At 52.7% G+C, this 57,671-nt stretch carries 48 protein-coding genes (2 of these 48 only partly in view); 20 read left to right on the top strand and 28 right to left on the bottom strand.

Translation table 11 applies throughout. The features are described from left to right. The 3 genes in view from AB4Y96_RS05855 to AB4Y96_RS05845 are tightly spaced (at most 30 nt apart) and all read right to left on the bottom strand, a layout consistent with a single transcriptional unit that may run on beyond the window. Window positions 1-388 carry the 5' end (the start) of an extracellular solute-binding protein gene (locus AB4Y96_RS05855; protein ID WP_441916229.1) on the bottom strand. Its footprint begins 809 nt before the window's first position, so 388 of the gene's 1,197 nt are visible here — the first part of the coding sequence; the start codon lies at window positions 386-388; its stop codon lies beyond the left edge, outside the window. A 30-nt stretch (window positions 389-418) separates the two neighbouring features. Continuing rightward, the gene (locus tag AB4Y96_RS05850) at window positions 419-1,438 is read right to left on the bottom strand and encodes an N-acetylglucosamine-6-phosphate deacetylase (RefSeq protein WP_441916228.1); all 1,020 of its coding nucleotides are present in this window, start codon (window positions 1,436-1,438) and stop codon (window positions 419-421) included. After that, window positions 1,435-2,172 carry a glucosamine-6-phosphate deaminase gene (locus tag AB4Y96_RS05845; protein ID WP_441916227.1) on the bottom strand — a complete coding sequence of 246 codons (738 nt, stop codon included), beginning with the start codon at window positions 2,170-2,172 and terminating at the stop codon, window positions 1,435-1,437. The genes AB4Y96_RS05850 and AB4Y96_RS05845 overlap by 4 nt, the downstream gene beginning before the upstream one ends. A 124-nt stretch (window positions 2,173-2,296) precedes the next feature. On the opposite strand from AB4Y96_RS05845, the gene AB4Y96_RS05840 reads away from it, so the two are divergent. The 4 genes from AB4Y96_RS05840 (at window position 2,297) to AB4Y96_RS05825 (ending at window position 7,012) form a co-directional block, all read left to right on the top strand. Continuing rightward, entirely contained in the window at window positions 2,297-3,475 is a 1,179-nt protein-coding gene (locus tag AB4Y96_RS05840) for an ROK family transcriptional regulator (protein WP_441916226.1), read from the top strand. Between the two features lie 83 nt (window positions 3,476-3,558). Continuing rightward, entirely contained in the window at window positions 3,559-4,749 is a 1,191-nt protein-coding gene (locus AB4Y96_RS05835; RefSeq protein ID WP_441916225.1) for a glycine C-acetyltransferase, read from the top strand. A 10-nt stretch (window positions 4,750-4,759) separates the two neighbouring features. Continuing rightward, window positions 4,760-5,797, top strand: coding sequence for an L-threonine 3-dehydrogenase (tdh, locus tag AB4Y96_RS05830; protein ID WP_091882848.1), 1,038 nt, complete (start codon window positions 4,760-4,762; stop codon window positions 5,795-5,797). Between the two features lie 102 nt (window positions 5,798-5,899). Beyond that, the gene (locus AB4Y96_RS05825; protein ID WP_441916224.1) at window positions 5,900-7,012 is read left to right on the top strand and encodes a (5-formylfuran-3-yl)methyl phosphate synthase; all 1,113 of its coding nucleotides are present in this window, start codon (window positions 5,900-5,902) and stop codon (window positions 7,010-7,012) included. 6 nt (window positions 7,013-7,018) lie between these two features. Here AB4Y96_RS05825 and fae read toward each other — a convergent pair whose 3' ends face one another. The 5 genes from fae to AB4Y96_RS05800 form a co-directional block, all read right to left on the bottom strand. Then, window positions 7,019-7,501, bottom strand: a complete 483-nt coding sequence (gene fae / locus AB4Y96_RS05820; RefSeq protein WP_091882842.1) for a formaldehyde-activating enzyme — start codon at window positions 7,499-7,501, stop codon at window positions 7,019-7,021. A 77-nt stretch (window positions 7,502-7,578) separates the two neighbouring features. Further along, window positions 7,579-8,376 (bottom strand): FkbM family methyltransferase, encoded by a 798-nt coding sequence (locus AB4Y96_RS05815; RefSeq protein ID WP_244518413.1) that lies wholly within the window; start codon window positions 8,374-8,376, stop codon window positions 7,579-7,581. Window positions 8,377-8,640: 264 nt separating this feature from the next. After that, window positions 8,641-9,909 (bottom strand): glycosyltransferase family 4 protein, encoded by a 1,269-nt coding sequence (locus AB4Y96_RS05810; protein WP_441916223.1) that lies wholly within the window; start codon window positions 9,907-9,909, stop codon window positions 8,641-8,643. After that, window positions 9,906-12,026 carry a capsular polysaccharide biosynthesis protein gene (locus tag AB4Y96_RS05805; protein WP_441916222.1) on the bottom strand — a complete coding sequence of 707 codons (2,121 nt, stop codon included), beginning with the start codon at window positions 12,024-12,026 and terminating at the stop codon, window positions 9,906-9,908. The genes AB4Y96_RS05810 and AB4Y96_RS05805 overlap by 4 nt, the downstream gene beginning before the upstream one ends. A gap of 5 nt (window positions 12,027-12,031) precedes the next feature. Further along, the gene (locus tag AB4Y96_RS05800; RefSeq protein ID WP_441916221.1) at window positions 12,032-13,357 is read right to left on the bottom strand and encodes a capsular polysaccharide export protein, LipB/KpsS family; all 1,326 of its coding nucleotides are present in this window, start codon (window positions 13,355-13,357) and stop codon (window positions 12,032-12,034) included. A gap of 464 nt (window positions 13,358-13,821) precedes the next feature. Here AB4Y96_RS05800 and AB4Y96_RS05795 point away from each other — a divergent pair, with 464 nt between their 5' ends. Both AB4Y96_RS05795 and AB4Y96_RS05790 read left to right on the top strand, forming a co-directional pair. After that, window positions 13,822-15,024 carry a Wzz/FepE/Etk N-terminal domain-containing protein gene (locus AB4Y96_RS05795; protein ID WP_441916220.1) on the top strand — a complete coding sequence of 401 codons (1,203 nt, stop codon included), beginning with the start codon at window positions 13,822-13,824 and terminating at the stop codon, window positions 15,022-15,024. Continuing rightward, the gene (locus AB4Y96_RS05790) at window positions 15,021-15,767 is read left to right on the top strand and encodes an ABC transporter ATP-binding protein (protein ID WP_091882829.1); all 747 of its coding nucleotides are present in this window, start codon (window positions 15,021-15,023) and stop codon (window positions 15,765-15,767) included. The genes AB4Y96_RS05795 and AB4Y96_RS05790 overlap by 4 nt, the downstream gene beginning before the upstream one ends. Before the next feature lie 18 nt (window positions 15,768-15,785). On the opposite strand, the gene AB4Y96_RS05785 is transcribed toward AB4Y96_RS05790, so the two are convergent. Together AB4Y96_RS05785 and AB4Y96_RS05780 are read right to left on the bottom strand one after the other, a co-directional pair. Continuing rightward, window positions 15,786-16,544 carry a class I SAM-dependent methyltransferase gene (locus AB4Y96_RS05785; protein ID WP_091882826.1) on the bottom strand — a complete coding sequence of 253 codons (759 nt, stop codon included), beginning with the start codon at window positions 16,542-16,544 and terminating at the stop codon, window positions 15,786-15,788. 57 nt (window positions 16,545-16,601) lie between these two features. Next, a complete protein-coding gene (locus tag AB4Y96_RS05780; RefSeq protein ID WP_280139041.1) occupies window positions 16,602-17,369 on the bottom strand; it encodes an ABC transporter permease in 768 nt (255 codons plus the stop codon). A 285-nt stretch (window positions 17,370-17,654) separates the two neighbouring features. Between AB4Y96_RS05780 and AB4Y96_RS05775 the strand changes: the two genes are divergently transcribed. Continuing rightward, on the top strand, window positions 17,655-18,749 hold the full coding sequence (locus AB4Y96_RS05775; RefSeq protein WP_441916219.1) for a Wzz/FepE/Etk N-terminal domain-containing protein: 1,095 nt from the start codon (window positions 17,655-17,657) through the stop codon (window positions 18,747-18,749). Window positions 18,750-18,856: 107 nt separating this feature from the next. Here the strand turns inward: AB4Y96_RS05775 and AB4Y96_RS05770 are convergent, their stop codons facing one another. From AB4Y96_RS05770 to AB4Y96_RS05720, 11 genes are all read right to left on the bottom strand, one after another. Then, complete coding sequence (locus AB4Y96_RS05770) at window positions 18,857-19,684, bottom strand: tetratricopeptide repeat protein (protein ID WP_441916218.1); 828 nt, start codon at window positions 19,682-19,684, stop codon at window positions 18,857-18,859. Next, window positions 19,681-20,658: a hypothetical protein gene (locus AB4Y96_RS05765; RefSeq protein ID WP_441916217.1), complete on the bottom strand. Its 978-nt coding sequence runs from the start codon at window positions 20,656-20,658 to the stop codon at window positions 19,681-19,683. Before AB4Y96_RS05765 ends, AB4Y96_RS05770 begins: the two co-directional genes overlap by 4 nt. Next, on the bottom strand, window positions 20,636-22,957 hold the full coding sequence (locus tag AB4Y96_RS05760; RefSeq protein ID WP_441916216.1) for a glycosyltransferase family 4 protein: 2,322 nt from the start codon (window positions 22,955-22,957) through the stop codon (window positions 20,636-20,638). Before AB4Y96_RS05760 ends, AB4Y96_RS05765 begins: the two co-directional genes overlap by 23 nt. 158 nt (window positions 22,958-23,115) lie before the next feature. Beyond that, window positions 23,116-24,297, bottom strand: a complete 1,182-nt coding sequence (locus AB4Y96_RS05755; protein WP_091882807.1) for a Hint domain-containing protein — start codon at window positions 24,295-24,297, stop codon at window positions 23,116-23,118. A gap of 58 nt (window positions 24,298-24,355) precedes the next feature. Continuing rightward, window positions 24,356-25,060, bottom strand: coding sequence for an outer membrane protein (locus tag AB4Y96_RS05750; RefSeq protein ID WP_441916215.1), 705 nt, complete (start codon window positions 25,058-25,060; stop codon window positions 24,356-24,358). A gap of 148 nt (window positions 25,061-25,208) precedes the next feature. After that, window positions 25,209-26,360 carry a hypothetical protein gene (locus AB4Y96_RS05745; RefSeq protein ID WP_441916214.1) on the bottom strand — a complete coding sequence of 384 codons (1,152 nt, stop codon included), beginning with the start codon at window positions 26,358-26,360 and terminating at the stop codon, window positions 25,209-25,211. Window positions 26,361-26,368: 8 nt separating this feature from the next. Beyond that, complete coding sequence (locus tag AB4Y96_RS05740) at window positions 26,369-27,661, bottom strand: glycosyltransferase family 4 protein (protein ID WP_091883175.1); 1,293 nt, start codon at window positions 27,659-27,661, stop codon at window positions 26,369-26,371. Window positions 27,662-27,754: 93 nt separating this feature from the next. Then, the gene (locus AB4Y96_RS05735; RefSeq protein ID WP_441916213.1) at window positions 27,755-28,618 is read right to left on the bottom strand and encodes an FkbM family methyltransferase; all 864 of its coding nucleotides are present in this window, start codon (window positions 28,616-28,618) and stop codon (window positions 27,755-27,757) included. Between the two features lie 112 nt (window positions 28,619-28,730). Beyond that, window positions 28,731-29,951 (bottom strand): polysaccharide biosynthesis/export family protein, encoded by a 1,221-nt coding sequence (locus tag AB4Y96_RS05730; RefSeq protein ID WP_091882798.1) that lies wholly within the window; start codon window positions 29,949-29,951, stop codon window positions 28,731-28,733. Between the two features lie 45 nt (window positions 29,952-29,996). Beyond that, entirely contained in the window at window positions 29,997-30,833 is an 837-nt protein-coding gene (locus tag AB4Y96_RS05725; protein WP_441916212.1) for a helix-turn-helix transcriptional regulator, read from the bottom strand. 647 nt (window positions 30,834-31,480) lie between these two features. After that, window positions 31,481-31,753: a hypothetical protein gene (locus AB4Y96_RS05720; protein ID WP_091882789.1), complete on the bottom strand. Its 273-nt coding sequence runs from the start codon at window positions 31,751-31,753 to the stop codon at window positions 31,481-31,483. Window positions 31,754-32,195: 442 nt separating this feature from the next. Between AB4Y96_RS05720 and AB4Y96_RS05715 the strand changes: the two genes are divergently transcribed. Together AB4Y96_RS05715 and AB4Y96_RS05710 are read left to right on the top strand one after the other, a co-directional pair. Further along, entirely contained in the window at window positions 32,196-33,095 is a 900-nt protein-coding gene (locus AB4Y96_RS05715; protein ID WP_441916211.1) for an alpha/beta hydrolase, read from the top strand. Window positions 33,096-33,122: 27 nt separating this feature from the next. Then, on the top strand, window positions 33,123-33,881 hold the full coding sequence (locus AB4Y96_RS05710) for a 4'-phosphopantetheinyl transferase family protein (RefSeq protein WP_441916210.1): 759 nt from the start codon (window positions 33,123-33,125) through the stop codon (window positions 33,879-33,881). Between the two features lie 4 nt (window positions 33,882-33,885). On the opposite strand, the gene AB4Y96_RS05705 is transcribed toward AB4Y96_RS05710, so the two are convergent. Genes AB4Y96_RS05705 through AB4Y96_RS05695 form a run of 3 tightly spaced genes read right to left on the bottom strand, consistent with a single transcriptional unit; the run spans window position 33,886 to window position 39,507 of the window. Next, complete coding sequence (locus AB4Y96_RS05705; RefSeq protein ID WP_441916209.1) at window positions 33,886-35,232, bottom strand: lysine N(6)-hydroxylase/L-ornithine N(5)-oxygenase family protein; 1,347 nt, start codon at window positions 35,230-35,232, stop codon at window positions 33,886-33,888. Window positions 35,233-35,268: 36 nt separating this feature from the next. Next, complete coding sequence (locus tag AB4Y96_RS05700) at window positions 35,269-39,261, bottom strand: non-ribosomal peptide synthetase (RefSeq protein ID WP_441916208.1); 3,993 nt, start codon at window positions 39,259-39,261, stop codon at window positions 35,269-35,271. Window positions 39,262-39,300: 39 nt separating this feature from the next. Further along, window positions 39,301-39,507 (bottom strand): MbtH family NRPS accessory protein, encoded by a 207-nt coding sequence (locus AB4Y96_RS05695; RefSeq protein WP_244518410.1) that lies wholly within the window; start codon window positions 39,505-39,507, stop codon window positions 39,301-39,303. A 260-nt stretch (window positions 39,508-39,767) separates the two neighbouring features. Between AB4Y96_RS05695 and AB4Y96_RS05690 the strand changes: the two genes are divergently transcribed. The 7 genes from AB4Y96_RS05690 (at window position 39,768) to fhuB (ending at window position 49,347) form a co-directional block, all read left to right on the top strand. Then, entirely contained in the window at window positions 39,768-40,709 is a 942-nt protein-coding gene (locus tag AB4Y96_RS05690) for a GNAT family N-acetyltransferase (protein ID WP_175540660.1), read from the top strand. Further along, window positions 40,706-42,142, top strand: a complete 1,437-nt coding sequence (locus AB4Y96_RS05685) for an MATE family efflux transporter (RefSeq protein ID WP_441916207.1) — start codon at window positions 40,706-40,708, stop codon at window positions 42,140-42,142. Before AB4Y96_RS05690 ends, AB4Y96_RS05685 begins: the two co-directional genes overlap by 4 nt. Further along, complete coding sequence (locus tag AB4Y96_RS05680; RefSeq protein WP_441916206.1) at window positions 42,139-43,326, top strand: PLP-dependent transferase; 1,188 nt, start codon at window positions 42,139-42,141, stop codon at window positions 43,324-43,326. The genes AB4Y96_RS05685 and AB4Y96_RS05680 overlap by 4 nt, the downstream gene beginning before the upstream one ends. Window positions 43,327-43,511: 185 nt before the next feature. Continuing rightward, window positions 43,512-45,671 carry a TonB-dependent siderophore receptor gene (locus AB4Y96_RS05675; protein WP_441916205.1) on the top strand — a complete coding sequence of 720 codons (2,160 nt, stop codon included), beginning with the start codon at window positions 43,512-43,514 and terminating at the stop codon, window positions 45,669-45,671. A 13-nt stretch (window positions 45,672-45,684) separates the two neighbouring features. Then, window positions 45,685-46,464, top strand: a complete 780-nt coding sequence (locus AB4Y96_RS05670; protein ID WP_091882769.1) for an ATP-binding cassette domain-containing protein — start codon at window positions 45,685-45,687, stop codon at window positions 46,462-46,464. A gap of 16 nt (window positions 46,465-46,480) precedes the next feature. Beyond that, window positions 46,481-47,350, top strand: a complete 870-nt coding sequence (locus AB4Y96_RS05665) for an ABC transporter substrate-binding protein (protein ID WP_441916204.1) — start codon at window positions 46,481-46,483, stop codon at window positions 47,348-47,350. Continuing rightward, window positions 47,350-49,347 (top strand): Fe(3+)-hydroxamate ABC transporter permease FhuB, encoded by a 1,998-nt coding sequence (gene fhuB, locus AB4Y96_RS05660; protein ID WP_441916203.1) that lies wholly within the window; start codon window positions 47,350-47,352, stop codon window positions 49,345-49,347. The genes AB4Y96_RS05665 and fhuB overlap by 1 nt, the downstream gene beginning before the upstream one ends. Here the strand turns inward: fhuB and AB4Y96_RS05655 are convergent. Then, on the bottom strand, window positions 49,334-49,852 hold the full coding sequence (locus AB4Y96_RS05655) for a sigma-70 family RNA polymerase sigma factor (protein WP_441916202.1): 519 nt from the start codon (window positions 49,850-49,852) through the stop codon (window positions 49,334-49,336). The genes fhuB and AB4Y96_RS05655 overlap by 14 nt on opposite strands. 323 nt (window positions 49,853-50,175) lie before the next feature. On the opposite strand from AB4Y96_RS05655, the gene AB4Y96_RS05650 reads away from it, so the two are divergent. Continuing rightward, window positions 50,176-50,655: a class I SAM-dependent methyltransferase gene (locus tag AB4Y96_RS05650; RefSeq protein ID WP_091882757.1), complete on the top strand. Its 480-nt coding sequence runs from the start codon at window positions 50,176-50,178 to the stop codon at window positions 50,653-50,655. Here the strand turns inward: AB4Y96_RS05650 and AB4Y96_RS05645 are convergent, their stop codons facing one another. Both AB4Y96_RS05645 and AB4Y96_RS05640 read right to left on the bottom strand, forming a co-directional pair. Beyond that, window positions 50,656-51,519 (bottom strand): FkbM family methyltransferase, encoded by an 864-nt coding sequence (locus AB4Y96_RS05645; RefSeq protein ID WP_441916201.1) that lies wholly within the window; start codon window positions 51,517-51,519, stop codon window positions 50,656-50,658. It abuts the gene before it with no gap. A gap of 59 nt (window positions 51,520-51,578) precedes the next feature. Further along, complete coding sequence (locus tag AB4Y96_RS05640; RefSeq protein ID WP_441916200.1) at window positions 51,579-53,312, bottom strand: adenylate/guanylate cyclase domain-containing protein; 1,734 nt, start codon at window positions 53,310-53,312, stop codon at window positions 51,579-51,581. Between the two features lie 265 nt (window positions 53,313-53,577). Here AB4Y96_RS05640 and AB4Y96_RS05635 point away from each other — a divergent pair, with 265 nt between their 5' ends. Next, on the top strand, window positions 53,578-54,669 hold the full coding sequence (locus AB4Y96_RS05635; RefSeq protein ID WP_441916199.1) for a glycosyltransferase family 4 protein: 1,092 nt from the start codon (window positions 53,578-53,580) through the stop codon (window positions 54,667-54,669). Then, window positions 54,666-55,439: a polysaccharide deacetylase family protein gene (locus AB4Y96_RS05630; protein WP_441916198.1), complete on the top strand. Its 774-nt coding sequence runs from the start codon at window positions 54,666-54,668 to the stop codon at window positions 55,437-55,439. The genes AB4Y96_RS05635 and AB4Y96_RS05630 overlap by 4 nt, the downstream gene beginning before the upstream one ends. Here AB4Y96_RS05630 and AB4Y96_RS05625 read toward each other — a convergent pair. Further along, window positions 55,426-56,256, bottom strand: a complete 831-nt coding sequence (locus tag AB4Y96_RS05625) for an MBL fold metallo-hydrolase (RefSeq protein WP_441916197.1) — start codon at window positions 56,254-56,256, stop codon at window positions 55,426-55,428. The genes AB4Y96_RS05630 and AB4Y96_RS05625 overlap by 14 nt on opposite strands. A gap of 200 nt (window positions 56,257-56,456) precedes the next feature. Here AB4Y96_RS05625 and AB4Y96_RS05620 point away from each other — a divergent pair, with 200 nt between their 5' ends. Continuing rightward, window positions 56,457-57,671, top strand: the 5' portion of a protein-coding gene (locus tag AB4Y96_RS05620) for a metallophosphoesterase family protein (RefSeq protein WP_441916196.1). It continues 555 nt past the right edge of the window; 1,215 of the gene's 1,770 nt are visible here — the first part of the coding sequence; its start codon is at window positions 56,457-56,459; the stop codon falls past the right edge of the window.

The raw sequence follows: 57,671 nt of genomic DNA, 5'->3' as shown, positions 1-57,671 counted from the left end.
TGCCCGGAAATTTGTCGGCAAAATCCGGCAGGATTTTCAGCCATGTCTCATTGGCAAGCCCTGCGGCCAAGCCATCGCTGCCCGTGAGCACGATATCAATATCGACGCGACCCGCGCTCTGCTGCGCCTTGAGTTTTCCCGCAAGTTCCGTAACCGGCGCCTTGGTGAAGATAATCCGTGATGCCCGCTCCGGATAGGTCTTGGCGTATTCTTCGAAGGCTGGCTGCATCAGCGCGAGCGCACCGCCCACATCCATCACCGTAATCACAACGGGCGCTGCGGGCAGGGTGGGCGACTTTGCCCATGCCGGTATTGCGCCTGCCATTGCGGATGCGGTCATGCCGCCGAGCAATATCCGGCGGTTTATTCGAAACTGATCATTTCCCATTTGCATTCCCCTTTATTGTTCTTGGATATTTCAGTTGTAATGCTTGACCTCCGCGCCAATACGGACACTGCGAACGGTCATTGTCTCAGACCATTCAATTTCCGTATGCGGGAGGGTGATGTTGCGGGCGTGCAAGACTGGCTCCAGCGCATCCAGCAATCGCCTTGAAGCCATTTCGACCGCCTGTTCGAAGCTTGCTATGCCCCAATGCACGAGATTACGGACTGCATCATCGAGACGGAGAGACGACCCGGCGAGACCCACCGTGCCGGGCAAACGGACAGTGCCATCCTCGGTGCGCTCTATGCGCATGCCCGCGAAATCATAGATACCGGCGGGGACAGCGGCGGCGGCAACGGCGTCAGTCACCAAAGCACAGCGTTCAAAGCCTTTGGCGCGCATCAGCGATTTCAGCGCTTTGGGCGGAAGATGAATGCCATCGGCGATGAAAGTGGCCAGAAGCCGGTCTTCGCCAAGTTGTGCAAAAAGAGGATTGTTAAGCTTTGCCATTGTCTGTGGCAGACCGTTGCCCAGATGGGTGGACATGGTTGCACCCACTGTTGCCGCCGCCTCAACCATGGCGAAATCAGCCGACGAATGGCCAATCGCAATCAGAATATTTTGCGCCGTCATAGCCCTGATAAAGTCGAGGCCGCCGGATATTTCAGGTGCGACGGTGACGAGAAGGATTGGCCTTTCGATCTTGCTTTGAAGGTGAGCAACCAGCGCCGGGTCCGCTGCTGTCATGGCGCCAGCCGGATGACACCCGGAAAAACCCTGCGCCGGATTAAGGAACGGACCTTCAAGGTGATATCCCGGACACATTGAAGGTCCGAGATGGCTTGAATTCACACACTGATCCAGCGCGGAAAACCGGGCTTCCAGTTCATCGGGATAGGCGGTGATAATCGTTGGCAGGCATGTGGTTACACCCGTTGCCCGCATTGCCTCCAATGCATGGTCGAGTGCTTCAGGTGTGAGGCCCGTGGAGTTGAAATCCACGCCGGCGAAACCATTCACCTGAATATCGACAAGGCCGCCTGTGATCATGCCAGTCTCGACGCTGAATCTGGATCAAGCAACAGGATTGTTTGCGAATGGCTCTGGACGATTGAAGCCGGGAAACGTGGATCAACCTGGCCTTCAAGCGCATCCTTCACGGCCTGTGATTTGCGCTCATCAGGTACAGAAAGGATGATCAAGCGGCTTTTAAGAATTTGCCTGATGCTCATGGAGATTGCCTGCTGCGGCACTGCTTCCAGAGACGGAAACCAGCCTTCACCCATTTGCTGCTTGCGGCAGGCTTCATCCAGCGTCACGACGATATAGGGCTCATCCGTATCGAAATCCGCAGGCGGATCGTTGAATGCCAAGTGGCAGTTCTCGCCGATACCGGCAAAGCACACATCGATATCGTGCTCGGCAATCATTTTGCTCAACCGCTGCGCCTCTGCCTGTGGGTCAATCTCGGCATTCACCGGATAAAACATAACCTTGCCGCCCAGGGGTGCAATAAATCGCTCCTGCAGATATTTGCGAAAACTCGCAGGATGGGTGATGTCCATGCCGACATATTCATCGAGATGGAATGCCGTGACTTTTGACCAGTCAATATCCTCAGCCGCCACAAGGTTTTGCAGGAGTTCGAACTGGCTGGCACCTGTGGCGACAATGATTGAAGCTTTACCCTTTTGCGCAATCGCCTGACGGATGGCAGCTGCACCCAGCTCAGCCCCCGTCGCGCCAAGTTTCTGCTTGTCCGATAAAATGCGCGTATCAACCATGGGCTTTACCAACCTTCTTGCATATGCTTTTCAGCGTGTTGGCCATTGTAAGCATAGCTATCCCTGGCATCGCAAGCTATTTTAGAATAATATTATTCAAAAATAAGATCGAGGCTGTTTCCGCATGATTTTAACGATAGACGAAACGCACTATGACGACGCCCACCAGCGCGATTGTGCACGCGTCATTGCTTTGATTTCGGACGGCAACCAGCACTCCCGCCCCGGCATTGCCGAAACGCTCGACATGACTTCGACCACCACATCGAAAGTGGTGGGTGATCTGATTGCGCGCGGCTTGCTTCTGGAGACAGCGGGCGAGAAAAGCGGGCGGGGAAGACCTGCCGTGCAGATCGGTCTCAACGTCAAACGTTTTGGGGCAACGGTCATTCACGTATCCAGCCGATCATTGCGTGGCACGCTTGTTGATTTTGGCGGGCAGACGCTGGCACGCGAAAGTCTCGATATTCCATCCGATGTGGACCGTGACCGGATGACGGCTGCAATGCAGGAACTGGTCCAATTATTGGCCAGCAAGTGCCCATTGGGGATGCAGCACATCGGTACATCCGTGTCCGTATCCGGCGTTGTCGATGTGAAAACCAAGACTTGGCTGCTGACGTCGCGCTGGCCGGACCTCAGAGATTTTGACATTGCAGCGGCGCTCGCGCCTGTGACACCTGTGGTTCTCGTCTGTCGTCACCTCGATGCGGAACTTAATGCGCGCGTATTGCAGGACCCTGTTTATGGCACAGACAATACTTTGCTGCTGCATTGGGGCTGGGGCATTGGTCTGGCCTATAGCGTCAATGGTGATCCGTTCATCCGTGCTGGCGGCCCATTCGGAGAAATTGGCCACTGGCGTTTTAATCTGCTGGATGACCGGCCTTGCGGTTGCGGCAATCATGGATGTCTGGAAACCGCGGCGGCCCTGTGGGCCCTTTTGCCCCAGATGCGCGCAATCTGGCCTGATCTTGCAGAAGATGAAGAGACATTATCAGGGCAATTGTCGGAACGCTCGTTGCTCGACATGCCTGATATACGAACAGCGCTGCAACTGATGGCGCGGTCATTGGCCAATGTCTGCCGCCTGCTCTTCCCGAAACGGGTCATCGTGACAGGTCCGTTCATTGCCAATGCGGATGTTTGGCAAGCATTCGAGAGTGCCTTTCGGGCGGAAGGGCTGATCGGAACTCTCGAACTGCCTATGTTGGTGGCAGACAAATCGAGTGAGGATTTTGCTATTCTTGGTGCGGTTCGACCGCTGTTCAATCTGGGGCTTGAGACATTCATCCGATCGTGAGATGACACTGCCTGCGAATATCCGAATACGCACAACCGCCACGGCCCGTTGCCGGAAGAACCAAGCAGGACACCATACGGATCATGACACAGCAATTCATTGATCACCTTACGAGCGAGCTGAAAGGCTTGAAGGAATCAGGCCTTTACAAGTCCGAGCGCGTCATCACCTCCAAGCAGGCCGGACAAATCCAGGTTTCCAGTGGTGCGAAGGTTCTGAATTTCTGTGCCAACAACTATCTTGGCCTTGCCAACAATGAAGAGCTGGCAGAGGCCGGAAAGGCAGCGCTTGACCGTTACGGTTATGGCATGGCTTCGGTTCGTTTCATCTGCGGCACGCAGGAAGAGCACAAGCAGCTCGAAGCGCGCATCTCCAGCTTTCTCGGTCTTGAAGATACGATCCTTTATTCCAGCTGTTTCGATGCCAATGGCGGTCTGTTTGAAACGCTGCTTGGCGAAGAAGATGCGATCATTTCCGATGCGCTCAACCATGCCTCCATTATCGATGGCGTGCGCCTGTCAAAGGCAAAGCGTTTCCGCTACGCCAATAATGATATGGCGGCGCTTGAAGAAGAATTGAAGAAAGCCGAAGGCAGCCGGTTCAAGTTGATTGCCACGGATGGCGTCTTCTCCATGGATGGCATTATCGCCAATCTTCAGGGCGTTTGCGATCTCGCAGAAAAATACGGCGCGATGGTCATGGTCGATGACAGCCATGCGGTTGGCTTCGTCGGTAAGAATGGCCGTGGTTCGGCTGAATATTGTGGCGTGGAAGGCCGGGTCGATATCATCACGGGCACGCTGGGCAAAGCTCTGGGTGGTGCTTCGGGTGGTTATACGTCAGGTAAGGCAGAGGTGGTGGATTGGCTGCGTCAGCGCTCGCGGCCCTATCTCTTCTCCAATACGCTTGCACCGGTTATTGCCGCTGCATCGCTGAAAGTATTTGATCTGATCGATCAGGGTGCCGAATTGCGCGCGCGTCTCAGCGCCAATGCCGCACATTTCCGCAAGGATATGACCAAGCTTGGCTTTACGCTTGCCGGTGCTGATCATCCGATCATTCCCGTGATGCTCGGCGATGCATCACTGGCACAGGAAATGGCATCGCGCATGCTTGATAAAGGCGTCTATGTCGTCGGCTTTGCCTTCCCGGTCGTGCCGAAAGGTCAGGCGCGTATTCGCACGCAAATGTCTGCTGCCCACACAACCGAAGATGTCGCCCGCGCTATAGACGTCTTTGCGGAAGTCGGGCGTGATCTCGGCATCATCAAATAGGAAAAAAACCATGTCGAATATGATGAAGGCACTGGTAAAGGCAAAAGCCGAACCCGGCATCTGGATGGAACACGTTCCTGTGCCGGAGCCGGGTCCCAATGATGTGCTGATCCGCGTGAAGAAATCCGCGATCTGCGGTACGGACGTTCATATCTATAATTGGGATCAGTGGGCGCAGGCGACGATACCCGTGCCCATGGTAGTCGGGCATGAATTTTGCGGTGAGATTGCCGATATTGGCTCGGCTGTCACGAAATACAAGGTTGGACAGCGGGTTTCCGGTGAAGGCCATATCGTTTGTGGTACGTGCCGCAATTGCCGGGCGGGCAGGGGGCATCTTTGCCGCAACACGCTTGGTGTTGGTGTGCACCGGCCGGGTTCATTTGGCGAATATGTCTGTATTCCCGAATATAATGTCGTGCCAATCCCCGATGATATTTCTGACGAGATCGCCGCAATTTTCGATCCGTTCGGCAATGCCGTTCATACAGCGCTGAGTTTTGATCTGGTTGGCGAAGATGTTCTTGTCACCGGTGCTGGACCGATCGGCATCATGGGCGCACTGGTTGCAAAGCGCTCCGGAGCGCGCAAGGTTGTCATAACCGATATCAATCCGGTTCGCCTTGCACTCGCCAAGAAGCTTGGTATCGACTACGTGGTTGATGCTTCGTCGCAGAACCTTACGGATGTGATGCGCCAGATCGGCATGACGGAAGGTTTCGATGTGGGACTTGAAATGTCCGGTGCTGCCCCGGCGTTCCGCGATATGATCGACAAGATGAACAATGGTGGCAAGATTGCCATCCTTGGTATCGCACCAACAGGCTTTGAGATCGACTGGAACAAGGTCATCTTCAAGATGCTCAATCTGAAGGGTATCTACGGACGTGAGATGTTCGAAACCTGGTACAAGATGATTGCTTTTGTGCAAGGCGGGCTCGATCTCAGCGAGATCATTACCCACCGCCTGCCGATTGATGATTTTCAGACCGGGTTCGATGCCATGCGTTCGGGAAATTCAGGCAAGGTTGTCCTGAGCTGGCACTGAAATAAGCGCAATGTTTCGCAATGACGCCATTTCATGGCGTCATGATCGGCGCAACAATGCGCCGATATATGTAGTTCATGGTGCATCCGGAGGTTTTTGCCCATGACCAAGATGCTCGTGACCGTTCATAGTTTTGAAGAGGCTGAGATTGTCCTTCAATGCGGTGCCGACGTGATTGATGTGCCGGTATCTGATCCGGAGGCATTGCGACCCTATGCAGATGCGATTGGAGATAAGGCTCTCCTGTGCACAACACTGGCATGGGCAGCGCTCACATCGCATGCGGCTGAACTGCGGGCGCTTGATATCGATTTCATCAAGCTTCCCATAGAAGTTTCTGCCCCTCCCGGCCCATTGCCTGATTATGGCAAAACGAAGTGGATTGCCGTTGTTCATACGGATATCACTGATGATCTGCCCGATGTTTCCGGGCTGGTGGCGCAGGGTTTCCATGCTGTTATGCTCGACACCGGCAATGGATCGCGACTGCTCAACCATCTGCCTCTTTCAACTATCGATGCCTTTGTGCGTGAGTGTCACGGGCATTCGATGCTGGTTGGCGTAGCCGGAGCGCTCGAAACCCCTGACATTCCCAGATTATTGAGTTTTCAACTCGATATTCTGGGTTTTCGTGAAGCGCTTCTTGACCCGGCGAACTCACGCGCAATCAGTGCGCAGGCGGCAACCAGAATACGCGAACTCATTCCGGAAGAACGCCAGACCAATCTTGCTTCCGGTGTTGATTATCAACTGCTGGCAGCCCGTGGCTATTTCCCCGATCCGGCAGAAGAAGGGCTTGGTACCGACAAGATTTTTGTTCGCGATTTCGTCTTGCCCGTTCATATCGGTGCTTACAGTTTCGAGCATGGCATCGCTCAGAAGGTGCGGTTCGATGTGACCGCCGAAGTTTTGCGGGTGACACGCAATCCTGAAGATATGCGTCACATCGTTTCCTATGATCTTATCATGGATGGTATTCGCACGATTGTTGCGCGTGGGCATATTGAGCTATCGGAAACTCTTGCGGAGCGCGTGGCGGCATTCATTCTGGAAAACCCGCGTGTGACCCGTGTCATCGTTCGCGCTGAAAAGCTTGAACTCGGACCCGGCGGCGTTGGCGTAGAGATCGAGCGAAAACGCGAGGCACAGATCGCTCCCGTCAAACCCGCATTGCCAACGGTACCCGCATCGCCGCGTCGCCGCGATCATCAATAGACTGCCTCAGCGAGCCGCTGCCAGCGTTTCCGCAGCGGTTGGATGACCCGACACTGCCCGTTGGATGGCTTCCCTGGTTGCCTGATAATTATAGTCGTGGATCTTGGCGTCATCCCGTGCTTGCCAATGGATGAAAACGCCAACGCAGATGAAAAGATTGTCTGCTTCGTTCTGCGGAATGATGCCGTCCGCGACGGAATCGCGAACTGCTTTGGCAATGCCGGATTGCGCCGGGCCGAATAGCTGGACGGCCTGTCCCGCGCCCCGGATCGTCACTTTATTATACATCACAGTGTTTGGCTTACAGGGCAGATTCGGCGCAATCACTGCCAGAACAGAAGTGAAACCGTCCTTGTTGTTGGTGAGGGCATTGCAAAAAGCCGTCTCCACCGCACTGCCACGCGGGCCGATCAACAGGTCGATATGGGCAACTTCGTTGCCTTCGCCAACCAGAGATTCTCCAACCATGACCCTGTTAATGATTTGCATGCCGATTCCTCCATCTTGCGCAGCTATAGCCCAAGATGGAGAGATCAGGAAAGAAATGTATCAGGTGGTTTTGGCTGTCAGAGCGTGAGGTTGAGTGTCTTTAGCCGTTCCGCGACGTCGTGTTTGCGATCGGGATGAATAGCCAGAATGTTCGCAACACGTCCTGCCGGGAAAGCCGTGTCGATAGCCTGAGCTGTTGGCAATTGCCGCACAGAATCCTCCAGCACTTCCCAGACCTCGTAACCCCAGCCTGCCAACCGGTCAAAAATCCTGCCGGGGGTGGTCTTGGAGAGCGTGGCAAGCACTTCCCGGTTGACCTCGACAAGCATTGTCGGGTTCGATGCAGGAATGGTTTTGACAGCGCCAGCGAAAAACAGGCCTTCCGCACCTTCAATATCGATCTTGATGGAATCAGGCTTCAAACCTTTGGCCATCGCATCCAGTGTTTCCACTTTCGTGCTGCGCTCGGATTTTGTGTTTCCGGAACCGGCGATGAGACTTGTCGCTCCGGCATTGACCGTATGCTCGGCTGTGTTCAGTTCCATGGTTCCCGGTGCATCGGCAAGTGCCAGTTTGTGTACCGTGACGATTTTCGAAAGTTTGTTTTCGACGATTGACTTGCTGAACAGATTCCAGAGATGCGGCAAAGGCTCAAATGAAACGATCTTGCCGGAGAAATTGGGTTTGGTCGCAACGGAAAGCGAATAATATCCGACATTGCCGCCCACATCGAAGAACACACCCTTGTCGGGGGTCACAGCCTTGATGATGTCGATATCGAATTTTTCGTACTGGCCGTTAAAGATGCCAAACGTCATGTGATACTGGCGTAAATCCAGATAAATCTTGAAGTTGTCCTTTGTTTCGTAGAGCACCTCAATGCTCTTGCGAACGAAGTTATTAAAAATAACCTCTGCATGCCTTTGGTGGAACTCCGTAGAAGACAGGAATCTCCTGCGATGTTCGCCAAACGGGATATCCGAGATATTAAGCAGGTTCTCGGATATTATTTTTTGTTCTTCAGGGTTTGCTTCACGTCCAAGGATAAATTTGTAGCAATTTAAAATATCATTGTAACTCGTCATGACGCCTTCACATTCATTGGAATTCATCTGCTACATCAAGTGAAACTCAGTCTGTTACCGTGATGTTTGCACGGCATCCGCTAACAATTCATCCAATACTTTAAAATGTCCATTCCAATCTTGTGATGTATGGCGCGATTTGTTGCGATATTCACTGGTATGGGCATCAACCGCAGCGCGCCAACCAAGGCCATCGCTGGGATCGAGCAGTATGGCCTGATCGCCCAGGATTTCCCTGTGGGACGGGATGTCGGATGCGATGACCGGTGTGCCCGTTGCCATGGCTTCTGCTACAGGCATGCCGTACCCTTCGACAAAGGAAGGTGCCAGCAGGGCAGCGGCTCCGGACATCAGATCGGCCAATGCAGCGTCCCCGAGATCGGATACCTCAATCACCATATTGCGCAGCTGCGGGCATCGATCCAGCGTCGCAAATACCTGTGCATTTTCCCATCCACGTTTGCCCGCGATCACCAGACGTGGCGCGTCTGCTCCATCCCGCTCGACGAGCCAGCGCCACAATTGCAGCAGCAGAATGTGATTCTTGCGGGGTTCGATTGTGCCAACAATGACAAAATAGGGGTTTCTTGTGCGCGGCGTTGCTGTTCGGCTCGCATAGCGAAAGCTATTTTCGATACCCGGCGGGAGAATGGCGATGGGTGGTGCGGTGCGCCCCCGTTCTTCGGCAAATGAACGCAGTGAGCGGGCGGTTGTCTGGGAATTACAAAGCACCAGACCCGCATGACGCAAGACCGTATCCATCCTTCGCAGGTGCCGTTGCGGTTCTCTTGCGCGGACAAATTCCGGATGGGTAACAGGAATAAGGTCGTGGACGTAGAAGACACCGCTTTGCCGCTTCGCATCAAGCCAGGAAAAGGCTGCGGGCCTATCGAGATTTGTATGTGAGACATGCACAAATGGGGCATTCCGTTCCATCGGGCCTGCTGGCAGAAATGTTCGCAAAGCCTTGCCCGCTGCAAGTCTCCACTGCTTTACCTTGGTCGGCTGCGCGCTATTGGACGCGCATTTGATATCACACCAGGATATATGCCCATCGATGGCCGCATAAATCTTTTCAAGCTCCGTCGATTGCTTCGGGCTCAACGCCGTTCCTGACCACCGCGCACTGAGATCGGTGATAAGCCCTGTTGCGCGGCCCTGATTAATCGCTATTGGTTTGTTGCGCCCCATTTCAACAAAGAAGGAACTGCGCGCCTTGGCCCAATGGGCATATTGCAGCTCAAAGCGATCAATACCCGTTGGTGTCGAGTAATGTGATCGACCGATTAGCCGGGAAATGTCCATTGAAATTGCGTTCATCATGCCCACCCCATCCGGTGCAATGACCGGCGTATAAGACTGCGTTTTTTGTTGCGCATTGCGTGAATTTCATCGATGACGTCTTCGACCTCGCAGGGCAGTCCGGTTTCGCCGGACAGATAATGCGGGTAGAGAATGAGTACCCCTGCAATCAGCTCATCGAGCGAAAGCGTACGGCGCGGGCGAAGCGGGGTTACACCGTCATGGGTCAGGCCCCAGCCCGCATAGAACGGCAATCCGTAACACCAGACCTGACGTCTCCGGATCAAGGCTTCGAAGCCCAGCTGTGATGTGGCTACGTGCACCTCATCGCTGGCGTCCAGAAGACGATCGACGGCCACGTCGCCGACAACCAGATCTGCAGTTTTGGCAAGAACAGTTGCATCGGAGAGCCCCTTGCGCTTACCGGCAAGGAGATCCGGGTGCTCCTTGTAGACAAGGAAGGCATCCGGGCGTCGTTTTCTCACGATCTTCAGCAATTCAATATTTGAAACGCCGTTGGTAAGGCCGAACTGCAACGAGGCGTCATCGGGCACCTGTCCCGCAACCGTTATGATGGGGCGGCCTGCCGCCAGCGCATGATAGTCGGGTGATACGGTGGACCGCAGATTGTATTTGGTGATTCCGTGCTCAATGATCCGCTGGCGCAGACGGGCGGCTCTTTCCAGCAATGGCTGATCAAACTGCGCTGTCCGGAGCAATTTTTCCAACCCGCTCTGGCGGGTTGCATCGTAATAGACGGCCTCCCGGTCGATACACACCGACGAGGCCGGTGTCAGGGCCGAGCCAAGACCGGCAGATCTGATAAAGCCATCTTCCATGCGAAGAACTGGTATCGCAGCGGATAGCTTTTCTTCCGATGCAAGCAGGTTTGCATTTTGGCCCCAGCGCACAAGGTAATCAGCTTTTGCCAGCTGTTTCTTGCCCGGATTGCTGCTGCAAAAGGTTACGCTTGACCAAGGGCCTGTGAGCATGTGGCGAACGGTCGTTCGTTTGTGACGTGAGAACCCTGCACAGAGATAATTCCCCTGCCGCTCCAGCGCGTGGCGACGCCAAGACACAAGCCGATCAACGGCTTTTTCGGCGGTTGTTGGCCGTTTCGTCACCGGGTCCACATAGAGTGGATATTGCAACAAGGTTGCCGCGACAAAGGCATCAAGGCTGATTTTGCGCTTGCGACGATGCAATGCTCTGGTTGCAATCTCTCCCTCTGCCCAATCGCGGGTAAGACCCCAGCCCGCATAAAAGGGCACGCCAAACGTCGTCACTGGCACAGAGCGCAATATCGCATCGAAGCCGAACTGGCTTGAAACCGTCCAGACTTCGTCCACCACATCGAGCAGCGCGTGCGGTGAAACGTTCTCATTGATAAAGTGAACGTTCGGTTGACCGGGAAGGTGGCTGAGATAGCCTTTGGAATAGCCTGCAACAATGTCCGGATGGCTTTTGACGAGGACGGTTGCGCCGGGCACAGCACGGGCCTCGTTCCACATGCGCAGAAAGGCGTGTTCGTCAGCACCAGCTCCCGGCACCGAGTAATCGCCCGCAACCTGATCAATGAGGAGAATGCGTCTGCCACGGCTTGCAGGCAGAGAAATCTTGTAGTCCAACAGATGATTGTATTTCGTAAGCCGGTGTTCGACGATCAGTGCGTGCAGATTGCGTGCCCGCTCCAAATCCGGTTTCTCTGCGCCGCGCTGGAGTAATTCTTCCAGACGTGATGGCTTTGCCGCATCGAAATAGACGCCGAGATCGTCAGCGACCATAGAGACCGGCGGTGCGCCCGCTTTGCCGAGGCCGACGGACCGGAGAAAGCCATCTTCCAACGACCAATAGGGAATATTACGCATAAAAGCCAGTCGCTGGGCCATGCGTGCGAGAGGCTTTACACCCCAACCCACAATACCGTCCGCCCGATTCCACACCAGCTCCGCCGATTTGATGGCAACCGCATCAAGAGCTGGTCCGATGAGGGGGAAACGAAGCCGTGTCGGTAGAAATGCCAGCAGTTCTGACCCTTGCGGCGGCAACCAGCCGGTCTGCTTTGCTTTCTCGGCTAAAACACCGTCAAGGTTGACCTGAACTGTCTGGGGAAGCGGGAACGTTCTTGCAAAATTCATGGCAGTCAATTCGGAAGGTCAGGGGACAATGAGGAAAGTATGTCCTGTTGTTGCACCGCTCCTTTTTTCCCAATGGGACTTTCCGCCAGATGTTCAGATTCTGTCGAAGGGATATCGACAGAGATGACCTTCAAATCAGACTGAATGCGTCGCACGACGCGTTTGGTCGTGATGTCGATCAAGTTGCGTAGATAGAAGCTGCCATTGACAAGGCTTTCTTCATGCATCCGCTTGTTGAAGGCTTTGACTGCTTCGCGCTTGGGCGGCATTGGCGAAAGCCAGAAATCGTCGATCCCGGCTGTGGCGTCCAAATCATTGCTATATCTGCCCCAGACGAGATCACGTCTGTTATAAATCGCTTCGCCGAGGGAAAGCACCGGCTTGCCATGGTTCAGCGCGAGCAGGCCAGATGTGCTGTTGACCGTCACCAGTCCGAGGGAATGGCGTATCAGCAGCCCAATTGAACCATCATCGACGATATGCACCCGGTCAGCACATCCAGCGATTCTGGCCAATTCCATTGCGAATGGGCGGTAGCTTTTATGTCCGCGATCCATTGGATGGACTTTGATCACGAGATGATGCGCCGGTGATGCAAATCGCTTGAATGAGCGGATGCTTTCGGTAATGAGCCTTTCCATTGTCCAGCCGCGGCCATGCCGCAACAATTGCTGGTCGTCATGAACTTGCAGCGCAACTACGAAATACTGGTTTTCAAGGTTCTCGATCAGATTCAGCATCATCTCGTTGTTTGCCGGATAATGACGAATCTTGCGGTAAAAGTTCCGGGTCCAGAGAATGGACTCGGACAGGATTCCGCGGCTTCGATGATGCACATTGCCGCGAAAGAAGACGGCCCCCGCGGTCTTGGCCAGATAGTAGCGAATGGCGAACAGAGTCATGGCCCGAAACAGGTTGCCCTTTACCGGCTCCACAATTTCTGGTTCAGGAATTTCGTGGTGTGCGGGCTGCGGCCTGCGCAGGGGTGAAAGCGCATTGTTTCCATCCCATTCACAGGTAATGAAATTGGGACGCACATAGCCTTCTTCAAAAGATGAAACAGGCACTCCGGCGCGCAAGGCAACCATGATTGCCTGGCGGTGATAGGGGCGGCTGTCACCGAAAAGCACGATAGCTTCGGGCCGCCTGCTGCGAATGAACGTATCAAGCCAATCCGACCAGGCATCCATTGAGCCGCAGAAATTAAGCGTGCCGGGGCCATGGGAAAACAGCCAATCACCGCCGTTGAAGTTGATCTTGAGGACGTCAAAACCCTCAGATTCAAATGAACCAGCAAGCGTACGGAAAAACGGTCCAACAGGACCCTGCAATAAAAGAACAAGCGGTTTTTCTGAAGTAAAGCAGCGAATTGCACGTCCGCGGATCGGAAAAGGAACGATTATACCAGATTGCCCGGATTTCTCCCTCACAGGTCGTCAAGCCCCTTCGCAATCGGTTCCTGTTTGACGTTACGCCACCAGAACCCAAAACAAACGCAATTTCAGATAGTTATTTCATCCGGTTTTTTATGGCGCTATACTAAATCCGCCAGAACAAGTATATTTACGACAATAAGATATGTATTTGTTTTTGTATGGTTGCTAACATGCATTTGTATTGCGATAACTTTAATTATATCAATAGTTCCATACAGTTATAATTGCGGAATGTTTAGTTTCACTATATCTTGTGGCGTAGTAGACATCTCTGATGCGGTTGTGGAGATCAGTATGAGATTGGCATTGCCAAGCAAACATTGCAGAATCTGCCCTTCAACCTATGAGCGCGTGATTGCATGACGCGACTCAGTCCCAACGAAGAATTCCTCGACTACATGACGCTTGTTGACCTTGGCCAGTCCGAGGTTGGCGACGCACACAAAGGCAAACGGCGCGATCGTTTGATTGCATTGCTGCGCAGACATGTGCTGCTTATCCTGATGGTCGTTCTTCCGACGACCCTTTCCACCATTTACTATGGCGTGATCGCATCACCTCAATATGCATCCGAGACGCGCTTCGTTGTGCGCAGCCCAAACAGAAATGCAGCTGGTATGCTCAGCGGATTTCTGCAAAGCACGGGCTTTGTTCGTGCGCAGGACGATAGCTATGTGGTGATGGAATATATTGAATCGCGCGCGGCCGTCGCCACGTTGGAAGAGAGGAGCGATTTGAGGGAGTTACTCGCCCGGCCAGAAGCGGATATCCTTACCCGGTTTCCCCGTCCCTGGAGCGACGCGACCGAAGAGGCTCTTTATAGGCACTATCGCAGGATCATGACTATTGATACGGACTCGAGCGGCGGCGTCACGACATTGGAAGTGCGTGCATCCCGTCCTGAAGACGCGCAGAAACTCACTGAAGCGCTGCTTGTAGGCGCCGAAACGCTTATAAACCAACTTAATGAGCGCGCACGTCAGGATGCGATTCGTTATGCGAAGCTTGAGATGACTGACAGCGAAAGCCGCATGGCAGACGTTCAGAAGTCATTGACCGGTTTCCGCAACAAGGTGGCGATGATCGATCCGAGCAAACAATCCGCTGTGATGCTCGATATGATTGCCAAATTGTCGGATGATGTGGCCAAGAGCAAGGCTCAATACACTGCACTCATTCAACAGGCTCCCCAAAGCCCGCAGATTCAATCACTTCGCAGCAGCATTGACGCGATGGAAACGCAGATCAGTGCGGAGCGGGCGCGCATTGTTGGCGGTGATGCGTCCATGGCTCCTCTCATCGCTCAGTATGAGCAATTGCTCCTGCAACGTGAACTCGGGATGCGAATGCTGGAATCCTCAGCCACATCGCTGGAGAATGCAAAGATTGAAGCGCAAAGGCAGCAGCTTTATCTGGAACGAATCGTCAATCCAAATCGACCGGATTACGCGCTTTATCCAAAACGCCTCTATTCAATTCTGCTGATCTTTGCACTGTGCTTTTCGGCATTCTGGATTGTTCGGTTCCTGATCAACCAGATTTATGATCACGCTGAAACATGACCAATCCCGGAACCATTGTTTTCAAAGACTCTGACGGGGTGCCGCAACAATTCACCACCAATGTTCCGGCCCAGGAAGGACTGTCGAAAAACGGTGTTGTCGGCGCTTACAATCTGGTTAAGGAATACCCAATTCATGGCGGAACCCGGCGGGTTCTGGATAATATCAATTTTGAAGTGCGCGCCGGTGAAAAAATCGCCATCCTTGGCCACAATGGCGCGGGCAAATCTACATTGGTAAGATTGATCGCCGGAATTGAAATGCCGACATCAGGTCACGTCGCACGGTCCATGTCCTTGTCATGGCCAATCGCATTGAGTGGCGGCTTTGGTGGCTCGATGACCGGCTTTGATTGCATGCGGTTTCTATCGCGAATCTATAACAGGCCGTTTGACGAAATCCGCGATTGTGTGGAGACGTTCAGCGATCTCGGCAAATATCTTCAAATGCCGATCAAGACCTATTCCTCCGGTATGCGCGCACGCTTATCCTTTGGCCTGTCTCTCGCAATCGATTTTGACTGCTACCTGATCGACGAAGTGATTGCCGTTGGCGACCAGCGCTTTCAGCGCCGGTCGTTCGATGAATTGTTTGTAAAACGGAAAAACCGGGCGATGATCATCGTTGGGCATACCCTCGATATCATCGCCGACCAGTGCAAATCTGCCCTTGTGCTCAAAAATGGCCGGGGGCGCGTCTTCGACGACGTCAAATTTGCCTTTGATATTTACGCCTCGCTATAAGTCGAGCAACACTCAACCTCAGTCACGCCGCGCAATGAAGTGGTAAGCGTGAATGCCCGTTGTTGATCGATCATGCAAAAGGTGGACATTGGTCATCTGGTTCTTGTGAAACAGGGCCATGACCGTATTGGCATCATAATCATACATTTGGATATCGGGATGACCGTAATTGTCCCTGTCAATAAATACGGTTTCATTTTTGTAGTAGTCGTTGCGGAAGTACATCATCCGGTCGTTATAATATTCTGCACGGTTTGCCGTTTTGAAAAGCGGGATGTGCAATGACGCAATGCCGCCGCTCTTAACACATTGCAAGAGATCGTTGATGATGAAGTAGCCACGGCGCGGTTCAATGTGCTGCAAGACGATATAGCTGTTGAGCCAATCGACCTTAACCCCTTCCTTGACGAGAATTTCCGGGGTTTCCACGCAGCGGACATTGTTGAGCCCGTGACTGGCAACATTTTTCAAAGCAATGGCGCGCATCGTTTCCGATATGTCGATGCCGATGGCGGTGGTAGCTTGCTCGGCGAGGGGTATCAGCAGTCGCCCGACACCACAGCCGAAATCGATGACCGATTCCACCGGCGTCGAAAAGTCAGGAATAAGGCCTTTGATTTTTGTAGTAAGGTTTGCAATGTCTGCGCGGCCAGTCGCAAAAAATGCATTCATATGTTTCTTTGTGAGTTTCTTCGGCTTGAATTCATCTTCAGTCAGAACAGCCCAATAGGCATTGTCTTGCGCCAATTTTTCCCAATCTTCATTCGTGTCGCGCATAGGTATCCTCCACTGGCACTGTTTGGATTAGTTCACTAAAGACAAGCTCCCTTGAGCCTATTCGAATTTGATATGTTTTCTAACGTGCTCAACAAGGTAAAGGCCAACTGCCGTGGTAATCAGGCAGCAGGTGAAAATGTATGAGACGTCATAATGAGCCTTGATGGCATTACCAAATGTACCCGCGCGGAACATTTCGAAACAATGAACCGTTGGAACATAAAGCGCGAGTTTCTGTACGCCATGCGGCAGCCAGGAAACCATGAAAAACATGCCTGAAATGGGCAGCATCAGATATTGGAAAGGTGGCACCAGTTTTTCGACAACCTCAAATATTTCCGAAAGAGCCGCCAGAATGAGGCCTGCCGCAAACGAAAACCAGGCCATGAACAGCCAGCCAGCCAGATTAAGGCCGATATCTTCAAATGGATCGATGAATCCAGCCAGATATGCGCCAGAATAGACGACAAGCAGTGCGAAGGTCGTACCGCCAATTTCAAGCAGTGCGCGCGCAATCAACGCATCCGCCAAACGGATCTGCCGATGATACATCAGAGGAATGTTGTGACGCAGACAGGACACCATGTGTGAGGAAATATGACGCCATAGGGTGAGGGGCATATACCCGCTCAGCACGAAGGCGATGACCGTTAGGCCATGTGCCTCGTGCTTCATCAGAGTCCACAATAGCATGACACCGCATGTCAGAATCATGGGCTCCAGAATCAGCCATAGGAAGCCAATATTTTCACGCCCGTACCGCGTTATCATCTCACGCATGACCAATGCGCCTAAAACACGCGTTTGTGCGCGCAGGCCTGTCATAAAAACTGAGTTCTTATTAGATTTCGACGGAACAGCTTCCATTGAATGTCTTCTTTAAATTATAGTCACTAAGCGACAAAATGAACAATATACGTTCTTTTGATCAACGCAAGGATGATCCAAGTACTTCACAACTCATATATTTTAGACCTATACTCTTTTTGCTTCTCTTGGAATGAGAATGATGCGTTGTCTGCTTTCGTATCAATTCCATAAAGGATTAAGATCATAAATAGTCTGGCTCCCAATTCTTTCGTTCCGGCCGCAAAGAAGACTAGACGAGGATTGATATCCAAGCTTTGGCGAATGCGCTTTGCTTTGATCATCATTGTCATTCCGGTTCTCTCTGTCAGCATTTATTATTTGTTTATCGCCGCGCCGATTTATGTTTCGCAGTCTTCCTTTGTTGTGCGCGTTTCTGCGCCGCCTTCATCATCCAGTTTTGGCAATCTATTGCAGAACAGTGGGATTACACGGTCGCAGGATGACACGTTTTCTGCACAGGAATATATCCGCTCTCGTGACGCCTTGCTGCGAATGAGTGATGATCTGCCGATACGGGGCTATTTCGATCGGCCTGAGGCAGACATCTTCGCGCGGTTTCCCGCCCCCTGGCAGACAGGTTTGTTCGAAGAACTCTATCGATATTATTCGCAGCGGGTCCAGGTCATTCACAATGACACAACCGGTATAACAGTTCTCAAAACATCGGCTTTCCGGGCAGAAGATGCCTATGCGATGAATGTGAAACTGCTTGAACTTGGCAGCGACCGGCTTTCCAAAATGAACGAGCGGGCGAGGGGAGATGCAATCCGCTTCGCCACCGCTGAAGTTGCGAATGCCGAGCAACGAATGATCGATGCGCAGAAGGCAATTACCCTGTTCCGCAACAAGGAGCTGATGATCGACCCGGGGCAAAATTCGATTTCGCTTGTCGAACTGATGAGCCGGTTGAGTGCCGAATTGGCGGCGTCGCGTGCGAATCTCGCCGAGACGAAGGAAACTGCACCTGATTCCAGTTCCATTCCCTTCATCACCAGTCGGATCAGCGCACTCGAAGAGCAATTGAAGCTCGAGCAAGGAAAAATTGCTGGAACAGATGGCTCCATCGCTCCGCGAATTGCCGATTATGAAGCGTTGATATTGCAACGGGAGTTTTCCAACAAAGCACTTCTTTCTGCGCTCGACTCTCTCAAGACGGCAAGGGCTGATGCCAGGCGGCAGCAGCTCTATCTCGAGGTGGTGGTCCCAGCCAACCGTCCTGACAAGGCGGAACTCCCAACGGAATTGAAGAACATCACCATCGTTCTGCTCGTTACGTCTATTGGATACCTGCTCGCCTGGTTGCTGCTTACAGCAATACGTGATCACAGCAATTAGAGCCTTTCCGGCAAAACGATCCTATTGAAGCCGGAAAGGCCGGAGCTGCTTGTATCAAGTACCGGTCAAGGCAGTTGCCAGGTCCGTTCATTCAAGAGAACATTGCCCTAGAAGCAGGTGTAAATCTCGCTGATGCATCCCTGAATTTCGCGCTCATATGGCGAGGTCGAGTCGACATACCCCATACGTTCAAACTGGAGATTTCGTGCCCTGATATAGAAGGCCAGCGCCAATCGGTAATCGCCCGCTATTTTATGCAGATGGCCCAGCTGAACTTCTACATCTTCCAAACTGTCGGGATTGAAAGCCGTGGCATAGTCGCGATACTGACCATAAAGCTTCGATGCCTCGTCAAAATCCCCGTCTTCTTTCGTAACATTGGCATAAACGGCAATCATGTCGATCTGGCCATTGTCGACCACCAGTTCACGCAAGGCAGCTCGGGCTTTTGACCAATTGTTTTCTTCAACAAGGCGCATGGCATCGCGCCGATTCTGTTCAAGACCGGGTTGGCTGGAACCGTTGCGTGCGATGTTCACATGCCGCGCGATCTCCAGATCGTCTGGTGAAAGTTTGAGAGCCTTGTCATACCAGGTGAAGGCTGTCTTCAGATCACCTTTTCGATTGAACAAATGACCAAGTTGCACATGTATATCCACATCGCGCGGATGGAGACCCTGATATTTGCGATAGGCCGTCTCGGCCTGATCGTAATTCCCCGCCTCTTTTTCGCTATGTCCAAGCTGGACCAGCAGGTCTGTTCTGGCAGGATTGTCAGCAACAGCACGCCTGTAAAACGTGGCTGCGGTTTGCCAGTCGCCGCGGTTGCGCGCTGCGTCCGCTTGAGCCACGGCCGTCCGTTTTGGTTCCAAGCTGCTTTCCGCTAGTTTAAGTGCCTGCTTTGCCGTCTGTCCGGAAAATGGTAGCCGGATCATAATTTCACCTCGCGGACCATTGAAATATCCCGAATGCGAACCCAGGACACTTCATTGCCCGTATCGATGACTTTCACACGCAATTCAACAAAGCGGTGTTCCGCACGGATGTCGGTGGAAAGATTGCCAGCGAATGCTCCTGCTATCGTGACTTCCTGCAGGATATCCAGACCGGAATTGGCAACCAGCTGTATCGCAAGCTTAGCATTTAATTCCTGAATAAGGTCGATCTGAACGCGCCATGATCCGGCTTGCAAACTGCGTTTGGGACCGGCAAAAAGCCAGCCTGGGCTTACTTTCCAGCCATCGTCCACGACGTTGATCGGTTGGCGCAACAAATCGGGACCGATCATCCAACCTGAGCCGGGAACTTCGCGAACGAAAATCAATGTTTCCTGGCCATTCAGATCGTAGGAAAGGCCAGCAGGTATGGTACGCGCTTCGCTGTTGTCCACTTCACCGGGCAAATGGTCTGTCTCGTCAAGCGTATCCCAAAGTGAGATGCGCCCGTCACGTCGGGCAATGCCGACTATCTGCTTTACCGCTTGTTCCCGCGTTCGCGTGCCACGTCTCAGATCAAACTCAAAAGCCAGACGTTCTTTATCCGTTGGTTCGCGTCCAAGAATCTTGGAGAAACTGTACCGGAGGAATGCCACGTCGCTATCAGGAGCGAAACGGGTGAAGTTCTCGATCAGTGCAAACTGATCGGCCGGGCGACGCACGACCTGTGCCGAGAAATCACCAATCTTCTCATTTGTCTGGGGGGATGCAGCCCGCAGAGCATCAATAACTTTCATTCTGTTGGTTCCATCACGGATGGCCTGTGCCAGATTATGTCTTTGGTCGGCGTTCAGATCAGTCTCGGCGAGATTGAACGCCGATGCCCAAGCGTCAACAAATGCGTCAGCCGGCAAGGAAAAGACATCCTTTGGCAAGGCTTGAAGAGGGATCTTATGCAGCTCGGCGATTGTCATATTTGCGCCCTAACATCTGTTCGATAATCACAACATGTCGCGCAGCCACGCGCGGATACGAATTCCACTGTGTTGCCTGACGGCGATCGGCATCACGCAGACCAAGAAGGTCAGGATTCTGTGCAAGGCTTACGAGCGCCTCAGCAACGCAATCCACGTCGACGGACCGCACAACGTGACTGATTGGCCACATGTCCCGCAGTACTTGCGAGCGGGAGCACAGCAAGGGGCGGTCCGCAGTCATGGCTATCCGCGCTGCACCCGTCGCTGTTTCGGTTGACGCGCCGTAGAGGAAGCCGAGCAGATCGCATTGGGAGAGTTCATTGCTCAGCTCCGTTTCGTCGATGAAATCAAATCTGGCCGTCGCAACATTGTGCAGGTCGAAATGGTTCAACAGATTTTCAATCAGAGCTCGCGACGCTCGCGATTCGTCGTTGGGAACCATGCAATTAAGGAGTTTGAGGCGCAGCCGCGGTTCAAAGAGGCGCGCCTTTGCGAAACCTTGCACGAGAACGTCAATATTCTTGTGTGGCATCAGAAAGCCGAATGAGCCTATCGTGAATGTTGATGGATCGGGCTGCAGTGCGGCTTCAGATGCTTCGCGCACGCCATGAGGCACAACAACCGGATTCGGATGGCCTGCCTTGGCCAGAAGGCCAGCATCTTCTGCGGAATGAACAAACACGACATCAAAGCCTTTTGTCCATTCCAGATTCCCGCCACGAAGGGTTTCCTTGACACTGTGCATGGTAATGACGCGAAGTTTATGATTGACCTGTTGAAGCGTCTTCAGCAGCAATTCCATATCCGGCGTAGAAAAATGTCCCGGATGATGCTGCATCCACAGCACATCTCCCTTCGCATTCTCGATTTCCGCGATAAACCGCGTCAATGAAGCAAGATCATAGCCCCAAGGCCGCGTTGTAATGGCAGCCGTTTCGGCGATCTGGCCAGCAGCGCTTTCCGGTAGCTCGTCGTCAACAAATCGACGCGCATAGATATGCGAAAAACGACCAGCGAGTGCCGGGGTTGAGTAGAGGTGTCCCGAATAGGTCGCCAAGCCGCATTGCTGCTGCCAGGACGAGACAAGATCAATTGTCCATGGCTGCTTGGAAGCAACCAGCAGTTTCACAGGTTTGGCTATAGCCGCTAGGACCCTGCCGGCAACCGAGTTCCATCCGGTATGCTCGTCCAGAAACCTTTGCGCATTTTTGCTGCGCATGCGTGCCTCCTCCTCATTTGTAAGTGCCGCCCGCATTTGCGTTCCAAGATGTGCAACGGATGGTTCGGCCCACAGACTTAATGAGCCCGATACGTGTGCCACTGATGGCGCCATGTGATAGTCAACCAGCCATGCGGTCTCGGGTGTGCAAAAATCCACCTGACCGCTATAGCCGGTCGTCACCACGGGTATTCCCAGCCGCATTGCCTCAGCCAGTGGTAATCCAAATCCTTCACCTCTGCTCGGTGCCACAACGAGCGAGGCCGTGCGATACAAGCCAAGCAATTGCTCTGGGCTGCAATATTCCTCCATAAGAACAACGGGCGGCGCACTCTTTAACTGCTCGTCGAATTTGGCCATGACCGTTTTGAGGATATTGTCAGGGTTGGGAAAGGTCTTGATGACCAATTCGACCGGTTCATCCCTGCTAAACGTTTGGGCATACGCCTCGATAAGCACGTCAACACCCTTGCGGGGAAAGCATGAAGAGACATGGAGAATGCGAGCCCTGTCACTGGGGGGCAAAGGAGAATCGGTAGCAAGCCCGGCATGAGATTTTATATGGTCCGTTCCGTTACCGACGACTTCGACCGGAATTGTAAGTCCCGATTGAACAAAGGCCTGTTTGACGAAGTTTGATGTGACCATCACGAGGTCAAGATCGCGGTTAAAGCGCGAAATCAGGTATTGCGGAACTTCAAGTTCTTCCCAAGCGAAATTGACGTAGGCATTGAATCTTCCAAGCATGTCATGCGTAGCCGGAGGCCAGGTATTGCGCAGATGGACGTCGTAAGTCTCACCAGCCGGATACTGAGCGAGCAGCCGGCGCTTGACTTCTGGTACAGCATCGAGCCGTGCATCAGTCTGCCAGTCTGACTCGGGTGTATAGAGGGAAATTTCAATGCCAGTGGCGATCAATGCCTGTGCGAGGAGGCGGTTGACGATGGCAAGGCTATAGTCACCCTTGAAAACACCATCAAAAAAAATGCGCTTGCCCGCGAATTTTCCAAGCAAACTTCTCAAATCATACTTGTTTTCATCGAGCGTATAAGGTGAAGCCAATAGTTCACTACGCATTCATTGCTCTCCAAAGTATTTATGAAAATGATTTCATACTGAAAAGGGTGATTTGTAAATGGAATATATATTGTCTTAACGAGAGATTATTATTATCAATGGTTAAAATTATAGACCGCGCCTGGATACTCAGGCGCGGCCTATACTATGTTTCAATATTAAGACGCTTTTGCTTCGTCTGCATTATATCCAAGAGCAACTTCGCGTTCTGCGACAATTGCGCGTGCGCTGTCGACCGCAGGACCCCAGTAAGCAAGAGGATAGCAAGCTTTGGCTTCCTTCGCCTTTACCGAAGTAAACTGCAGAACACCCGGCTCCAGGAATACACTCTTGTTTCCAAGATCGAGATAGGTTTCGGCCTGTGCACCTTCTGCCCAGATCACGTCATGTGCTTCGAGTTCGACGTGATAGTAGTCGATCAGATTAAGCGTAATATCCTGGGTTACTGTTGTACCATTAATCAGCAGCTTGGCCGGAACAAGCGCGCCGCCGATGAACATGCAATGGTCTGGCGAAACGGAAAGATCCCGTGACGGAACATTTTCCGCAAGGGCACCAGCGCGAATGCGCACAGGCAAATCATTGCGAGGCTTATCAAGTGTTTTCGGATCGATCGTCCGGTTCCCGATCCACGTCACAGGTACGGGACCGTTGTTCAAGCTAAGGACGATATCGCCAACCTTGAGCCATTCAACGGGTACCTGACCTTCCGGTGTAGCTACCAGTGTACCTCGAACGAAACAGGGTGTAACGAACGTCAGAGTATCGGTACTATCAACGTAGTTGTATGTAGCGCCGGCTGGAATTGTATATGTTGCCAGTGTCAGGAGACCGAGCGGACCGCCATGGAATGTAATGACATTTCCCGATTGAGTGACCGAACTTGAGTTGTTCACTGTAACGCGATCGCCTGCGCTTGCATTGATAATGCTTGGCGTAGAACTCAAGGAGAGAGCGATAGTCGGTGGGATATATGTGAAATGTCCTGTCCCTGTTGATCCACCAAAATCAACAACAGTTGTCTGCAGAACATCCACCCCGAGCAGAGCAGAGTTGATTGTTAAAGAACTGCCTGCGCCGATATTGTAGTGGAAAGTGGAGCCCGCGCCAATGGATGCGAGCTGCGCATCAACGGTTAGGTTGGCCCCATTGACAACTTGGAACGTGGTGCTGGTGACGCCTGACACGCCGGCAAAGGCAGTGATGTCAACGTTAACGCCACTGACGATCAGCGTGGCGTTGGAGACAAGACCAAGACTAACAGTGTCGCCATTACTGGCATTGGACGAGTCAATTGTAGTTGTTGTGTTCTGGAGTAGTTGAACATTTAGCAAGGCCATAGCAAATCCCTCTCTGTTAAGAGCTGAGTGTTTATTCTTGTATCTTTAGAATACGTTGTCAGAACTTGTAGTTCAGGCCGACGCGAACGCTGTGGAAGTCAGACGTTGCCTCGGTAGACAGTACATTGTCTCCAACAGTGCGGCTGCCCAGATTGATGTACTGATATTCAAGCTTGGCAGTCAGGTGATCCGTAAAGGCATGTTCCACACCAGCGCCGGCTACCCAGCCTGCCCGTGTCTTGCTTTCATCAATGTAGTTCACACCATCGACATCGACCGAGTATTTGACATTGCCAAATGCAAGACCGCCTGTGCCATAGATCATCGTGCGATCCCATGCGTAGCCTAGGCGCGGCCGAACTGTACCAAACCAGTTAATCTTTGAATGGGCGTCAACGTCAGATCCCAGGAATCGCGTCGACAGATCATCGTTGATATCAGCACCCTGGAAATCTGCTTCGAGGCCGAGAACGAAATTGTTCATCTGGTAGTTGTAGCCGATCTGAGCGCCGCCAAGAAAACCGCTGTTTTCCAGCTTGCCGATTTTACCAAGGAATACACCACCGGTGCGCAAGCCAACGTCGTCGTCACCAGCGAAGCCATAGCCAGCATTCACACCCGCATAAAAACCTGTCCAGGTAAAAGCAGGTTCAGTGAACACTGCCTCCGGAGGAGCGGTATCGCTGACAGCATCCGCAGCGTAGGCATTGCCCGTCAATACTGTAGCTGCGAGGAACAAACCGATAGCACCAAATTTCTGCATGACTTCCACCTTAAAAAGACCAACTTTCAAAGGGAAGAGTGACATAGAATATATATACTAGATATACTTTAATTATCGAGAAATACCTAAATATAGTCGCCGAATGTCTATGTGTGGCGCATTATGTATTGCATTGCCGAAAGCTACATCATTCTGGGTAGTTAACGGTTTCTTCAGACGTTGCTATCGCATCTTGATCGTGTTCCAAAGCCACATCCGTGGCGGCGTGTTCAGAATYAGGTGCGCTCAAATCGATAGGGCTCAATTCGACAAACCAGTAGGCAATCGAACCTTCGATAGAGCCACTATCCGTGAAGAGGCGGATTTCGATTGGGGTCTTCGGACTATCGATACGGAAGGCGGCTTCAGCGGCAAAGGAACCCGTTCCTGACGGTCGCACGCGAATTTTGCTCAACAGCCCATCGCTATGGACCTCGATCGTAAAGATCTGTCCATAAACATTATGCTCGATACCGAGGGAAAACTTGGCGTTCCATTCGCCTGAAGGAAGATGGAAATAGGGGCCGTAGACCAGACAGCGCGCTCGGCCGACAAGCTCAATCTCGCCTTCGGAAGGCTCACCCCCTTTGTCCGCCAGCAGGAAGCTCTCCTGGGGCCATGTCAGTGACGAAACCTGATCCTTTATCAATTTGCCATCGAACGGTTGAACGACACTCCGGGCAATCTCCAGTAGATTTTCCGATACATTTGTCGGATTTGCTCCGGGAGCCGCATAAAAAGGATTGATTTGGGCCGATTTTTCCAGGGTCGGTATCTGGTCAACTTGCGTTGCGGAATCGACATTGTCCATGCCCAGTTGCTTCAAGCACCGCACCATAGCTGAAGACGTCAGGGAAATACGAAGCTGGCGGCATATCTGGGCTATTATACGATGGATTGGAACCGCACCGAGCTTCTCGCGATCCAAATTAATCAGGAAGGGATGTGCCCGTACTTGGGAGATGCATGCAATGCTCGCGGATACAGAGCGGATAAGTCCAATGTCCTCCCGCGCAAGCTGGCGGGCGAGATAGGAAACGGAATCCACCGCATTTTCGCTGAAAACCACATAAGGGGCATTTGTTTTCAGTAAAAATGCTGACAATCCGGCATCCGGATAGTGAGATGTTACAATGACATTCTCACTGGTCCGGTTCTTCCATGCATTTTGGATGTCTTCCAGCGTTTCCACATGGAACATGCAATGATCGTCGAATACTTCGCTTGCGATGACGCCGAGGGCAAAATTGCCCCAGAACGACATAATACCTGGCATCCCCAACGCGACCAGAAGAGTCATCGATATATTCACACTCCTCCATTGAAGAGGCTGTCATAGAGAGAATTGACAGCCTGAGAGTAGCGCGCCGGCGAAAAAAGTTCGGCCTGTTTCGGTCCTAATGTAGCGAGATGGTCACAAAGATCGCTGTCGCGGGCAAGTGCTTTGACGGCATTGCGCAAAGAATCTGTGTCATATGGATCAATCAGCAGCGCAGCATCGCCTGCAATTTCGGGGACAGATCCTTCCGTGGACGTCAGAACCGGCGTTCCGAGCTGCATCGATTCAAGGACGGGAAGCCCGAAGCCTTCATACAGGGAAGGAAAGAGAACCGCACGCGCGCCGCGTACCAGACTGATGAGAAGAGAATAGGATACAAAATCAAAGCGATGAATGCGGCGCCCGGGGACAATCCGGTTTTCAGTTTGTGCATAGAAGCGAAACCGCTCGTCATCGATCAAAAGCTGTGTCTGATCGCCCTTCCAGCCAGGCGCGCCAACGATGATCAACGGCAGATCAACCTTGGCTGAAAGATAAGCCTCTACCAGTCTGGAGAGATTTTTCTTTGGTTCAAAAGCTCCAAAAAACAGAAAATATTTCTTCCAGTCGAGATTGAAAATACCTGCAATCTCATCCGCTGCCACATCCTGAGGCTTATCACGTAAATCGAGCGGCACGTGGACGGCTTGATATGTATTGGTGACACGTTTTTCATCGACACCAAGAATCTTGACGATATCCCGTTTGGACGTTTCGGAGACCGTAACAATGTGATCTGCCGATTTTGTCAGATGCCGCAGAAGCTTGTAATGATATCGTTTGTTGTCTTCCGTCAGGTATGGCAGACGCAGCGGTACCAGATCGTGAATGGTGCAGATATTCAGACCCTTGCGTGCCCTGAGTGGCAATGGATAGGTACAATGAAGAAGATCCGGGGCCTTGTCGAACGAAAGCGGCAGGCTTTTCCCGAAGGCTTTGAAGTGATGGCGGGCGAGGGCAAAAAGGTCGTTATTTGCATAGAGAAATTCTGACCCCATCAGATTTCCCTGCAATGATTTTACAATCACCGTGCCCGTTAGCGGGATGGGCGTTGGGGTGACGCCCATTGGCGCGGCAATGCGCCGCCGCATCCAGCGTCGCCCAAGTGCAACAGGCGTAAGTTTCCGGTTTGAATTGTCATCAAAGAGGACCACTTCCCTAAGCGCCGGGTCTTTCGGGAGTTTCCCCTGAACGGAATGAACAATGCCGGTTTTGTATTCAAGTTCGCGTGCGGTTTGAATCAGGCCGCGGGTGTAAGTGGCAACGCCGGTTCCCTTTTGCATGGATAGATTCAGACCATCATACAATATGGTTTTTACCAACGGGCTTCCTTTCGGGATAAGGGCATTAAGTCGTTCAAGTGTGAAATTCCCAGCTCACGCCGGCTCCTGGGCCGACACCACAAGCAGCCAGTCCTCTCCAACGTTTTTTGTAAGAAGCTCCTGAGGTGACACGATATGTGCTTTCCCCTTGAAATCCAGTCGGCGCAATGTGCCATATACAGCTGTCAGCCGACTGATAAATTCCTCACCGTTTGTATATCTCTCGACATTGAACTCCACCACGATCATCGGTTTGTGGCGGGCTATGGTTTCTTCCATTGCACCGAAAATGCGCTGTTCGGCACCTTCCGCATCAATCTTGATGAAGTCGACGCGATCATATGATTTACAGAGCTGGTCGACTGTCGTCACCGGAACATCAATGATGGAACCAATCAATGGGTTCGCGACAAAGTGAGGTTCCACAACCGTTGCATTTTTTGGCTCGTGATGCGGCACGAATAAAGGTGCGGCACCTGTTGTTTCATCGCTGAGAATGCTTTGCTCGAAATGTGTCCGGCGTAAAAAGCCATTGAGATCGATGCTACGTTTCAAAAAGTCCATGGCATGCGGGTTTGGCTCCACCGCTATGAGCTTTCCCGTAGCGCCAACAAGCTCCGCGAGCAGAACGGAATAATAACCGAAATTGGCGCCCACATCGACAACGACCATTCCCGCCTGAATGTTACGTGCGCAAAATTGCGTCAGCCAGATTTCCCAGTAGCCGTCCAGAAGGAGATGTGATCCGAAACCGCGATCGCGGGTATCAATGTAAAACTTGTAACGTCCCAGGATACGTACAATCGCTGTGTAATCGCCCAGATATGCACTGCGTGCGAGATTTTGAACCGCTATTTCCAGGTCCTGGCGCTTGAAATTTGCAATCTCGTGGAGATGGAGCAACGACTGGGATGGCATGATGCATTCTCACTAGAGCTGTTCCTAAACGGGAAGCGTAGGACAGTGATAGTTTCAGTTATATTAGTATCCCACAAGACGGATGCTTAGAATGTAGTCTCCTTAATTATGGTTACTTCCCTACAGCTGCTGCGCTTATACCAATTGACGTGGCAGACATGGCCGGTGAAGCGATGCCCTGGAAGATTGCCATAACCTTTTGCCATTCGGCGCCGGAAGCATTGGCGATATAAATGACATCCCGAGGTTGCATCTCGAAGCGTTGCATGGCCAGCAACGTGCTCGTATCCTTCATGTTGAAGCGATAAACGACAGGAACATACTCACCGGAGTTGAGAAGTGGATTGCCGGCAGCAAGGAACCTGCGCGCGACAGATGAGAGTTCATAGCGCAAGACGAAAACGCCATTGGCGTCGGCGCGATTGTCATTGAGGCCTGCCGCTTTTGCAAGTGCATCGGCCATCGAGATACGGGACGCTTCAAATGGAATTTCTGCATTGCGACCGGCTGCACCCAACACGAGGATGGTACGCGGTTCACGCACAACTGTAATGAGGTCCCCGGATTTTAGCCTGATATTCTCCGCAGGGTTTTCGATAAGCACGTCAAAGGGAATGCGGGCTGTGGTACCATTGCGCGTCAACCTGATGATGCTCTCACTCGCCGCCGCCCTGATGCCGCCGGAAGAGGCGATGGCATCAAGCACACGCTCTCCTGCGCCTGATAGGGAAATACGTGCGCCAGAAGCAACCTCTCCAGTTACAGTTACTGAGTTTGCCGTGCTTCTCTGGATCGTCACGAGAGCCTGAGGCTGGACCGCTTTGCCTTCAAGCGCAGCTGCGATCTGGCGCTCTACTTCCGAAGGTGTACGGCCTGCTACCGTAATGCGTCCTGCATAGGGAACGGCAATGGTGCGGTCCCCCGAAACCGTTTGCGGCGGGATGGCCGTTGATCCACCGGTCGACTGCTGCAGGCCAGATGACGTGATACTGCCACCAAAGAGACTGCCGGGAGGGGCTTCCCAAAGATTGACACCAACCACGTCACCGACCGCAATGCGTAAATCACTTGTGCGTGGTCCTGCACCAAAGCGATTGATCAGACTCTCGCGTGGACGCGTCGCCGCATACGAAAGAACGGCATTGTTGACATCGACCATCGCATAGTTGGTACGGGTCTCAGTTTTCCGTTGCTCAATAACCTGCTTTGCTGAAGGGCCGGAACTGGGGAGAGCGCAGCCCGACAGAGATAATGCAATCGCCGTTGAAATAAGCAACCCTGCCGATACTGGTCTCTTTGGTCCAATATGCCGGAAAAGGAGATGCTGTGGCATCACGTCTATCGGGAGTGAAAGTCCAACTCGCATTCTCAGCATGTCTTACGCGCTCTTTTCATGGAATCTCATCATTGCCGATGGACTCATTCCATATGCATTCCGGTACAGGGACGAGAAGCGCCCGGGATTTGAAAACTGAAGATGCATGGCCAGATCAGTTACGTTCCTGGCACTCCCGCTGACGATTGCATCATGTGCTGCCGACAATCTGTATTCGCACAGAATATGCATGGGGCTGGTGTCGCGATATTCCTTGAACATTCGTTGCAGGGCACGCGAACTGCATCCGGCAGCGGCTGCAATGTCATCAAGCGTTATCGAATTATGAATGTTTTCCCGCATGAATGCTTCCGCACTCTGCAGATAGCGGGGCGAAATTCTGCGTGAGGATTGATTGTTCAACGCGCTGACATTGTCAGGCTTGGTCATGAACAGTTTGGCAAGCAACAACCGTTCATATACGCCAGCGAGGACTTCCCGCCCGGAACTGGTAGCCGCTGCAATGTCTTCACTGACATAGCAAAGCGTCTGATAGAGTGCAGAAGCGCTACCGGTACGGAAATCGTGCAACGGCGAGAATGCCAGTTCCTGAAAGTAAGGCCGCCGCATCAGCCGTTCAAAATGTTCACGCAGGGTTGGTACCGGCACAAGATAGGTCACCCAGGTGCTGCCGGGATAAAATTTTGCCTTGACGCCGGGACGATCAAACACACTGGTTGCGCTTCCGGCAGCGATGTTTTGTATTTTCCGGTTTTTTGTATCGATAAGATCAATCGCGCCTTTGAGCATGAAAACGAAGCTCAATGTTGCGCCTACACCATTTGAAACGACTTCAAGACGGCCGCTTGTCTCGCCATATACAATAGATGTCTGCTGCAAGGTGCATATTTGGCGTTTAAATCCATAGCGGCCCTGGTCGTCCGGGAAACTAGACCAGCGCCAGTTATCATCAATCTTCTCAATGTTACTGGATATGTCGTCACTTGAACTCGAAAGAGATCTGTATTCAGAACGTTCCATAGGATTTTTATACATTTCTCCCCCGAAAAAACCCAAATACCTTCAAGCAACTTCTAGAACGAAAGTCCATGATAAACTTTAGACATTCAAGGAATTCCAGATTACGAGAAACTTTACAGAAATAGCAACTAAAGAAATTTGCCTTCCAAGTTTTTTAGCTTATTTGATTAATGTGAAATTTAAAGACAAATTTATCTATCCCATACAATACAAAACAATTGTTTCACAAATGAGAGGTTTGAACATTATTTTCAACATGTATATTGACGAAAACGTTAGAAAACTGGCGTTTATAATAACGATTTGTCGTGATGTGTATATTTTTACAGAAATGAACGAAATGCACGACAGATAAAAGCCCCCCATCTTGTATGGATCGCATGTTAATCAGCGAAAGCCATAAAGAGGACAGGCCTTGGCAACCATGTGGCTGCGTTGGGGATGAATCTGCTTTTCAGCAAGAGCATGTGCTGCATCGCAACACTGATTCTCTCGATTGCTGCGATTTAGAGCTTGCCGTTCGGATTGAGAGGTGAGGCATCAACGGCGGCCTGAATAGTTCTTGATGTCACAGACGGCCGGGCTCGGTTAGCGGCATCGATCATCTCGTTGGTGGGGTCCCGCATAACGCTATACACTATGGGCAGCGCGGCTTTCGCATATTCCCGATACGTTTGGCGGACGAAATCCGGAATACTGTCCCAGCTCTGGCTGCCAGTATACTTCTGCGTATGGATCGCCTTTGCGATGGATTCTATAAGTTTTTCATGTGTATTCATAAATCGCATCTCACTTCGTTCGATCATTCCAAGGCAAAACCATTAGTTACTATGTAAACCATATATATAATTGAAGAGAGAAGGTTTTCAAATCAGAGTAAACATCTGAAATTAACTGCTTTGCTGCAAGAGATTTCCAGAATCGTTTTATAGGAAACGAATATATGGTTAGCGGGACTGTTTTTCATAGCAAATCTTATGCTCTCGGGGCATTTAACAATAGTGTGATCGCAAACAGCTTCGTAATCGGTGATTGCTGCGAACACAGCTGTTGAATCATAAGCGATTGTGTCAGCCATGTTCCGTTGAAAAGTGACGTTCAACGGCGCAGAATAAATATTGACCATTATGTTCATGTTTAATAACAGGATAACCAACCAAAGCGTTCTGCGCCGTTAAGCGGTGGAAGACCCGTCCTTCGATCTTCGCAAGATATGGAATAATGACAGCATTTCCCAATTCATCATTGGTCACGATTGGCGATACCACCTTTCACGACGTGGTTTCGAATCACAATGGCCAGACTTACCGTATATTCGTCTACCGCCCGGGCGGAGAGCCGCCAAAGGATGGATGGCCAATACTCTATATGACCGACGGCAATGCGGTCATCGGTACTGCTGTTGATGCGATGCGGGCACAGGCGTGTTATCCCGCTGGGACCAATGTGTGTTACGGTGTCATTGTTACGATCGGTTATCCGGTTGATGGGGCCTATGACCCGCTGAGGCGTTCATGGGACCTCGGGCCGCCACCTGGACAGAGCTATCCACCGTTCTATGAGAACAGCCCGGAAGTCAGAACCGGAGGTTCAGAAGAGTTTTTGACGTTTGTTGAAGACCAGATAAAGCCCATGATTGAGGCTGATATTCCCATTGATCGTAATCGCCAGGCGATTTTCGGCCATTCCTTTGGCGGGCTCTTCGTACTCTACAGTCTCTTTACACGCCCTGCGGCCTTTACGACCTGGATTGCGGCAAGTGCTTCCATCTATTGGGAGAATTGCGCGATTAACGAATTTTTGCCTCGATTTGAAGCAACGCCTGCAACCCGGCCCGGTGCCGAACTTTTTCTTTCGTGCGGGGAGTATGAAACGGACAAACTGGCACCGTTCCAGCGCGGCGCTGCTGATGAGGCAGATCGGTTGACGCAAAAGAAGATCACGCGAAACAATGATTATTCCGTCGAACTTATGAACCGGTTGAACCGTTTGCCGGACCGGCCAATTCGGACAGAATTCGAGATTTATGCGGGTGAGAATCACATGTCGCTGCTGCCGGTCGCGGTCAATCGTGCGGTTCAGACGGCCTTTGCAATTGTGAAACCACACCTGATATCGTAGTGCTACCAAGGGAAGGATGCAGGCGAGATGCTGCCATATGATCTTCTCTTGGATATGCCCGAAGCGAGCGCTACGCCCACTCGAGAACACCATCCAGCAATCGATATCTGGTGGTGGCCCCATACGGTTGGCCAGACCGATTGGGTCAAGATCAAGTCGCGTTTAACGCGTGAAGAACAGGATCGTGCGACGGCCTTTCGATTTGAGAAAGATAGTATCGGTTTTATGGCCGGGCGCTATCTGCAGCGCACCATATTGTCGTCTTACGCAGGAATAGCCGCCGAGGATTTGCGTATCGCGGTTGGAGAGCACGGCAAACCATATCTTGCAGACAAAACTGCATTGACGTTCAATCTGAGTAATACGGAAGATCTATCAATCCTTGCGATCAGTCGAGATTGTACCGTTGTTGGTATAGATGCAGAAATACATTCTTCGTTACTTGAAGAAGAGACGGCGCAACTCATCTGTTCGGCCAGCGAGCTTGCAACGTTATCCGCGCTCCAGGGAGCAGAGCGTCAATCATTGCTGTTGACGTACTGGACCCTGAAGGAGAGTTTTTTGAAAGCTACGGGAGACGGGCTGATCGTTGACCCGAACCGCCTGAATGTACGGCTCGAACGCGATACAAAGACCATTCGCATTGAACAGAATCTATCAAACGATGACGCCGGTTGGCATCATCGTCTTTTTCGTTCGCCGGGCGGCCACGTGATCGCCGTTTCCGCACAATCGGAGCGGGCAGCGCTGGTGTTTCGCCAGCACCGTTTTCCCGATCAGATTTGACGACCTAGTAATCTACGGCGATGGACTGACCGAGTGTTTCATGACCACTCGACAGCCAGTTGACCTGCGAGTCATGCGGCTCCAGATCAAAATGCTCTTGTCCGGTCAGCGAATTGATGATGTGGGCGCTGCGCCATGCCATCAGGCTGAGCTGTGAATCGGCAATACCGTGGCTATAGCGTCCGGCATTTTGGGCAAAAATGCGGTTCTGCTTCGGCCCATTCCAGTTGAGGCAATACTCGTCATTGAGTGCTGGCCGGCTGTTCCTGTCGAGCTGAATACGGTCCTGCAATCCGGACAGCGCTTCTGGCAGCTTGAACTGATAACCCGTCGCAAGAATGATCGCATCAGCGTGAGCAACCTCGACGCCGCCATCGAAGCGGTTACGTACGATCAGACGGTAGCCGTCTTTGTCCGCCTCGACCTGAATGACGTCACGATTGGGCGAGAGCTTGGCCTCAATGTCACGGCCTTCGAGATAACGCAGGCTGTAGAGTCGGCGATAGATCGAATTGATGGTAGAATGCGAAAGGCCGTCGCTGGTGAGGATCGACGCTTTAAGCGCTTCCAGTTTCTGGTCATTGTTCAAATTGAGATAGGCGTAGACATACTCAGGCGAAAACACCTGATTGGAAAACGCGGTGTCGTTGATCGGTTCAAAGTTATGCCGACGGCTGAACCAATTGAGTTCCTTCAATCCCACTTTCGCATTAAGCAGAGACTCGACCACTTCACCACCGCTCTGGCCACCACCAATAACGGCGACACGCTTGACATCAAGGTCCGGCAGGCGGAATTTGGCTTCGGAGTTGTGGAAGCAGCGCTCGCCAAGGAATGGTGTTGCCCAAGACGGCACGAATGGGCTGGTTCCTGTTCCCAGAACAATGTTCTTGGCGGCGACGCTGCCATTGTCGAACTGCACAACAAACCGGTCCTTCTCGTGTTTGACCTCGCGAACAGTGGCATCAAAAGAAACATTGTCGAGCTGTCCCGCCACCCATGCCAGATACTGCGCGAATTCACGTCGGGGTACAGCGTCGTAATGGGCATTCAGAAAAGCGTAGAGACGCTTATGTGCCACGAGATAAGCCACAAAAGACCAGGGATTGGTCGGCATCACGGGGGTGACAAGATCTTTGAGGTAAGATGATTGCAGCTCGACATCGGGCAGCATCATGCCGGGGTGCCAGTCAAAACTGGCCCGGCGTTCGTAAAAATGTGCCTTTACCTGTTCTACACTGTCGAGCAGGGCAGCAAGGCTCAGGTTGGAAGGTCCGACACCGATACCCGCCAGATCGAGGGTTTCGTTCGGCTGACGCAGATGATCATTGTTCGCAAACATGGCAGTCATCAGAATTCCTTTCCGTGATCTTGATTCCAAAGGGCCCTATCGGGCCTCGTCCAGCCGGTGGGAGAGACGGCTGTGGAATGCCTGTGATCCGATTACGTGCAGATGGTTGGTGCCAGAGATAATTTCCGCCGGATTTGCCCGCGGGGAGTAGCGCCGCCAGTCGATCAGGTTGAGACCCCGATTGAGGCTGTCATCGGCCGCCCATGAATGGATCGGCACATCATGCGGCTGCAGTTCGTGACGCCTGAAAATCAGGGCGTTGTCGATGAGAATCCAGAACGTATGTTCGCGGCTGCTGATGTCAGGACCATCTGTCGGCAGCTCATCCTTTTCGTCACCGACAAAGCGCAGGAACTGCTCGTAGGTATCCTCATCCATGACGTTGAGCAGGCGGTCCCATTCACCGCGCATGGCTGTTCGTGACAACCATTCCTGCACGGTCGCGTGCAGCTGATCGCGTTCGCCCGGCTTGAATCGCGGCTTGGCGCCGATGGCGAATTCCGTGCCGAGATCGCAGACATCAACCATTGTAATCAGACGCAGATCTATCTCATCGCCAAGCTTGCGCGCGGTTTCATAGGCAAGCAGACCGCCCCACGACCAACCGAGGAAATAGCAGGGCTGGCCTTTGCTTTCGCGGCGGATGTAATCCACATAGCCCTGAATAATATCGTCGACCGACGAGCCGATTTCCTTCTGTTCGGAGAGCGAATAGCAGATGAAACCGGTGGCTGGCTGATCAGCGCCGAGATAATCGACAAGCTTGACATATTCGCGCGTGCTGACGAGCAGACCGGGGAAGCAATAGAGAACCGGCTTGGTTCCTGATGCACGCAGCACGATCACTTCACTGCCCGCCTGATCATTCCCGTTTTCAACAATTTGGGCAAAAGAGCGGATTGTCGGATTGTTGAAGAGATCGGCAATCGTCGTCCGGTTCTGCGGCTTGCGCTGGCGCAAAGTTGAGAGAATACGGATGGCACCCAGCGAGTTACCGCCAATGGCGAAGAAATTATCTTCGACGCTGATCGGACTGATCTTGAGGATTTCCTGCCAGATATCCCGGATTTCCTCTTCGGACGCATTTTCCGGCTCGACAATGTTCCGCTGCATCGGTGTCGGTGCTGGTAGTGCAAACCGGTCGAGCTTGCTGTTCGGGTTGATTGGCATCGCCTTAAGCGGAACAATGGCTGAAGGCACCATATAGGCGGGAAGCATGCGTTCCAGCGCTGAATGCATGTCAACGATATCCAGCTCGATACTCTGCTTTGGCACCACATAAGCAACCAGCATTTTCTGTTTGGTTGCATCATCGTCCCGCAGGACAACCAGAGCTTCACCAACGCCGTCCAATTGAAGCAGGGCAGCTTCGATTTCGCCAAGCTCAATGCGATAGCCGCGCAGTTTGACCTGATGGTCAACACGGCCAACGAATTCGACTGTCCCGTCTTCGCGCCAGCGTGTCAGATCGCCGGAACGGTAGAGACGGCCACCTTCTTTGGAAAAGGGATCGGGGATGAAACGGTCAGCCGTCGTATCGGCCTTACCGATGTAGCCGCGTGCCATGCCTTCACCCGCAATGAAGAGTTCACCTGTTACGCCGATGGGGCAGGGGTTGAGATCAGGATCAACAACATAAACGCGGCGATTGCCAACAGCCCGTCCGATTGGTGCATAAGTGCCTTCGAACTTCTGTCCGGCGCGCACCTTCCACACCATCGGCGTCATGATGGTTTCTGTTGGCCCATAGCCATTGATCAGCCATTCGGATTTCAATGCCGTGGACAGAAGATCAAACGTCTGCTGGGCAAGGCCCTCGCCACCGAAGGAATAGAGGCGCATCGGTGGGGCACTGTCGGTCAGATCAGCCCATTCCGCCAATTGCTGGAGATAGGTTGTCGGAATGCTGGCATTGTTGGCCCCATGCTTGCGCATGGCGGTCAGGGTTTCTTCGGGTGTCCACAATGGCTGATCAGGCAGAATAATGCTGCCACCTTCCATCAGTGGATTCATCCAGCGTTCGTGTCCGCCATCGGAGCTGAAAGGCAGAAAGGGCAGCTCGCGCGATTCTTCGCTCATGCCGTAAACACGCGACGTGTTCTGCATGTGATGGGTCAACGGACCATGTTCGACGGCAACGCCCTTTGGCAGGCCGGTGGAACCGGATGTGTACATGATGTAGGCAAGCTGATCCTTGTGAACTTTCACATCCGGAACGCTGTCCGGTTCTTCCGAAAGATCAAGCTTGTCCAGCTCCAGAATAACCGCATCAAGCCCTTCCGGAATGCGATCAAGCAGCCAGCTATGGGTCAGAATGACTTTTACGCCGCCATCGCGCAGGATGTGATGGTTGCGGCTGGTCGGATGATCAGGCTCGACAGGAATATAGGCACCACCAGCCTTGAGCGTGGCAAGAATGCCAACGATTGCTTCAGGAGAGCGTTTGACGGCAATCGCGACGCTGATATCAGCGCCAACGCCAAGTTTGATCAGCCGGTGCGCCAGTTTATTGGCGCTCCGGTCAAGCTTGCTGTGGCTCCAGATTTCATCAGCAAAGATGACGGCAGTTTTGTCAGGCGTCCGCTGTGCATGGGTAGCGATATGTTCATGCACGGCGCGATCATCATTAATGCCGTCATCATCATAGGGGGCCGAGAGAACAAGGAGTTCGTCATCGGTAATGAGTTCGATATCCTTGATGCGAACCTGTTCGCCGGTAATGGCCTGAGACAGGATGCGGCCGAAATGAATGGCGGCACGTTCGATCAGTGCGGGTTCGTAAATATCTTCGGCGTAGTCGAACAGCCCGGCAAGTCCGCCTTCCGAATTCGGCGTGAGGACCAGCGCAAGCTCGGCGTCGGAGCGCGGAGCAATCGATGGCGCTTGGTTATCAGCCAATGCCGAATGCAATACCGGCTGGCGGAATTCGAACAGGGATTTGACGATGGCGTCCTGTTCCCGCTCTTCATGCGTCTGAATTTCCTGAACAAGGCGTTCGAATGGAACAAGATGGTCTGTTCCGACGGCGATGGATGAGACCAACGCTTTGCACACATCAAGAAATGCTGTCCGTGAGGTGAATTCAAATTTGAGCGGCAGAATCTGTTCTGTGCGTGCAATCGTTGACCGGTCGATCTCATTGCCGGAGCCAAGCAATGTGCCAAATTGCAGGGCATAGTTGCCACTGTAGCGCGCCAGGAGAACGGCAAAGGCTGCAGAAAGCAGATGTTCAGCTTTGAAGCCTTTCCATTGGGCATAGGACGCAATGCTGGTCCACAGTTCAGCATCCAAAGCGAAAGAGGCATGCTTGCGCTTGGCACCGGCATACCCTGTTGCATTGAAACGGGTGGGCAGTGTCGTGGCGTTGTATTCTTCACCAATCAGATCACGCCAATGGGTGAGTGCTGCCGAGAATTCCGGCTTATCCAGCCACTCCTCCTCGCGCACGCCGCGCTGAAGAGCGTTCTCGGAAAGCCCCGGCAATTCCTTGCCTTCGACCAGTGCAATGAGATCATTGCGCAGGATCGCGAGCCCCGCTTCGTCACAGACAATCGGATGCAGGACGATAGTCGACACCAACCGGCCCTTGCTTCCGACAATCAGTTGATTGCGGGCGGAAACGCCATTCAGGAGATCGAAAGGACGGGCAACAAAGCCGCCTTTAGCGTCTTCGATTTCCGTCTGGGTCAAAGGATTGCCGTCGCTGCCGACACTCTCATTTGATGGAAGATCACCCGGAATGGAGAACTGTTCGATGCGGCCACCAGCAAAACGGCGGAAGCGCGTGCGCAGGGCACTGTGGCGGTGTGCCAAAGCATTCAATGCGGTCTGCAACTGATCCAGATCAACCGTTTCATTCCATTGCAAGGAAAGAATCTGAAACGGGAAGACCGTGCTGTTGCCGATCTGCTCAAGTGACCAGATGCGCTTTTGTGCCAGCGTCAGCGGAAAGCTTTCGACAGGGCTATTGGCGATGTCATCCATGGAAACAGGCTCATTGGTATCAGGTTGAGCGAATAGTTTGTTCATATCGTCACCGATCTGTTGTCTGAAAAGGTTATCCGGCAATCACGCCATCGCCTGCCGCAAGGCGAGCGGCCGCGGGTCAACCCAGATTTTCTTGATTTCGCTCAGGCATTCCTCGCGGGTGCCGCTAAAGCTTTCCTTGCTCCAGCCAACCGGCAGAGCCTTGTCATTGGACCAGACGGAATAGCGGTGTTCCTGATCGCGAACGATGCTCCAGGTCTCTGGTGACGTGTCGACATCCGACATCATGCGGGCTCCTTGCAGAATAAAGACATGACCAAGAGACGGATGAGCCCGTGTCCGATTTAAGCGGAATAGGAGAAAAATTTTTCAAAGTTTTGGCTAAATCGAAAAGCGCCTCAGCCGTCTCTATGGAAATCACTTTGTCAAACGATGGCAGCGAACATGCTGTGGAGTGCGCCATGACTCTTGTTTCCAATATTTCCAAAGAGGCCAATGTTTCACGGCTTTCAACACCCGGCTCCTCGTGTTTTCTGAAATCAGCGGAGATGAAAACGCCAAATCAGCTTGTAATCGCCACCGGGGCCGGTCGCTATCTCGTTGACGTAGATTCCAAGGAGGACAGTGTCCGGGTTCGCTTGCCGGACTTGAATGCCGGTGAAACCATACCCGTGCTGGCCTCAGCCATCGAGTTCCTGTCGGCGCAGTCGCGTAATATCAATCTGGTTGAAATCGACAATGTGCAACCATCGGATTTCCCGCTTGGCTTATACAACGGGAATTCGTTGGCCGTTGATACGCGGGAGTTCTGGCAGTGGCCAATGCCGTGGATTGCCAATCCGCCCTATCCGCATCCGCAAGTGCATACACTCACCAATGGCCAATATCATCCCAAGCGGCCGCGCAAAGCTGTTGGCGTTGTTTATGAGCGTTACATTCCCTGGCTCGATCAGACGCTTTCCTTCCGCGCCGCTGATCCAGAAACTGATCTCGATCATTTCCACCGTTGGATGAACGACGAGCAGGTCAATGTGATCTGGGAAGATGGCGGCGACAGAGATAAGCATGCTGCCATTCTCGAAGAGCGGCTGCATGACCCGCATATTCTCGCCCTGATCGGTTGCTTTAACGGCGTTCCGTTTGGCTATTTTGAAGTCTATTGGGCCAAGGAAAATCGTCTCGGACCTTACTACGATGCGCAAGATTACGACCGGGGCTGGCATGTGGCGATCGGCGAGCCTGATTATCGCGGCAAGCAGTGGATTACCGCTTGGCTACCGTCGCTGATGCACTTCATGTTCCTCGATGATCCGCGCACACAGCGCATCGTCGGTGAGCCGCGCGCGAGCCACGAACAGCAGATCCGCAATCTCGACCGTTCCGGTTTTTCCAAGGTGAAGCACTTCGATTTTCCGCATAAGCGCGCCATGCTGGTGATGCTGTTGCGCGAGCGCTTCTTTGACGACAGGCTCTGGGTTCCTGCACCATGAAGCCCGATGCAGTCGGGCCTTCAAAGCCCAAGCGCGCTTATTTTGCCCCGGATGATCTAAACGATCCGGCGCTCACGCGTTTGATCTTCAGGTTAGGTATGCCAGCAGTGGCTGGTCTGTCTATCAATGCTGTTCATCACACCATTAACATGGTCTTTGTCGGGATGATCGGCAGTCATGAAATCGCTGCCATCACAGTTGTCCTGCCGATCCTGATGATGATTGGTGCTATCGGTGAGGGGCTTGGCGTAGGTGTTGCCACCGCCGTTGGGCGTGCGCTTGGCAGTAACAGCCCACAGCGTGCCAATGTGACGGCCTCGACATTCATGGTTTCAGCTGTGCCGCTCGGAATTCTCCTGACGGTTGGTATTCTCTTCTTCCGGCGTGAGCTTCTCGGCCTGTTCGGCGCCAGCGAGGCCATCATGCCGCTTGCCGAGCACTATCTGATGATCGTTGCCTTCTCGGTAACGCTGACAATGCTGCAAATCCTGTCCGATTTCATTGCCATATCGGAAGGCAATACGCGCTTCAGCATGTGGACGCTGCTTGGGTGTTTTGCTCTCAATATTGTTCTCGATCCGATCATGATCTTTGGTTTCGGCTTCGGACTTGCTGGCGCAGCCTTGGCAACCATCCTGTCGCAGATTGCAGCACTTGGCGCCTATGCACTCTACTTCCGCAAACGGGTTGGCACATTGCATCTGTCGGCGCGATTTGCAGCGTTCCGGGCTGATATCCTGAATCCTGTATTCTCAATAGGCCTGCCCACAACCCTGACCAGCATGCTGAGCAGTATCAGCTTTGCCGTTCTGTTTACCTATGCGGGCTTTTATCGGGGTGATAGCGGCATTGCTGGCGTTGGTATTGCGCTGCGTGTTCTCACCTTGGGCATGTTGCCCATCATTGGCTTGTCGCTTGGTGGTCAGGCGGTGCTAAGCTTTGCTTGGGGTGCCAAAAACACGTCGCGACTCCTGTCAGCATCGACCATGCTTCTGGTGCTGACTTCGGCTTTTGCAGTGATTTACGGCCTTGGTGCTGTTGTCTTGCGATATCCCATCGCTGCCGTGTTTACGAACGATGTCGAAATCGCGCAAACGGCGGCACTGACCATTATCGTCACCCACGTCCCCTTTGTCTTTTTCGGCATACGTCAGATTCTCGTTGTGCTCCTGCAAGCACAAAGCAGGGCACGGCTGGCTGCCATTATCAGCATTGCACAGAATGGTTATTTCCTGCTGCCACTGCTGTTTGTCCTGCCGCACCTCTTCGGTTTCAGCGGGCTTCTTGCGAGCTTGTTTCTGGCTCCGGCACTAACAGCGCTCCTGTCGGCAATTATCCTTTTCACCACGCTGCGCCAGCTGCGCGGCACCGCTACTGCATCATCTCTTCCCATCACAACTTTCAACAACACAGTGTCTGAGAGGGCATCATGAACAAATCCATGCCACCCCACGAATTCGGCCCGATGGAAATGCCGGATGATCTGTTTTCACCTGTAGATACCGCCGCATTTAATGCGGTTTCCCCACCCATCTTCCAGACATCACTCTTCACTTATGACACCTATGAAGCGATGGAAGACGTATTTGCCGGTCGTTCGCGCAATTACATCTATTCGCGTGGCGATAACCCCACCGTGCGCGAGTTTGAGCTGCTAACAGCGCGGCTTGAAGGCGCGGAGGATGGCCGTGGTTTCTCCAGTGGTACTGCGGCAATCACCGCAACGATCCTTAGCCTTGTCGAAGCCGGTGATCGTGTGGTTGCGGTTCAACACCTTTACAATGATATTTATCGTCTCTTCGTAAAAATGCTCGCCCGGTTTGGAGTGACGGTGGATTTTGTCGATCCGTCCAATCTTGACGAAGTGCGGGCTGCCTTGCCAGGTGCGAAGCTGCTTTATCTGGAAAATCCGACATCGATGGTTTTCGAGTTGCAGGACATCGAAGCCTTGACGACGATGGCCAAGGAATATGGCGTGACAACGGTCATCGACAATTCCTGGGCAACGCCTCTGTTCCAGAAACCGATCCAGCATGGTGTCGACATCGTCATCCACGCTGCTTCGAAATATCTGGGTGGTCACAGCGATACGGTGGCGGGTGTTGTTGTCGGTCCGCGCGATCTGATCGCCAAGATTAACAGCTCGACCTATCCCTATATCGGCGCAAAGCTCTCACCCTTTGAGGCATGGCTGCTGTTGCGCGGCATGCGTACATTGAAGGTCCGGCTGAAGGAGCACATGCACAATGGTCTGGTGCTCGCCAAGCACCTGCAACAGCACAACGATATTGAACTTGTCCGCCATCCGGCTTTTTCGGATCATCCGGGCAAGAAGACGCTGACGGGTTTCTCTGGCCTCTTTGCCTTTGACCTGAACCCGGACATTGATGTTGCGCGCTTCGTCAATGCGCTTCGCCATATTCGCCTCGGCGTCAGCTGGGGTGGTCCGGAAACACTTGTTGTTCCAGCCAAGGCCGCTCTGCAGATTCCTGACCGGATGACGTCGTTTGTTCGCTTCGGTGTTAACCCTCAGACGATCCGTTTCGCTGTCGGTTTGGAAGAGTCTGAAGTCATCTGGAACGATATCCAGCAGGCGCTCCACACCGCCAAGTTGTAAATAGCAAGCGACCAAAACAAAGTTGGTTGAGGGCGGAAAAAAGACGGATATTTCGTCAAATCCGCCTTGACTCTACTAAGATGACAAATGTAGTCATGTTTTCAATATGAGAACAATACTCATATTAAATATCAAATAGTCTCAGGGTTTTAGCAGGGGTGTGGTTCATGCGGGGTTGCAGGACAATGATTTGGAACGGGGTCAATTCAGCGGCACGCAAGCGCCAATATCGTATCGGTTTGCTGATGACCACATCGCTGGCAACATTATTGGCCACCAATCTCGCTTTTGCACAGCAGGCACCAGTCATTGAGCTGAACCCGATCATCATTAACAGTGGTGACGACGCTACCGGTCCCGGCAATGGCTACCTTGCGAGCACCACAACAACCGGAACAAAAGTCAGCACGCCGCTGCGTGAGCTTCCTCGTTCCGTTTCGGTCATCACACGCGAGCAATTGGATGATCGGCCTTCACAACGTATTGAAGATGCGCTCGCCTATACGGCAGGTGTAACCAGTTCGCCCTGGGGTGTGGACGAGCGGTACAACCAGTTCATGATCCGTGGTTTTGATGTGGGTCCCTACGCCGTATTCCGCGATGGTTTACCACAAAGAACCATTGATTTCTCGGGCTTCAAGGCAGAACCTTATGGTCTTGAGCGCATTGAGGTGATGAAGGGTGCAGCATCGGTGCTCTACGGCCAGAATGGTGCGGATGGTGTCGTCAATCTGACGACCAAGCGCCCGACCAAGGACCCGCTTTACAGTGCCTATGCCGGTTATGGTTCGCATAATACCTATGAAGTTGGTATTGATGCCGGTGGTCCGCTGGACAAGGAAGGCGTTTGGACCTATCGCTTGACCGGCCTTTTCCGCGAAGGGCACGAGGCGATTGATTTCTCAAAGAACAATCGCGTGTTTATAGCCCCGGCAATAACGTGGTCTCCCAGCGCCGATACCTCACTGACAGTATTTGCCAATTATCAGTGGGATAAGTTGCCGCCGAACACATTCCTGCCCGTCGCAAGTCCATTGCATCCCAATTTACCGAAGTTCTCGCGCAGCTTCACCACGTCCGATCCCGACTTTGACCGTTTCAATGCAAATCATGGTTCGATCGGTTATTCCTTTGAACATCGCTTCAATGAGGCCTGGACGATCCGCCAGAATCTTCGCTACACGTCGCAGGATACGGATTATCGCCATCTTTATTACACCCAGATGCGCGATGAACAGACTTTGGGCAGAGCTGCCTTTACTGTTGATGAGAAAGCTTCGATCTTCAGTGTCGATAACAGCGCTCAGTACGACTATCAGTCCGATCACATCAAGAACACATTGGTGATGGGCCTCGATTACAGCCGCTATACGGTTGATGGCCATAATGGATACGCCACAGGGCCGGATCTCAATTTCGAAAACCCCGTCTACGGTATCGATGTTCCAATGCCTGGAATCATTGTGGACCGGAAGACCACAACCGATCAGGTTGGCATCTACGCGCAGACGCAGACCAAGATCAATGATCGCTGGTTGCTCAATCTCGGCGGGCGGCAGTCGTGGTTTGAAGAGAAGACAAATGATCGTCTGAGTAATACAACAACAGATACATCAGACAATGCATTCACCGGCAATGTGGGACTAGGGTATCTCTTCGACAACGGTATAACGCCTTATGCAAGCTACTCCACATCATTCGTGACCAATATTGGCCAAAGTGTAACGGGTGGCTCTTTCGCACCTTCCAAGGCGCATCAATATGAAGTTGGCGTCAAATATGATCCCGATTTTATGCCTGCTCATTTCACGGCAGCGCTGTTCGATATTACCAAGACCAATATTTTGGCATTCGTCAGTGATGGCGCCTACAGGCAGATTGATGAGGTACATCATCGTGGGCTTGAACTCGAATCGACCGTGAATCTTTTCCACAATGTCAGTTTGACGGGTAGCTATACCTATCTTGATGCGGAAATCACGGAAAGCTCACTACCGGAGGTGGGTAATCGCACGCCGATGGTACCGAAGAATCAAGCCTCGCTCTGGGCAAAATACACCTTCGATTCAGGTATCCTTCAGGGGCTGAATGTCGGCTCAGGTATAAGGTATATCGGCAGTAGTGTTGGCAGTGGTCCCAATGGCACGCAGGTGAATATTCCCGATTATACATTGGTCGACGCAGCCATCAGCTACGAGAAGAATGGGTGGAAGGGTGCGCTTAAAGTCAGCAATCTGTTTGATAAGGGCTACTACTCGACCTGCTCCACTGACTACGATAACGCCCCAATGTGCATCTATGGCGAGGGCCGCACAGTCAAAGGCACCTTGTCGGTCAAATTCTAAGGTCAGCGATAAAATGAACGGAACATCCTTTTCTCTCAGCGGTGTCGGTTTCGATATTGACGGAAGAACTTTGCTTCATCCGCTGACTCTGGATGTTCCCAAGGGCGAAGTTGTCGGCATTCTGGGACATAATGGTTCCGGAAAGTCGACGCTTCTGAAAATCCTCGCGCGTTTTCAGGCTCCGACCCATGGGCAGGCTGACTATCAAGGTCAGCCTCTCGCGTCGTTCCGCCCGAAAGATTATGCCAAAAAAGTCGCTTATCTGCCGCAGCAGACGCCCGATACGGATGGTATGACAGTGCGGGAGGTGGTGTCGCTGGGCAGGTACCCATGGCATGGCGCACTGGGGCGGTTTTCTCTCACTGACCGGACCAAGGTAAGCGAAGCGCTGGAACTTACCGGCCTGACGCCGTTTGCAGATCGTATCGTCGACACTTTGTCAGGCGGCGAGCGTCAGCGTGCCTTTTTGGCCATGCTCATTGCGCAGGATACGGAATGTCTTCTGCTCGACGAGCCGATCTCGGCCCTCGACATCAATCATCAGATCGAGGTGATGAGTCTCATCCAGACGCTTGCGCATGAGCACAACCGTTCGGTTCTGATTGTCCTGCATGATATCAACATGGCCGCGCGCTACTGCGACCGGCTGATCGCCTTGTCGGGTGGCAAGCTCGTGGCACATGATGCTACGGATGCGCTGATTACAGCCGACAAGCTTAATGCCATTTATGGTGTTCGCATGGGCATTTTCCGGCATCCGGAAACGCAATCGCCCATCAGCTACGTTCTCTGAGATTGGAATTCTTGTAATGACTGCGCTGCGTCGACGTGATTTTCTATTCGGCTCGACCGTCGCGCTTGCATCATTCATGTCGGTCAGATCAGGAAAGGCAGCCGAAACGCGGGTCGTGTCGCTGGATTATGGTCTGGCACAGACATTGATTGAATTTGGTGCTCCGCCCGTTGGCCTGATTGATACACAGGGCTGGTATGACTGGGTGATGGAACCGCCACTGCCGGCGGGCATTGCCAATGTCGGTTCCAATTATGAAATCAACATGGAGATGCTGCAGCTTCTGCAGCCTGACCTGATTATTTCAACGCCTTACCTTGAGTGGATCAGGCCGCAGCTTGAGACGATCGCACCGGTTAAATCCTTTCCCATCCATGCGCTTGGGTCCTCGCCATACCCGCATATCCTGAGTGCTACACGGGAGCTTGGCCAGATTGTGGGTCGACCTCAGCAAGCGCAGGATCTGATCGACCGAACCGAACGCGGGCTCGATGCGGCCAAAATAGCGACCCGACCTCTCGCGGCACAAAAGCTTGCTATCATAACCTTTCTCGATGCGCGCAACATCCGCGTTTACGGACCGGGCGGCATTTTTCAGGATGTTTTCGACCGGCTTGAGCTGCAGAACGCCTGGACAAAGCGCACCAATGAATGGGGTTTCGGCGATGCCAGCCTGGCTGACCTGATTACCCTGGGTGACAGCCGCGTTTTTTACATGGACCCGGTTCCCCCAGACGTGCTTGCCGGTTTGACGGGGAGCCCTTTATGGCAAGCCATGCCCTTTGTTCAAACAGGACATGCGCAGCGCATGGCAAGTGTGCTGATGTTCGGCGCGCTGCCGTCAGTCTCGCGCTTCGCGCGTCTTCTGGCTGAGGTTAAAGTTTAATGCTGCGTACATCCTCGTCACAACGCCTGATCTGGACCAGCATTCTTTGGTTGCTTGCATTTGGCATCGCGGCTCTCAACCTATGGCCGATAATCAGCAGGCTTGGCATACAGGCCGTTTTTCTGCCGCCTTCGGCCAGCGATGGTCAGGCGGTCCTTCTGCATTATAGCCTTCTGCCGCGCCTTGCCATGTCTGTTGTCTGCGGCTTTGCGCTTGGGCTCTCCGGCACACTCTTCCAGCATATATTGCGCAATCCGCTGGCGTCGCCCTCGACATTGGGGATTGAAGCTGGAGCCCAACTGGCACTTGGGGTTGCGATATTGTGGTTTCCGGCACTCCTTGGCTGGAATCGTGATCTAACCACGGCGATTGGCGGTTTCACTGCAATGGCAATTGTTTTTGCCGTGGCATGGCGTTTTCAGTTTCAGCCAGTGACTGTCATTCTGACCGGTCTTGTCATGGGCCTCTATTGCACGGCGATCGTGACAATTCTGGTTCTGATGAATGATCATTATCTCGCAGGCTTGTTTGTCTGGGGCGGCGGTTCGCTCAATCAGAACGACTGGCGCGATGTAAGCGCACTCTGGCCCAAAATTGCTGTCTTTACGTTCTTTGCCTTCCTTCTGGCGCGGCAATTGAATGTATTGACGCTTGGCGATGCGGCGCAAGGGTTGGGCATGAAATTGCATACAACCCGAGCGCTTACCCTCGCGGTTGCCGTTGCATTGACGACGTTCACAGTCAGTGTCGTCGGCATTATCGGCTTTCTTGGTCTCGCATCACCGGCCATTGCCCGTGCGATTGGCGCGCGGCGCATCAAGGACCGGCTCATCATAGCTCCACTTGTCGGTGCCGGTCTTCTTGTACTCATCGACCAACTCTTGCAGTTGCAGTCGGCAATCACAGGCATTGTGCTGCCAACCGGTGCCGTGACCGCGCTGATCGGCGTTCCGGCATTGTTGATTGTCATGTTGCGCCGCAAGGCTATTGGTCAACCCACCACAGCATCGCCATCGATCCGCAAGAGCCAGCACCCGGCATTGCTGTTATCCACGCTCGCCGCGCTTTTGCTCCTTGCCTGTGTCGCCGCAATCTTTATCGGGCGAGGCATCGATTCTTCGTGGGCTGTTCACACCGGCAAGGTGTTGGAATCCGTGTTGCCATGGCGGTTACCAAGACTGGTTGCTGCACTTTCGGCGGGAATAATGCTCGCTCTTGCGGGCGGTCTCCTGCAGCGCTTAACAGGCAATTCCATGGCCAGCCCTGAAGTGCTTGGCGTCAGTGCCGGTACTGCCTTTGGACTGCTTTGTGTCCTGTTTGTCGTTGCTCAGCCTGATTATGGTCACAGGTTACTTGGCGGTTTTCTTGGTGCAGCCGCAGTCCTTGTCGCGCTGTTTGCCATGAGTTGGCACAAAGCGCAGTCGGGCAACCAGTTCCTTATTATTGGCGTCTCGTTGAGCGCATTTCTCACCGCACTTGTTTCGGTCATTCTCGCATCCGGTGATCCAAGAGCCATGTCGCTGATCAGTTGGATGACAGGCTCCACCTACAGTGTCAGTCGTTCTATGGCGATCATCTCACTCATCTGCGCCCTGGTCGCCATGACCATGGTTTCAGTCTTTCTCCGACCCTTGCAGCATTTTGCCTTGGGTGAAGCGTCGGCGCATTCGCACGGGGTCAACGTTCGGACATTCCGAATACTCATTCTTGGTTTTGCGGCTCTTCTGACGGCCATCGCCACGCTCGTCGTCGGGCCCTTGAGCTTTGTCGGCCTTATGGCGCCACATCTGGCACAGCGTATGGGACTGACACGCGGCTTTCCGCATCTTCTTGGTACGGCTCTGGTTGGCGCTCTGCTGATGRCCGTTGCGGATTTTATCGGCCGCACCGCCTATTTCCCGTGGCAATTGCCAACGGGGCTGATCGCCACGCTTTTGGGTGGTCCGGTGTTTGCGCTACTGCTTCTGCGACCGCGAAAAGCTGCTAGGCAGCTTTAAGTGATTGCTCGCAGTAGCGGTGCGCATCCTTGATCATGAAATTGACGAGGGTGCGTGAGACGCCCAGTTCTTCCGCGATATCTTTCTGCGGAACACCCTCAATACGATGACGGATGAATGCGTCATGGGTACGCTTCGGCAAGTCCTTGAGCGAGGCCATCACCTTGTTCAACGCTTCCGCCATAACGATACAGTCGAGAGCGTTGACACATGGGGCCGGCACTGAATCCACGCCATCCATCGGCATAAGATTGTTCTTCTCGTATTGCCGTTTGCGCGCCTCATCAAGCGCAAGATTATACACCATACGACAGGCATATCCGACAGGGCAGTGGATGCAATTCGTCTGCATCGTGCAAGCTTTCACAATGGCATCGTGAAATATATCTTCGGCTTGCGCGTGAGAGTGCAATACACTTTCGGCAATAACTATCAGTTTATTTTTGTATTTAACCAATGCATCGATAAGAATATTTCCATCATGAAGACCTTGTTCTTTTGGCATGATCTTTATTCTTTTTGATATTGGATTTTATTTGCTTTTGAGCGAGCGACAACACGGCCAGATTTATTTCAAATATTGAAATAAACAGCCATGCAACCATCGCGCGAACAGCTATACAAGAACATGAGAAAAAGAGTCAAGTTAAAGAAAGCACGATTTATAACAGCACACGCAAAGCGACTGAAAATGATCAAAAGGAAATGGTTCCAGTGCGTCTGATCAAAAAGAATCTACCGGATATGTCGTTGCCTATGGTCGACCCGATTGCGACAGCCTGATAAGCCGGGCTGGCATAAAACTGACAATATGGACACATGATAATCATGAGCCGCCTAGACAGCTTCATTCGCCGCATGACGGCCCAGCGCGATATCCTCAATCATATTTCGGACAGTATCAGGGAATTGCCGGGGCCTTTGCTCGAACTTGGATTGGGTAATGGTCGCACATATGACCATTTGCGTGAGCGCTTTCCTGACAGGCGAATCATCGCGTTTGACAGAGCCTCCCATGCTTACAAAAGCTCCACTCCTGATCCGGAAAATATGGTGATTGGAGAAATCAAGGAAACGGCTCAAAGTTTTATCGGGATTGATGCGGCGCTGGTTCATGCGGATATTGGCACGGGTTATCCGGATGTTGATGCGATCACACTGACATGGTTGCCGCAACTGGCGGCAGGTTTGCTGGCGCGTCACGGTATTGTTGCCAGTGGGCTGGCACTTGATCATCAGGAACTCGAACTTCTGCCTCTGCCGCGCAGCGTCAAGCCGGGGCGCTACTTCCTGTATCGCCGCAGGTAATCAAGCGAAGAGCAGCACGTCAAATTGCCCCTGATCGACTGGAAGGGCGCTGACTTTCATTGCTAAGGGCTTGTCATTCAGAAAGGCGAGACAGTCGTCGTAGAACCCAGCCAGATAGCGGATGAAGGCTGCCGCCTCATCCTGCCCATAAAAGTTTGGTGAAAACTCGAGGTAGAGTGGAGCCTTGCGCATCATCAATGCTTCCATCGAGCGGCAGGCCACCGGTTCATAGCCTTCAATATCCATCCATATCAGCCCGATCTGATCGGGTGTAACGGCTGCCTCTGCGAGAATATTGTCAACACGGCGTACCGGAACAACGATTTTGGTGTCCGTCTTGCTCTGGCGGCTTGTGCTGCTTTTCCCGTGATTGCTGCAATGCTGAAAGAATTCGATTTCGCCGTCGTGATCACCCGCCGCGCAATTGACAGATGTCACCCGGTCTTCAATCGAATTCTGTGCAATGTTCGACTTCAACAACTGGAAATTACGCGGGTCGGGTTCCACGCTGATAATATGTGAGAAAGAACCGCTCAGGCTGAAATAGATTGTTTGGGTACCGATATTGCCGCCCAGTTCAAGCAGTGTTGTGCCTTCGCGCAGAAGCTGCTTCTCCTTGAGGATTGATAGCAAACGGCTGACGTGATGCCGCTCAAAATGGCCCTTCCGGAAGATTTTCCTCCCGATATAATCGTTCGGCGAGAACGTCATAAGATGATCACCACAATCAACGGTCATGGTGAGTACACGCGCATCCATTGCACTGATCATCAGTTCGCGGCCGTAGCGCGTATCGAAAAATTGTCCTGCCGCGCGGTTTCTGGCTTTTTGGAAGCCCCGCCGCCATGCCTTGATATCTATCACCGTCCGCCCCAAACTCTTGTGATATAGCCACTCTCCGGTGGGGAGAATATCAGGCTCTGTCACACGAAGCGAACACTGCTTTCCTGTGGGACGATATAAACGCGCAGAGGCACAGCGCGCCCGCGGATTGCTACCTCCCGAACTTCAAGGCCCGTGGTATCGGAACCGGCAAGGATAATCGCAGGTTCCGAGACCACCAGTGTTACATTAAATTCCTTGGCAACAGTCTCCAGCCGGCTCGCAACGTTGACCGTATCGCCTATGGCCGTCAGGCTTTTGACTGCGCCATAACCCATCGCCCCGACAATAGCAGGACCGGTATGGATACCGATGGCAACGCGCAACGGAATGCTGAGTTCACCCGCCAGCTCGTCATTGAGCCGCTCGATTTCCTTGACGATGATTGTCGCGGCCTTCAGCGCATTGCTACAGGCGTCCGCTGCTGAACCGTTCAAACCGAACAGAGCCATGGCACCGTCACCAATGAACTTGTCAAGCCGCCCGCCGGAGCGCTCGACGGCCTGGCCGACAACAGCAAAATACCGGTTGAGCAGAAAAACGATATCATAAGGCAGCCGTGCTTCGGTTAGCATGGTGAAGCTGCGTATATCGCAAAACAAGATCGCGATTTCACGTTCTCGTCCGGGACTTGTCTGCTGGCTTCCTGCCGGAACGATGCTTTCAAGGCTAGGCACAAGCAGTGGAACAACGCTGATGCTGCTGGTGGGATGTAGCTGGCACGCCAGCCGCACGCCATGGTCGGCGCCAATACGGGTTAGCGTGGCCTGCTCGATCGGTTCTGCTGGAGGCAGCGTTTCAGCACCTTCCAGAACCTGAATGCGGCACGTCGAGCATCGCCCTTTGCCGCCGCATACCGCGTAATGCGGTACGCCGCCGAGGCGGCTTGCTTCCAGCACACTGAAGCCAAGCGGTACGCGGACACTTTGGCCATCAGCGTAACGGATCTCGATCTGGCTGGCCCGCTCGCGCCAGCGCCTGTATACACGCAGAACAAGAACCAGTGCGAGCCCACCTGCAAAGGCACCGTACAGGCCAAGTTTGACGAGGAATTCATCCTCTTTGACTTCGGTGCGCTCGGCTGGCGAAGAATAGCGCGTGGAATTGTAGTTCTTATGCCCCTGATAACCCGACGACGGGTATTCACCGTAACCGGAAGCTGGGGACATATTGGCAATTGTCCGGCCGGTATTGGCAAAACCAAGCAGTGCAAGCACCGGCAGGAGTATGGCAACCGTCAGCAACACGGGCGCCGCACGTTGATACCATTGCCGATAGCGCAACCAGAAATGAATGCCGATACAACCATGACACCAGATGACGATCAGGGCGACGGTCTGTTTGATGCCATTGAAAGGGGAGGTAATCCAGAAGCCGCGAATGACGGTTTCATAGCTGTCATAGTAATTGGATATTTCATAGCGGATGCGGGTGCCTACCACATGTTCGATGATCAGAACGGGGATCAGCAATCCGAGTATGATCTGCAGTGCCTCGCCGAGCGGCATATGCAATGTGCGACGCATATAAAGTGATCGCATCACGAGAATGACGTGTGTGATCGCTGCGCCGTAGAAAATCACGGTTCCAACGGGATTGCGCCAGATGAAAAGAAACCAGCGACGACCTTCTTCAGCAGCGGAAAGTGAAATGAGATTAAGTGAATGATTGGCGAGATGCAAAGTTAAGAATGTGAGCATGATCAGGCCTGATGCCAGACGTGCCCGGCGCAAGAACCGCTCGGAAAGCATGGGTGCAGTCGCTGCTATTGTCATGAATGCTGGATCAATCCCCGCCCTTTAAAACATGGGACTTCCCATGCCATTCCCATCTTCATCTGAATCTTATTCGAGCCCAGCTGATTTGGCGAGCCATAGGTGCGGGATCAAGCGCAATGATGGCTTTTTGACAAACGGTTCTGTGATAGCCGATCAAAAGATTGTTAGTGTCGGGAGRCAAGAACCGGCTATAGATTTGCAGGACTCGGCGAGTTTTTGCCGAAATGATTGAAACCATTGTGAAATACTGGATTGCTTGCGCATGCAGGTTGCCTTTTACGCCCCCTTGAAATCACCCGATCATCCCGTTCCATCGGGTGATCGGCAGATGGCTCGCCTGCTGATTGCGGCTCTGCGCATGGCAGGTCATACCGTCAATGTGGTGTCGGAACTGCGCAGCTTTACGAAACTGCCGAATTTTGAAGACCGGGAGCGTGTCGCGGCGTCCGCACGGCAGGAGGTTGAGCGTCTTTCCAGTCTTTGGCAGGCAGGCAGGAGACCTGATCTCTGGTTCTGTTATCATCCTTATTACAAAGCACCGGATTTGATTGGCCCAATTTTAACCGCCGCGTTGGATATTCCCTATGTGACGGCGGAGGCATCCTATTCACCGCGCCGCAATGCTACCGGATGGGCGGAAACGCAGATATTGGTGGCTGAGGCAGTTCGCAATGCAGCGGTCAATATATGTTTTACGCAGCGCGATATGACTGGACTTGCAACGAACATCCCGAGCGCCCGACTGGAGCAGTTGAAGCCATTCATCGATACCGCATCGTTTCATCCAGACCCCATTGCGCACAATCCCCATCGCCTTGTCACCGTGGCGATGATGCGGCCGGGCGACAAGCTTCATAGTTATGAGATGCTCGCGGCGGCCCTTGCGCTGCTCGATAAAAGGCCGTGGACCTTGACGATTGTCGGTGATGGCCCGGTGGAGAATGAAGTACGGGCGCTGTTTTCGGCATTTGGCAACCGGATAAGCTGGCTTGGCCAGCGGAACGCGGATGAGATTTCCGCGTTATTGAGTGAGGGAGGTATCTATGTCTGGCCCGGTTGTGGAGAGGCTTATGGTATCGCTTATCTGGAGGCGCAGGCGGCGGGTTTGCCCGTTATTGCGCAGGCGACAGCAGGTGTTCCCGAAGTAGTACAGAACGGTGTCACCGGTTTTCTAACACCGGATGGAGATGTACAGGCCTACGCCGATGCTATCGCCAGCCTGCTTGATGATAATGACTTGCTGGTTTCAATGGGCGCTGCAGCCCGGTGTTTTGTATTGGAAGAAAGATCGCTTGAGATCGCTGCAAGACAGCTGGATGCGCTGCTGAAAAATTCAATGGGAGGAAGCCGATGACGGAAGATCCAATCTGGCAACCCCTGCAAGCCGAGCTTGCACGCTGGATTCATGCCAACCGCAGCGCCAGGTTCTGGTTGCGTGATGATGACACCGTTGAGCCAACGGCGGCGCTGGATCGGCTTCTCCAACTCGCTAATGATTTCAAAGTGCCCACGGCCCTTGCCGTGATTCCTGTTCATACCGGGGAACCATTGGTCAAACGCCTTGAAACCGAACGCTGGATATCTGTGGTAGCGCACGGCTGGTCGCATGAAAATCACGCGGCAAAGGACAAGAAGAAACAGGAACTGGGTCCTGATCGACCGCGCGCGTTGATTCTTGAACAATTGCGCGATGGTTGCACGCGTCTTGCGAAGCTGCATTCAGCACGATTTGTGCCAGTGCTTGTGCCGCCATGGAACCGGATTGACCCGGCGCTCCTGCCTTATCTCGGTGATTGCGGATTCGAGGCGCTTTCGGTGTTTGGCACAGCAAAACCGGCGGCAAATTCGCTGCCTTCAATCAATACCCATGTTGATCTGATGGACTGGCACGGAACAAAGGGGTGTCGAGACCATGCGGAACTCGTGGCCGCGATCGTGACGGAGTTACGGCAACGATTTGACGGAAGTGCAGAGCCAATCGGAATTTTGGCGCACCACCTTGTTCATGATGAGTCGGCATGGATTTTCCTTAAGAAGCTTTTTCAGGTTGTGGCGAAGACGCCGGGCGGACGCTGGCTCTCCATAAGTGAACTGATGAAGAGCCAGAAGTCTAGAGATCGATGACCTGACTGTCGCGAGCCGCAAAAGTCCCGGCGAAGTGTTTTTTTGCCAGTGCTTCAAAGCGGTCAATCTCGTCATCCGTACGCGATGGCGCATGGTGGAACAGTGCGAGCTTGCCAATTTTACCCGCTGCCGCCAGCTTCACACCCTGCTGCCAGGTGGAATGCCCGTAGCCGAAGCGCCGTGGCATTTCATCTTCCGTATAGGTGCAGTCATAAACAACGAGATCAGCGCCCTCGATCAGTCGAAGCACCACAGGATCAAGAACACCGGCTTCGTGTTCCGTATCGTAAATGAGCGCAAGCACTTTGCCTGCCCATTCAATGCGATATCCAATACAACCGCCGGGGTGGTTCAGACTATCTGTGCGGATCGTCATGCCTTCGCGCGGTGTCAGGACATCGCCTGATTTAAAATCGCGGAAGCCAAGACTTGCCTTGCAGATATCAGGCTCAACGGGAAACCATGGTGGTCGCATGAACTGCTTGACCATTTCGCGCGTGGTCATGATACCAGCAAGATGGCCGGACCAGAGGCGCACATTCATCATCGGATTGTAGAGTGGGGCGAAATAGGGCAGGCCGATAATGTGGTCATAATGGCAATGGGTGAAGATAATATCGATCTTGTCGATACCTTCACCGGACAGCGCATCACCTGCCTGACGCAGGCCGGAGCCTCCGTCAAAGATCAATCTGTGTTCGCCGCAGCTTACTTCTATACATGACGTGTTTCCGCCATAACGTTCAAATTCGGGGCCGGATACTGGTACGCTGCCACGCGTTCCCCAGAATTTCACCCGAAATACATCTTCGCTCATACGTTTCTCACACCCAAGTCCCCGTTTTTTTGGTCATCGTAACCAAACTGCAGACGTTATGCGAGGCTTGGATTTTGTTTTATTGGCTAAGTGCGCAATAAAAGTCTGCCATTCCGTATATGTAGGCGATAGCGATTTGTTTTTTAAGCTTTATGACAATCGCTGATACAAATGTATAAAATCATCGGAACATCTGATTCATGTCCTCGGCCCAATTTCCGTCCATAGCAGTTATCGCAGACGCCCATTTTCATGATCTTTACGGCGATTATGACTTTGCCGGCGTGGAGGTTAGTGGCCTGCGCATGACTGCCCGGCGCCTGACGGATACAGTGCGCTCGACCCGTGTTTTTAACGAAAGCTATTTTGCCCTGCGGACCGCGTTGGACAAGGTAGTGCAGCGTGGCATCCACCAAGTCATCTTACTTGGTGATTATTCCGATGACGGACAAGTCTCCACGCTTGGTGCGCTTGGGCGGTTGCTTGATGGATACTCCGAAAAACATGGGCTTATTTTTACGGCGGTGCCGGGAAACCACGACATTTTTGGCCCAAAGGGCAGGCATCATGCCAAGCGGCTGCTGAACCCCGACGGCACTTACACAATCGTGGCGAGCGACAGTGCATTCATCGACGAGGATGCCGATGGCATGGTCGTGACAGACAAGATGTATTGTGAGGGATATCCGCAAGGATTGCAGATGCTGCCTGATCTTGGTTTTTTCCGGCGATCCAGCGACATCCATTGGGAGACACCCTTCGGTCAAGATGATGCTCCCGGCAAGCGAGTTTATCCCGTTCGATCCGCCGATGGTACAAATGATTATCAGCTTATGGACGCGTCATATCTGGTTGAACCGGTCCCTGGTCTCTGGCTGCTGATGATCGATGCCAATGTCTTCGTGCCCCGGGATGGTGATTTCGAGCGCGGCGATTCTGGTGCATTCGTTGACAGCACCAATGCTGGCTGGAATGGCATGCTGGACCACAAGCGTTTTGTCATCGACTGGATGCAGGATGTTGCGACGCGGGCAAAAAATAAAGGTAAGATGCTGCTTACCTTCTCGCATTATCCCATGCTCGATGCTCTGGATGGTACGCATGGTGATGAAGGGCATTTGATTGGCAATACCAGCGCCGTCAAACGGACGCCCTCGTCCGAAGTCGCCGCGACCATGATGGATGCTGGTATACGGATACACTTTAGCGGTCATCTTCATGTCAATGACACGGCAAGGGTAGAGAAGGGCTCATCCTGGTTGATCAATATCGCGGTGCCTTCGCTCGTGGCTTTCCCGCCAGCCTTCAAGGTTGTGAGTTTTGAAGAGCGAGGTCTGCAAGTTGAAACGATCGGTATTGATGAGCAGATTATTGATCAAACCTTGAATGACCAGTACCGCACTGAAATCAACCTG

It is taken from the genome of Phyllobacterium sp. TAF24 (assembly GCF_052113785.1).
In the GTDB taxonomy this organism is placed as follows: Bacteria; Pseudomonadota; Alphaproteobacteria; order Rhizobiales; family Rhizobiaceae; genus Phyllobacterium.
Note: the sequence above shows the minus strand (reverse complement) of the source record. Positions and strands in the feature narration are given on the sequence as shown.

Excerpts from the sequence above, each read along its gene's own strand:
- AB4Y96_RS05690 (WP_175540660.1), top strand. The coding sequence starts at position 39,768 with ATGAAAACGCCAAATCAGCTTGTAATCGCCACCGGGGCCGGTCGCTAT.
- AB4Y96_RS05770 (WP_441916218.1), bottom strand. The coding sequence starts at position 19,684 with ATGATCCGGCTACCATTTTCCGGACAGACGGCAAAGCAGGCACTTAAA.
- AB4Y96_RS05835 (WP_441916225.1), top strand. The coding sequence starts at position 3,559 with ATGACACAGCAATTCATTGATCACCTTACGAGCGAGCTGAAAGGCTTG.
- AB4Y96_RS05730 (WP_091882798.1), bottom strand. The coding sequence starts at position 29,951 with ATGCCACAGCATCTCCTTTTCCGGCATATTGGACCAAAGAGACCAGTA.
- AB4Y96_RS05680 (WP_441916206.1), top strand. The coding sequence starts at position 42,139 with ATGAACAAATCCATGCCACCCCACGAATTCGGCCCGATGGAAATGCCG.
- AB4Y96_RS05700 (WP_441916208.1), bottom strand. The coding sequence starts at position 39,261 with ATGAACAAACTATTCGCTCAACCTGATACCAATGAGCCTGTTTCCATG.
- AB4Y96_RS05785 (WP_091882826.1), bottom strand. The coding sequence starts at position 16,544 with ATGCGCGACACGAATGAAGATTGGGAAAAATTGGCGCAAGACAATGCC.
- AB4Y96_RS05650 (WP_091882757.1), top strand. The coding sequence starts at position 50,176 with ATGAGCCGCCTAGACAGCTTCATTCGCCGCATGACGGCCCAGCGCGAT.
- AB4Y96_RS05630 (WP_441916198.1), top strand. The coding sequence starts at position 54,666 with ATGACGGAAGATCCAATCTGGCAACCCCTGCAAGCCGAGCTTGCACGC.
- AB4Y96_RS05755 (WP_091882807.1), bottom strand. The coding sequence starts at position 24,297 with ATGGCCTTGCTAAATGTTCAACTACTCCAGAACACAACAACTACAATT.
- AB4Y96_RS05735 (WP_441916213.1), bottom strand. The coding sequence starts at position 28,618 with ATGCCATCCCAGTCGTTGCTCCATCTCCACGAGATTGCAAATTTCAAG.
- AB4Y96_RS05845 (WP_441916227.1), bottom strand. The coding sequence starts at position 2,172 with ATGGTTGATACGCGCATTTTATCGGACAAGCAGAAACTTGGCGCGACG.
- AB4Y96_RS05850 (WP_441916228.1), bottom strand. The coding sequence starts at position 1,438 with ATGATCACAGGCGGCCTTGTCGATATTCAGGTGAATGGTTTCGCCGGC.
- AB4Y96_RS05740 (WP_091883175.1), bottom strand. The coding sequence starts at position 27,661 with ATGCAAAAGGGAACCGGCGTTGCCACTTACACCCGCGGCCTGATTCAA.
- AB4Y96_RS05670 (WP_091882769.1), top strand. The coding sequence starts at position 45,685 with ATGAACGGAACATCCTTTTCTCTCAGCGGTGTCGGTTTCGATATTGAC.
- fae (WP_091882842.1), bottom strand. The coding sequence starts at position 7,501 with ATGCAAATCATTAACAGGGTCATGGTTGGAGAATCTCTGGTTGGCGAA.
- AB4Y96_RS05625 (WP_441916197.1), bottom strand. The coding sequence starts at position 56,256 with ATGAGCGAAGATGTATTTCGGGTGAAATTCTGGGGAACGCGTGGCAGC.
- AB4Y96_RS05780 (WP_280139041.1), bottom strand. The coding sequence starts at position 17,369 with ATGACAGGCCTGCGCGCACAAACGCGTGTTTTAGGCGCATTGGTCATG.
- AB4Y96_RS05760 (WP_441916216.1), bottom strand. The coding sequence starts at position 22,957 with ATGCGTAGTGAACTATTGGCTTCACCTTATACGCTCGATGAAAACAAG.
- AB4Y96_RS05665 (WP_441916204.1), top strand. The coding sequence starts at position 46,481 with ATGACTGCGCTGCGTCGACGTGATTTTCTATTCGGCTCGACCGTCGCG.
- AB4Y96_RS05840 (WP_441916226.1), top strand. The coding sequence starts at position 2,297 with ATGATTTTAACGATAGACGAAACGCACTATGACGACGCCCACCAGCGC.
- AB4Y96_RS05765 (WP_441916217.1), bottom strand. The coding sequence starts at position 20,658 with ATGACAATCGCCGAGCTGCATAAGATCCCTCTTCAAGCCTTGCCAAAG.
- AB4Y96_RS05675 (WP_441916205.1), top strand. The coding sequence starts at position 43,512 with ATGATTTGGAACGGGGTCAATTCAGCGGCACGCAAGCGCCAATATCGT.
- AB4Y96_RS05695 (WP_244518410.1), bottom strand. The coding sequence starts at position 39,507 with ATGATGTCGGATGTCGACACGTCACCAGAGACCTGGAGCATCGTTCGC.
- AB4Y96_RS05795 (WP_441916220.1), top strand. The coding sequence starts at position 13,822 with ATGACGCGACTCAGTCCCAACGAAGAATTCCTCGACTACATGACGCTT.
- AB4Y96_RS05705 (WP_441916209.1), bottom strand. The coding sequence starts at position 35,232 with ATGACTGCCATGTTTGCGAACAATGATCATCTGCGTCAGCCGAACGAA.
- tdh (WP_091882848.1), top strand. The coding sequence starts at position 4,760 with ATGTCGAATATGATGAAGGCACTGGTAAAGGCAAAAGCCGAACCCGGC.
- AB4Y96_RS05825 (WP_441916224.1), top strand. The coding sequence starts at position 5,900 with ATGACCAAGATGCTCGTGACCGTTCATAGTTTTGAAGAGGCTGAGATT.
- AB4Y96_RS05710 (WP_441916210.1), top strand. The coding sequence starts at position 33,123 with ATGCTGCCATATGATCTTCTCTTGGATATGCCCGAAGCGAGCGCTACG.
- AB4Y96_RS05810 (WP_441916223.1), bottom strand. The coding sequence starts at position 9,909 with ATGATGAACGCAATTTCAATGGACATTTCCCGGCTAATCGGTCGATCA.
- AB4Y96_RS05655 (WP_441916202.1), bottom strand. The coding sequence starts at position 49,852 with ATGCCAAAAGAACAAGGTCTTCATGATGGAAATATTCTTATCGATGCA.
- AB4Y96_RS05720 (WP_091882789.1), bottom strand. The coding sequence starts at position 31,753 with ATGAATACACATGAAAAACTTATAGAATCCATCGCAAAGGCGATCCAT.
- AB4Y96_RS05750 (WP_441916215.1), bottom strand. The coding sequence starts at position 25,060 with ATGCAGAAATTTGGTGCTATCGGTTTGTTCCTCGCAGCTACAGTATTG.
- AB4Y96_RS05640 (WP_441916200.1), bottom strand. The coding sequence starts at position 53,312 with ATGACAATAGCAGCGACTGCACCCATGCTTTCCGAGCGGTTCTTGCGC.
- AB4Y96_RS05805 (WP_441916222.1), bottom strand. The coding sequence starts at position 12,026 with ATGAATTTTGCAAGAACGTTCCCGCTTCCCCAGACAGTTCAGGTCAAC.
- AB4Y96_RS05790 (WP_091882829.1), top strand. The coding sequence starts at position 15,021 with ATGACCAATCCCGGAACCATTGTTTTCAAAGACTCTGACGGGGTGCCG.
- AB4Y96_RS05635 (WP_441916199.1), top strand. The coding sequence starts at position 53,578 with ATGCAGGTTGCCTTTTACGCCCCCTTGAAATCACCCGATCATCCCGTT.
- AB4Y96_RS05715 (WP_441916211.1), top strand. The coding sequence starts at position 32,196 with ATGACAGCATTTCCCAATTCATCATTGGTCACGATTGGCGATACCACC.
- AB4Y96_RS05685 (WP_441916207.1), top strand. The coding sequence starts at position 40,706 with ATGAAGCCCGATGCAGTCGGGCCTTCAAAGCCCAAGCGCGCTTATTTT.